The organism is Halalkalibacterium ligniniphilum (genome assembly GCF_000334155.1).
Classification (GTDB): domain Bacteria; phylum Bacillota; class Bacilli; order Bacillales; family Bacillaceae_D; genus Halalkalibacterium; species Halalkalibacterium ligniniphilum.
The window spans coordinates 1-57,671 of sequence record NZ_ANNK01000048.1; the positions used below are offsets into that span (position 1 = coordinate 1).

The 57,671-nt window shown below is 41.2% G+C and carries 48 protein-coding genes and 1 other annotated feature (1 of these 49 running past the window's edge); of the genes, 37 read left to right on the forward strand and 11 right to left on the reverse strand.

Annotated features, from left to right (window positions below):
- From BLT_RS0104090 to murC, 7 genes are all read left to right on the forward strand, one after another.
- On the forward strand, positions 1 to 685 hold a 685-nt coding region (locus BLT_RS0104090; protein ID WP_017726538.1), incomplete at its 5' end, for a PTS transporter subunit IIC.
- A gap of 26 nt (positions 686 to 711) precedes the next feature.
- Positions 712 to 1,032: a thioredoxin family protein gene (locus BLT_RS0104095; protein WP_017726537.1), complete on the forward strand. Its 321-nt coding sequence runs from the start codon at positions 712 to 714 to the stop codon at positions 1,030 to 1,032.
- 265 nt (positions 1,033 to 1,297) lie between these two features.
- The gene (locus tag BLT_RS0104100; RefSeq protein WP_017726539.1) at positions 1,298 to 2,098 is read left to right on the forward strand and encodes a DUF1444 domain-containing protein; all 801 of its coding nucleotides are present in this window, start codon (positions 1,298 to 1,300) and stop codon (positions 2,096 to 2,098) included.
- Between the two features lie 193 nt (positions 2,099 to 2,291).
- Positions 2,292 to 2,900 (forward strand): YtpR family tRNA-binding protein, encoded by a 609-nt coding sequence (ytpR, locus tag BLT_RS0104105; protein ID WP_017726540.1) that lies wholly within the window; start codon positions 2,292 to 2,294, stop codon positions 2,898 to 2,900.
- Between the two features lie 209 nt (positions 2,901 to 3,109).
- Entirely contained in the window at positions 3,110 to 6,019 is a 2,910-nt protein-coding gene (locus BLT_RS0104110) for a DNA translocase FtsK (RefSeq protein WP_017726541.1), read from the forward strand.
- 238 nt (positions 6,020 to 6,257) lie between these two features.
- Positions 6,258 to 7,355 carry a nicotinate phosphoribosyltransferase gene (locus BLT_RS0104115; protein WP_017726542.1) on the forward strand — a complete coding sequence of 366 codons (1,098 nt, stop codon included), beginning with the start codon at positions 6,258 to 6,260 and terminating at the stop codon, positions 7,353 to 7,355.
- Positions 7,356 to 7,693: 338 nt separating this feature from the next.
- The gene (murC, locus tag BLT_RS0104120; RefSeq protein WP_017726543.1) at positions 7,694 to 8,992 is read left to right on the forward strand and encodes a UDP-N-acetylmuramate--L-alanine ligase; all 1,299 of its coding nucleotides are present in this window, start codon (positions 7,694 to 7,696) and stop codon (positions 8,990 to 8,992) included.
- Positions 8,993 to 9,033: 41 nt separating this feature from the next.
- Here the strand turns inward: murC and BLT_RS0104125 are convergent, their stop codons facing one another.
- Positions 9,034 to 10,149 (reverse strand): aminopeptidase, encoded by a 1,116-nt coding sequence (locus tag BLT_RS0104125; protein ID WP_017726544.1) that lies wholly within the window; start codon positions 10,147 to 10,149, stop codon positions 9,034 to 9,036.
- 186 nt (positions 10,150 to 10,335) lie between these two features.
- On the opposite strand from BLT_RS0104125, the gene BLT_RS0104130 reads away from it, so the two are divergent.
- Together BLT_RS0104130 and BLT_RS0104135 are read left to right on the forward strand one after the other, a co-directional pair.
- The gene (locus tag BLT_RS0104130) at positions 10,336 to 10,785 is read left to right on the forward strand and encodes a DUF948 domain-containing protein (protein WP_017726545.1); all 450 of its coding nucleotides are present in this window, start codon (positions 10,336 to 10,338) and stop codon (positions 10,783 to 10,785) included.
- Between the two features lies 1 nt (position 10,786).
- On the forward strand, positions 10,787 to 11,221 hold the full coding sequence (locus tag BLT_RS0104135; RefSeq protein ID WP_017726546.1) for a YtxH domain-containing protein: 435 nt from the start codon (positions 10,787 to 10,789) through the stop codon (positions 11,219 to 11,221).
- A 21-nt stretch (positions 11,222 to 11,242) separates the two neighbouring features.
- On the opposite strand, the gene BLT_RS0104140 is transcribed toward BLT_RS0104135, so the two are convergent.
- The gene (locus BLT_RS0104140; protein WP_017726547.1) at positions 11,243 to 13,414 is read right to left on the reverse strand and encodes a cell division protein FtsA; all 2,172 of its coding nucleotides are present in this window, start codon (positions 13,412 to 13,414) and stop codon (positions 11,243 to 11,245) included.
- Positions 13,415 to 13,687: 273 nt separating this feature from the next.
- Here BLT_RS0104140 and BLT_RS0104145 point away from each other — a divergent pair, with 273 nt between their 5' ends.
- The 3 genes from BLT_RS0104145 to BLT_RS0104155 all read left to right on the forward strand — a co-directional run bounded on the left by BLT_RS0104145 (position 13,688) and on the right by BLT_RS0104155 (position 18,020).
- Positions 13,688 to 14,764 carry a bifunctional 3-deoxy-7-phosphoheptulonate synthase/chorismate mutase gene (locus BLT_RS0104145; RefSeq protein ID WP_017726548.1) on the forward strand — a complete coding sequence of 359 codons (1,077 nt, stop codon included), beginning with the start codon at positions 13,688 to 13,690 and terminating at the stop codon, positions 14,762 to 14,764.
- 1,365 nt (positions 14,765 to 16,129) lie between these two features.
- Positions 16,130 to 17,131, forward strand: a complete 1,002-nt coding sequence (gene ccpA / locus BLT_RS0104150) for a catabolite control protein A (RefSeq protein ID WP_017726549.1) — start codon at positions 16,130 to 16,132, stop codon at positions 17,129 to 17,131.
- Positions 17,132 to 17,315: 184 nt separating this feature from the next.
- Complete coding sequence (locus tag BLT_RS0104155; protein WP_017726550.1) at positions 17,316 to 18,020, forward strand: 5'-methylthioadenosine/adenosylhomocysteine nucleosidase; 705 nt, start codon at positions 17,316 to 17,318, stop codon at positions 18,018 to 18,020.
- 66 nt (positions 18,021 to 18,086) lie between these two features.
- Here BLT_RS0104155 and BLT_RS0104160 read toward each other — a convergent pair whose 3' ends face one another.
- Genes BLT_RS0104160 through BLT_RS0104170 form a run of 3 tightly spaced genes read right to left on the reverse strand, consistent with a single transcriptional unit; the run spans position 18,087 to position 20,565 of the window.
- A complete protein-coding gene (locus BLT_RS0104160) occupies positions 18,087 to 19,256 on the reverse strand; it encodes an acetoin utilization protein AcuC (protein WP_017726551.1) in 1,170 nt (389 codons plus the stop codon).
- Positions 19,253 to 19,897 carry an acetoin utilization AcuB family protein gene (locus BLT_RS0104165; protein ID WP_017726552.1) on the reverse strand — a complete coding sequence of 215 codons (645 nt, stop codon included), beginning with the start codon at positions 19,895 to 19,897 and terminating at the stop codon, positions 19,253 to 19,255. Before BLT_RS0104165 ends, BLT_RS0104160 begins: the two co-directional genes overlap by 4 nt.
- 35 nt (positions 19,898 to 19,932) lie before the next feature.
- Positions 19,933 to 20,565 carry a GNAT family N-acetyltransferase gene (locus tag BLT_RS0104170; RefSeq protein WP_017726553.1) on the reverse strand — a complete coding sequence of 211 codons (633 nt, stop codon included), beginning with the start codon at positions 20,563 to 20,565 and terminating at the stop codon, positions 19,933 to 19,935.
- Between the two features lie 217 nt (positions 20,566 to 20,782).
- Here BLT_RS0104170 and acsA point away from each other — a divergent pair, with 217 nt between their 5' ends.
- On the forward strand, positions 20,783 to 22,498 hold the full coding sequence (gene acsA, locus BLT_RS0104175) for an acetate--CoA ligase (protein ID WP_017726554.1): 1,716 nt from the start codon (positions 20,783 to 20,785) through the stop codon (positions 22,496 to 22,498).
- Between the two features lie 217 nt (positions 22,499 to 22,715).
- On the opposite strand, the gene BLT_RS0104185 is transcribed toward acsA, so the two are convergent.
- Positions 22,716 to 25,619 (reverse strand): transglycosylase domain-containing protein, encoded by a 2,904-nt coding sequence (locus tag BLT_RS0104185; protein ID WP_017726556.1) that lies wholly within the window; start codon positions 25,617 to 25,619, stop codon positions 22,716 to 22,718.
- A gap of 127 nt (positions 25,620 to 25,746) precedes the next feature.
- Positions 25,747 to 25,956, forward strand: a binding site (T-box leader).
- Positions 25,957 to 26,020: 64 nt separating this feature from the next.
- Here BLT_RS0104185 and tyrS point away from each other — a divergent pair.
- Complete coding sequence (gene tyrS, locus BLT_RS0104190) at positions 26,021 to 27,265, forward strand: tyrosine--tRNA ligase (protein ID WP_017726557.1); 1,245 nt, start codon at positions 26,021 to 26,023, stop codon at positions 27,263 to 27,265.
- Between the two features lie 282 nt (positions 27,266 to 27,547).
- On the forward strand, positions 27,548 to 29,236 hold the full coding sequence (locus BLT_RS0104195) for an SLC13 family permease (RefSeq protein WP_017726558.1): 1,689 nt from the start codon (positions 27,548 to 27,550) through the stop codon (positions 29,234 to 29,236).
- A gap of 299 nt (positions 29,237 to 29,535) precedes the next feature.
- On the opposite strand, the gene rpsD is transcribed toward BLT_RS0104195, so the two are convergent.
- Positions 29,536 to 30,138 carry a 30S ribosomal protein S4 gene (gene rpsD / locus BLT_RS0104205; protein WP_017726560.1) on the reverse strand — a complete coding sequence of 201 codons (603 nt, stop codon included), beginning with the start codon at positions 30,136 to 30,138 and terminating at the stop codon, positions 29,536 to 29,538.
- Between the two features lie 503 nt (positions 30,139 to 30,641).
- Here rpsD and BLT_RS24390 point away from each other — a divergent pair.
- On the forward strand, positions 30,642 to 32,882 hold the full coding sequence (locus BLT_RS24390) for a sensor domain-containing diguanylate cyclase (RefSeq protein WP_017726561.1): 2,241 nt from the start codon (positions 30,642 to 30,644) through the stop codon (positions 32,880 to 32,882).
- Positions 32,883 to 32,936: 54 nt separating this feature from the next.
- Here the strand turns inward: BLT_RS24390 and BLT_RS0104215 are convergent, their stop codons facing one another.
- Positions 32,937 to 33,419 carry a GAF domain-containing protein gene (locus tag BLT_RS0104215; RefSeq protein ID WP_017726562.1) on the reverse strand — a complete coding sequence of 161 codons (483 nt, stop codon included), beginning with the start codon at positions 33,417 to 33,419 and terminating at the stop codon, positions 32,937 to 32,939.
- A gap of 145 nt (positions 33,420 to 33,564) precedes the next feature.
- Between BLT_RS0104215 and refZ the strand changes: the two genes are divergently transcribed.
- Positions 33,565 to 34,203, forward strand: a complete 639-nt coding sequence (gene refZ, locus BLT_RS0104220; RefSeq protein WP_017726563.1) for a forespore capture DNA-binding protein RefZ — start codon at positions 33,565 to 33,567, stop codon at positions 34,201 to 34,203.
- On the opposite strand, the gene hisJ is transcribed toward refZ, so the two are convergent.
- Complete coding sequence (gene hisJ / locus BLT_RS0104225) at positions 34,192 to 35,016, reverse strand: histidinol-phosphatase HisJ (protein ID WP_017726564.1); 825 nt, start codon at positions 35,014 to 35,016, stop codon at positions 34,192 to 34,194. The genes refZ and hisJ overlap by 12 nt on opposite strands.
- Before the next feature lie 338 nt (positions 35,017 to 35,354).
- On the opposite strand from hisJ, the gene ezrA reads away from it, so the two are divergent.
- From ezrA to BLT_RS0104300, 15 genes are all read left to right on the forward strand, one after another.
- Positions 35,355 to 37,040, forward strand: a complete 1,686-nt coding sequence (gene ezrA, locus BLT_RS0104230; RefSeq protein WP_017726565.1) for a septation ring formation regulator EzrA — start codon at positions 35,355 to 35,357, stop codon at positions 37,038 to 37,040.
- A 361-nt stretch (positions 37,041 to 37,401) separates the two neighbouring features.
- A complete protein-coding gene (locus BLT_RS0104235; RefSeq protein WP_017726566.1) occupies positions 37,402 to 38,544 on the forward strand; it encodes a cysteine desulfurase family protein in 1,143 nt (380 codons plus the stop codon).
- A gap of 3 nt (positions 38,545 to 38,547) precedes the next feature.
- Positions 38,548 to 39,756, forward strand: coding sequence for a tRNA uracil 4-sulfurtransferase ThiI (thiI, locus tag BLT_RS0104240; protein WP_017726567.1), 1,209 nt, complete (start codon positions 38,548 to 38,550; stop codon positions 39,754 to 39,756).
- Between the two features lie 165 nt (positions 39,757 to 39,921).
- On the forward strand, positions 39,922 to 40,134 hold the full coding sequence (locus BLT_RS0104245; protein WP_017726568.1) for an alpha/beta-type small acid-soluble spore protein: 213 nt from the start codon (positions 39,922 to 39,924) through the stop codon (positions 40,132 to 40,134).
- 211 nt (positions 40,135 to 40,345) lie between these two features.
- Positions 40,346 to 41,929 (forward strand): acyl-CoA synthetase MbcS, encoded by a 1,584-nt coding sequence (mbcS, locus tag BLT_RS0104250; protein WP_017726569.1) that lies wholly within the window; start codon positions 40,346 to 40,348, stop codon positions 41,927 to 41,929.
- 195 nt (positions 41,930 to 42,124) lie between these two features.
- Complete coding sequence (locus tag BLT_RS0104255) at positions 42,125 to 43,723, forward strand: amidohydrolase (protein ID WP_017726570.1); 1,599 nt, start codon at positions 42,125 to 42,127, stop codon at positions 43,721 to 43,723.
- Between the two features lie 278 nt (positions 43,724 to 44,001).
- Positions 44,002 to 44,994 (forward strand): signal peptide peptidase SppA, encoded by a 993-nt coding sequence (sppA, locus tag BLT_RS0104260; RefSeq protein WP_017726571.1) that lies wholly within the window; start codon positions 44,002 to 44,004, stop codon positions 44,992 to 44,994.
- Between the two features lie 17 nt (positions 44,995 to 45,011).
- Positions 45,012 to 45,560, forward strand: coding sequence for an RDD family protein (locus BLT_RS21390; protein WP_017726572.1), 549 nt, complete (start codon positions 45,012 to 45,014; stop codon positions 45,558 to 45,560).
- Positions 45,561 to 45,659: 99 nt separating this feature from the next.
- Entirely contained in the window at positions 45,660 to 46,328 is a 669-nt protein-coding gene (locus tag BLT_RS0104270; protein WP_017726573.1) for a DUF2953 domain-containing protein, read from the forward strand.
- A 42-nt stretch (positions 46,329 to 46,370) separates the two neighbouring features.
- Positions 46,371 to 46,832 carry a GerW family sporulation protein gene (gene ytfJ / locus BLT_RS0104275; RefSeq protein WP_017726574.1) on the forward strand — a complete coding sequence of 154 codons (462 nt, stop codon included), beginning with the start codon at positions 46,371 to 46,373 and terminating at the stop codon, positions 46,830 to 46,832.
- Positions 46,833 to 47,125: 293 nt separating this feature from the next.
- On the forward strand, positions 47,126 to 47,626 hold the full coding sequence (gene tpx / locus BLT_RS0104280; protein WP_017726575.1) for a thiol peroxidase: 501 nt from the start codon (positions 47,126 to 47,128) through the stop codon (positions 47,624 to 47,626).
- A gap of 228 nt (positions 47,627 to 47,854) precedes the next feature.
- On the forward strand, positions 47,855 to 48,850 hold the full coding sequence (locus tag BLT_RS0104285) for a class I SAM-dependent methyltransferase (protein ID WP_017726576.1): 996 nt from the start codon (positions 47,855 to 47,857) through the stop codon (positions 48,848 to 48,850).
- A 378-nt stretch (positions 48,851 to 49,228) separates the two neighbouring features.
- Positions 49,229 to 50,416, forward strand: a complete 1,188-nt coding sequence (locus tag BLT_RS0104290) for an acetate kinase (RefSeq protein WP_017726577.1) — start codon at positions 49,229 to 49,231, stop codon at positions 50,414 to 50,416.
- A 312-nt stretch (positions 50,417 to 50,728) separates the two neighbouring features.
- Positions 50,729 to 51,736, forward strand: coding sequence for a 3'-5' exoribonuclease YhaM family protein (locus tag BLT_RS0104295; RefSeq protein ID WP_017726578.1), 1,008 nt, complete (start codon positions 50,729 to 50,731; stop codon positions 51,734 to 51,736).
- Positions 51,711 to 52,553, forward strand: a complete 843-nt coding sequence (locus BLT_RS0104300) for an EcsC family protein (RefSeq protein ID WP_236611065.1) — start codon at positions 51,711 to 51,713, stop codon at positions 52,551 to 52,553. The genes BLT_RS0104295 and BLT_RS0104300 overlap by 26 nt, the downstream gene beginning before the upstream one ends.
- Positions 52,554 to 52,627: 74 nt before the next feature.
- On the opposite strand, the gene BLT_RS0104305 is transcribed toward BLT_RS0104300, so the two are convergent.
- Entirely contained in the window at positions 52,628 to 52,945 is a 318-nt protein-coding gene (locus BLT_RS0104305) for a hypothetical protein (protein WP_017726580.1), read from the reverse strand.
- 228 nt (positions 52,946 to 53,173) lie between these two features.
- Between BLT_RS0104305 and BLT_RS0104310 the strand changes: the two genes are divergently transcribed.
- Together BLT_RS0104310 and argH are read left to right on the forward strand one after the other, a co-directional pair.
- Positions 53,174 to 54,385, forward strand: coding sequence for an argininosuccinate synthase (locus BLT_RS0104310; RefSeq protein WP_017726581.1), 1,212 nt, complete (start codon positions 53,174 to 53,176; stop codon positions 54,383 to 54,385).
- The gene (gene argH, locus BLT_RS0104315; protein ID WP_017726582.1) at positions 54,382 to 55,764 is read left to right on the forward strand and encodes an argininosuccinate lyase; all 1,383 of its coding nucleotides are present in this window, start codon (positions 54,382 to 54,384) and stop codon (positions 55,762 to 55,764) included. The genes BLT_RS0104310 and argH overlap by 4 nt, the downstream gene beginning before the upstream one ends.
- 57 nt (positions 55,765 to 55,821) lie before the next feature.
- Here the strand turns inward: argH and BLT_RS0104320 are convergent, their stop codons facing one another.
- The gene (locus tag BLT_RS0104320; RefSeq protein WP_017726583.1) at positions 55,822 to 56,259 is read right to left on the reverse strand and encodes a universal stress protein; all 438 of its coding nucleotides are present in this window, start codon (positions 56,257 to 56,259) and stop codon (positions 55,822 to 55,824) included.
- Between the two features lie 138 nt (positions 56,260 to 56,397).
- On the opposite strand from BLT_RS0104320, the gene BLT_RS23600 reads away from it, so the two are divergent.
- The 3 genes from BLT_RS23600 to BLT_RS0104335 all read left to right on the forward strand — a co-directional run.
- Positions 56,398 to 56,553, forward strand: a complete 156-nt coding sequence (locus BLT_RS23600; protein ID WP_017726584.1) for a DUF4025 domain-containing protein — start codon at positions 56,398 to 56,400, stop codon at positions 56,551 to 56,553.
- A gap of 230 nt (positions 56,554 to 56,783) precedes the next feature.
- Positions 56,784 to 57,542 carry an SDR family oxidoreductase gene (locus BLT_RS0104330; RefSeq protein WP_017726585.1) on the forward strand — a complete coding sequence of 253 codons (759 nt, stop codon included), beginning with the start codon at positions 56,784 to 56,786 and terminating at the stop codon, positions 57,540 to 57,542.
- Between the two features lie 50 nt (positions 57,543 to 57,592).
- Positions 57,593 to 57,671 carry the beginning of a hypothetical protein gene (locus tag BLT_RS0104335; RefSeq protein ID WP_017726586.1) on the forward strand. It continues 305 nt past the right edge of the window, so 79 of the gene's 384 nt are visible here — the first part of the coding sequence; its start codon is at positions 57,593 to 57,595; its stop codon lies off the right edge, out of view.

Here is a 57,671-nt window from a genome sequence, read left to right on the forward strand (position 1 = left end):
AGTCGGAAAACTTGCATCTCAAGAGACAAAGGTAGATATTATTGTTACACCCTTTGTGACCATTATGACTGGCTTTTTGACCGCTAGCCTTATTGGTCCAATCATTCAAACAGGGATGACAGGCTTTGGTGAAATTATTATGTGGGCAACAGAGCTCCGTCCCATATTAATGGGAATTGTCGTTGCAACATTAATGGGGCTTGCTCTTACTGCACCGATTTCAAGCGCGGCGATTGCGTTTATGCTTGGCCTTGAAGGCATTGCGGCTGGGGCAGCAACGGTCGGTTGTGCTGCTCAAATGATTGGATTTGCCGTTAGTAGCTTTCGAGAAAATCGTTGGGCTGGCTTGCTTTCGATTGGAATTGGGACGTCCATGCTCCAAGTACCAAATATTATAAAAAACCCCCTGATTTTAGTTCCACCGACGGTTGCAGGAATCATTTTAGCACCATTTGCGACAGTCATCTTTGGGATGACGAATAATCCTGCTGGTGCAGGGATGGGAACGAGTGGCCTTGTCGGTCAAATCATGACGTTCACTGACATGGGGTTCTCGGCGAACGTAGCATGGTCTGTTTTTCTTCTGCATTTCCTAGGCCCTGCAATCATCAGTTTGCTCCTCTCTGAATGGTTTCGGAAAAAAGGGTGGATTCGCTTCGGTGATATGAAAATTGAACAATCATAACGATGAGAAAGGATGCGGTTGTGAAAATGAAAAATTTAGAATCAATGGAGCAGTTTCAGCAAGTAACGAAAGAAGAGGATGCTGTCCTAATGTTTTCTGCAGGCTGGTGTCCAGATTGCCGCGTCATTGAACCTGTTTTGCCAGAAATCGAAAGTGCTTTTCCACAGTTTACTTTTTATTACGTCGATCGTGACGAATTTATTGATTTATGTAGAGAATTAGACGTTTTTGGGATTCCGAGCTTTCTTGTCTACAAAAATGGACAAGAGGTGGACCGATTTGTCAGTAAGGACCGAAAGACGAAAGAAGAAATTGAGCAGTTTTTATCAAACGCAGCGACAAAATAAGTGGTAGAGAGCGTCCAAAACGGGTGCTCTTTTTTTCTGTGAAAAGGGACAGAATGACAAAGCTAGAAGCGTGTCGCTTACATCCCTTCATTAAAAGGGTCCTCAGTTTCATCCAAGTGTGAAGGGCGATCCGTTCATGCAGGGTACTGTAAAAAGGTCATTCGTTCATCAAGAGTTTTGTGAGAGACGGCAGCGTTATCCGTTTGGTTGCATAAAAAGAACATGTTAAACTAAGGATATCCAAAGATAGTAGGAGGAAAAACCAATGGAAGTAAGAGAATTACGTCGGATACTCGAACAGCGCTTAGAACGCGATGAGTGGCAGTTGACGTATGACCATAAAGAATCAACCCTTCGCATTGAAGATAAAAAGCAAAAAAAAGGGATGACGATTGCGTTAAAGCCGTTGGCGGCAAAAGTAGAACAGCAAAAGGAAGCAGCCATTGATGAGACCGTTCGTTACATTGAAGTAGGCATGGAAGCCATGGTGAAGTCTGTTACGGTAAAAGGAAAAGAAAAAACGGTTTTTCCTGTCATTCGTGCAACGTCTTTTCCAACGGAGACACCTGATGGGAAGCCATTAATATATGATGAACACACGGCAGAAACCCGTGTTTATTATTCCGTGGACTTTGGAAATTCCTATTCCCTCATCAATGAAGAACTCATAGAAAAAGAAGGCTTAACGGCAAAAGAGATCCGTGAAATGGCTTTATTTAATGTGCGTTCTTTGCCTCAGCATCTGAAAGAGGATACGGTAGCCGGAAATACGTTCTATTTTTTGAACACAAATGATGGCTACGATGCGAGCCGCATTTTAGACGAGTCGCTCCTTGAAAAAATGGCAAAAAAAGCAGAAGGACAATTAGCGGTTGCCGTCCCTCACCAGGATGTCTTACTGTTTGCTGACATTGTCAACGAACGTGGCTATGATGTTCTTGCCCAGGTTGCGTTTCAATTTTACAGTCAAGGTCGCATTCCGATTACAGCCTTACCTTTTCTATATGAGGATGGTGAATTAGAACCAACCTTTATTCTTGCTCAACGAAAACCAAAACAGTCGTAATCTCTTTCTATGGAAAAGGGGACGGAGCTTCAGTTCAAGTCGATAAGACAACGAAGCCTTTCGCTCACACCACCTTTATTGAAATCTGAGGACTCGTTTTCATTCAAGTGTGAAGAGCGAGCCTCTCATGAGTGATTTTGTGGTACAATAGAGGTCGAAACTGATGATTACTGGATGAAAAAAGGAGTTAAAAATGAACGTTTTTTACAATCGACAAGGGATAGGTGATACCCTCATCCTTGCCTTAGGTGATGTCTCACAAGAAGATCGCTCATTTGAAAAAAAGGGTGATGTCGTCCGAATTTATGACCAGAAAACAAGGCAAACAGTTGGTTATAACCTTTTTAATGCGAGTACGTATGGTGAGATAGATGGTCATGGACCAATCGAAGCAACAGATGAAATCTTGAATTTAATCCACACTATTTTTGATGAAAATGGTGTGGAAGAGAAGCTTCAAGCGGATTTGTCTCCTAAGTTTGTTGTGGGCTTTGTGGAAGAAAAAGAGAAGCACCCAAATGCAGACAAGCTAAGCGTCTGTCAGGTAAATGTAGGCGATCAAACGTTACAAATTGTTTGTGGTGCTCCGAATGTGGAAGCTGGACAAAAGGTTGTTGTCGCATTGGAAGGTGCGGTGATGCCAAGTGGTCTAGTCATAAAAAAAACAGTTTTAAGAGGTGTCGACTCTACTGGAATGATTTGCTCTGCAAAAGAGTTGAATTTAGCAAATGCCCCTCAGGAAAAAGGGATCCTTGTCTTAGAAGAGGATCGAGTCATAGGGGAAGCATTCCTTTTAAATTAAAAAGTGTTTATTCTAATTGTTTGATTCCGATTGAGTATTCGTTTGGTCTAACGTTCTAAGGTTGGGGACTTTTAGGATGTTGAAATTCTTCAATCTAGAACAAAAGAATGACCAATGAACCACTAGTTAAACTAGTGGTTTTTCTGCTGAAAGAGGAATTGAAGGAAACGATGATGAAAATGTACTAGTATAGAAAGCAGGTGAAAACGTTGGGAACATTTTTGCGTTGGTTGGAGCGAATCCAGCAATTGTTTTTAGGAAGAGAAGAAGAGGAACCAATGACTCGTTCTTCACGTTCTCAATCAATTTCCAAACGTTCTAGACAATATGGAAGGTTACATACGGAGGAACGAAAAGTAGAGTCGAAGGTGATTCATCAATACCCAAAACCAGGGAAATTCCGGTTTCCTTTAATTGAAGATGAAGCACCTCCTATCGCTAGACAATCTAAGTCAAAGAAAAGAAGGGAAGAATCACCCGAAGCAGAGAGAGAAACGAAGCCAGTAGCAATAACAGAAAAAAGTGATACAACAGAAGGACGAGAAGAGGTAAAGAAGGAGCGATTTAATAACCCGCATTTCAAACCATCCTCCATTCCTTCACCGATTTATGGTTTTAAGGATGGAAAAGGTGGACCAAGACGAACCATTGATTTGCTAACTACGAAACCGTCTGATTTATCACTGCTTAATCCTTCCTCTATTGCCGACCAAGAATTATTAGGAAATGTCGTGCCTTTCCGTGTTGAAGAAAGAAAACGTATGGAGCGCAAAATACCACGTAAACTAGACGAACGTAAGACAAGGGAAGAGGAGAGCCTTATCCGTGACAAGCATACGGGTGAGCGGTTGGAAAAAGGGAAAACGGTAACAGAGACGTCTAGAGACGGCCATCGACGCGAAGAAGGGCAAGAGAATGATGTGGATATAAATATGGAGCATGTGGCTGAAGAAAGCTACAGCTTGAAAACGGAGCTGGAGCTTCCTACTCAGGATGTAAGTGAGGGTGTAGAAGTAGAGGAAGAGTCAGCACAAGCCACAGCAGAAGAACTGCAAGAACCGTCTGCATACGAAATGGAAGAGGTTTGGCAGAAAGAAGGTCTCCAGTCTATAATCGAACAGGAATCGCTCGCTGCGGACGTGAATGAGAACGATTCAACCGAGGAAGAATCAACACAAGCTAATGAATGGGACAATCAAGAGCAGGTTGAGGTTGCAGCATACAATGATGAGCAGAGTCCTCCGGTCATAAAGAGAAGCGAGACGTTTGAAAACGAAGGCGGACAAGCTGATCAGGATTTTGAATGGGAAAAGAATGGTGTTTCCACACCTGAGAGCTGTGAGAAAGAGGCAGAAAGTCAAGCTATTGCTCAAATCGACGAACAAGCAGACGATGCAATCATGGTCTCATCAGGCAACCGTATGGGGGCGGAAGATAGAAATGAACAAATTGACCATGCAGAGGGAGCTACTGAAAGTGAGCAAGTGGCTGCAACTATTGATAATGTGGGAATGGAACAAGCTGAGCAGACAACGACAGGGGAAGAGAAGACTAGAAGCAATGTAGTCAAAGAAAAAGAAGTGGAAGAAAAAACGCCAGAAAGAAAGACCTCCATTCCATTTAATGTGTTGATGCTGCCACAAGATCGGGCAAGCCAGAAGCGGGTCACACATCAGACTAAAAATGAGGAAAAAAACTACCAATTTCCTAGCATCCAACTTCTTCATTATCCTGAAAAAGCAGAAGAGGATGACAGTGAGTGGCTCGATGAACAAGCATTATTGTTAGAAGAGACGCTACAAAGCTTTAATGTCGATGCAAAGGTCGTTAATGTTACAAAAGGACCTTCTGTCACTCGATTTGAGATTCAACCAGCCCGTGGAGTAAAGGTCAATAAAATAACAGGACTAACGGATGATATTAAGCTTTCGTTGGCAGCGAAAGATATACGAATTGAAGCTCCGATTCCAGGGAAAAATACGATTGGCATTGAAGTTCCTAACCGTGTATCTTCACCTGTAATGCTTCGTGAAATTTTGCGGAGAGATGTGTTTCTAAAGCCAAGATCACCTTTAACGGTTGCCTTAGGGCTAGATATTTCTGGACAGCCTGTAGTGACTGATTTAAATAAAATGCCTCATGGACTCGTTGCCGGGGCAACAGGTTCTGGTAAAAGTGTTTGTATCAATTCTATTTTGATTAGCCTGCTTTATAAAGCGAGACCAGAAGAGGTTAAGCTAATGCTGATTGACCCGAAAATGGTTGAGCTTGCACCGTATAATGACCTTCCTCATCTTGTTACACCTGTCATAACGGATGCAAAGCAAGCAACGGCTGCGTTAAAATGGGTGGTTGGCGAAATGGAACGACGGTATGAGCTGTTTAGCCAAAATGGCGTCCGAGATTTAGCTCGTTACAACGATCTTTATTCAGAGTCAGTGGAGAAGCCTGCTTTGCCATATATTCTTGTGGTGATTGATGAATTGGCTGATTTAATGATGGTCTCGCCACAGGAGGTAGAGGATTCTATTTGCCGAATCGCACAAAAAGCCCGTGCCTGTGGAATCCATCTCCTCTTGGCTACACAGCGACCTTCTGTTGATGTAATTACTGGTTTGATTAAAGCAAATATCCCAACTCGTATTGCTTTTTCAGTATCCTCACAGACTGATTCAAGAACGATTTTAGACATGAACGGTGCGGAACGTTTACTTGGTCAAGGAGATATGCTGTTCCACGCTAATGGTTCAGCAAAGCCAATACGTGTTCAAGGAACGTTCGTCTCTGATGAGGAAATTGAACATATTATTGCCCATGTAAAAAAACAGCAGCCACCAAATTATCTTTTAGAGAACGAGCAGCTAGTAAGAGCTCAGGAGCACTTCGATCAAGAGGATGAATTATTTGATGAGGCTTGCCTTCATGTGATTGAACAAGGCTCAGCTTCTGCCTCCAGCTTGCAACGCCGCTTCAGAGTTGGGTACAATCGCGCCGCTCGGTTGATTGATATGATGGAGGCGCAAGGGGTCGTATCTGAAGCAATGGGAAGTAAGCCCCGACATGTTTTAATCGATGAGATTGAATTTCAAGAGCGTTTTCTTTTAGGTCATGAGGACTGATTTTTCTTTCTTGTAATCTTTAGGAAGGTTTTATATGATAGATGTTAGATTTATCGAAAAACAGACTAACGTCCTATCAATGGTTACCCGAGATAAAAAATAAGCGAAAACTAGAACGTTTCTAGCTAGCAACGCCAATCCGCTCGAGAGCTTATACTCGAGCGAGGCGTACGCTTTCATAGGGTATGCTCAATGAACAGTCACACTAAGGGATGAAAACAAGGAGTCAAGGCTGGACATGAAAGAAATCGAATTAAAAATGCAAGGGAAAATCAAACGATTAACAAATAAGACGTTTAAATTTGACGAGCGAATCCGTGAAGGTTGGTTTTCTGCTGTTTATTTTCTAAAAACAAGGAAGATCGTGGAAACGTTTAAAAAGGATAACATTGTTACAATGCAGTTTTTTCAAAAAGAAGAAGCGATCCTTTGTGGAACCGATGAAGTGATTGCTTTAATTAAGACGTTTGCTAAAAATCCAGAGGAGCTTGAAATCCGTTCTCTTAAAGACGGTGATAAAATCAAGCCTTATGAATCGGTTTTAACGATTACAGGTCCTTATCAGAATTTTGGATTTTTAGAAGGCATTATTGATGGGATATTTGCGAGACGGACTTCTGTTGCAACAAATGTCTATAATGTCGTAAAAGCTGCGAGGCTGTCAGGAAAACAAAAACCGATTATATTCATGGGGGACCGTGATGATCATTTTACGCAGCAATCTGGGGACGGCTATGCCTCTTACATTGGTGGCTCTACGGCTCAAGCAACACACGCCATGAATGAGTGGTGGGGCAAAGAAGGAATGGGAACGATGCCTCATGCGTTGATTCAGCTGTTTCAAGGTGACGTGGTTGCTGCTACACATGCATACAGGGAAATGTATCCAGAGGATGATTTAATGACACTTGTGGATTACAATAATGATGTGATCACAGATTCACTAAAAGTCGCCCGTGAGTTCGGAGAAGACTTAAAGGGTGTTCGTGTCGATACATCGAGAACGATGGTGGATCAATATTTCTGTCGTCAACCAGAAGTGATGGGAGATTTTGATCCTAGAGGAGCGAATCCGACTTTATTGTTTGCCCTCCGTGAAGCCCTTGATGCGGAAGGATTTCATCATGTGAAAATCATCGCAACAGGCGGTTTTAATGCAGAACGCATCGCTGAATACGAGAAAAAAGGAGTGCCTGTTGATATTTATGGTGTCGGCAGTAGCTTATTAAAAATTCACATTGGCTTTACTGGGGATAACGTGTTACTAAACGGCGAGCATGAAGCAAAAGCAGGGAGAAGATATCGCGAAAACCCTCGTTTAGAGCTTGTTGAATAAAAAATGAGTCATTCGTCCACCTTTCTCATTCAGGTGGATGTTTTCATGTCTATTGTGTCGTCATCGCGATAAGAAATTAGACATGTTTCTGCTTTTAGGTCTAGTGAAGCGCAAGAGAATTTGTTATTATGGGCAAATGCTGTGCTATTCTTACTGTCGGCACATATACTAATCAAGGAAGTTTAGTCACTATGCAAATTTGTGTTCAAGGTGTTTTCTGTTATAATATATCAAGAATTAAACATGCCAATTGATTTTTCATTCATTTAGAAGAGAAAGTCTGACTACATAGAGACATTGGACGCGGTTGAAACCATGAGAAGTATGGAGGTCCAACAATGACAACATTTCATTTTATCGGAATTAAAGGTTCGGGTATGAGTGCGTTAGCACAAGTGCTCCATGATATGAACTATCACGTACAAGGTTCGGATGTGGAGAAACAATTCTTCACACAAAAGCCTCTTGAAGAAAAAGGAATTTCTATTTTGCCTTTTAATCGTGAAAATATCCAAAAAGACCAGGAGATTATTGTTTCTGCTGCTTATTCAGATGAGCATGAAGAAGTAGCAAAAGCAAAAGAGCTGGGGCTAGAAGTACAAAAATATCCACAGTTCCTAGGCGATTTTATTCAACGTTTTACAAGCATTGCGATTACTGGTTCTCATGGGAAAACGTCAACAACTGGTTTGTTATCTCATGTGCTCGATTCCGCTTATCCGACCTCTTATCTGATTGGGGACGGAACAGGAAAAGGGGAAGCAGACAGCAAATATTTTGTATTCGAAGCTTGTGAATACCGTCGTCATTTTTTAAATTACAGACCAGATTACTGCATCATGACGAACATTGACTTTGATCATCCTGATTATTTCAAAAATGTGGAAGATGTGTTTTCTGCGTTTCAGGAGATGGCTATGCAGGTAAAGAAAGCGATTGTCGCTTGTGGTGACGATGAGTACCTTCAAGGCATTCATGCGAACGTACCTGTTGTCTATTATGGCTACGGCGAAGACAATGATTTTCAAGCACGTAATGTGAGTGTAACAGCAGAAGGCACGAAATTTGATGTATATGTGCGAAATAATTTTTATGGAACGTTTGTCATTCCTGGATTCGGAAAGCATAATGTTCTTAACGCTTTAGCGGTTATCGCCCTTTGTCATTACGAAAATGTGCCTGTAGAAGTATTAGAAAATCATTTAAAAACGTTCCCAGGTGTGAAGCGTCGCTTTAGCGAGAAAAAGCTTGGAGCGCAAGTGCTGATCGATGATTACGCTCATCACCCAACGGAAATTGCCGCAACCATTGAGGCAACGAAGCAAAAATATCCTAGTAAGCAGGTTGTGGCGATTTTTCAACCCCATACATTTACGAGAACAAAGGCGTTTCTAAATGAATTTGCCGATGCACTCAAGCAAGCTGACAGTGTCTATTTATGTGATATTTTCGGTTCAGCCCGTGAAAATAGTGGGAATTTAACGATTGAGGACTTACAATCACTCATTCCAGGTGCGATTGTTTTACCTGAAGAGGATATTATGTCATTAAAGAGCCATGAAGAAGGTATTTTGCTTTTTATGGGCGCAGGAGATATTCAAAAATTTCAACGTGCTTATGAGCAATCACTCGCCTAATGTCAAAAGGACCTGTCGATGAAGACAGGTCCTTTTCATGATCATTTTAAGTTCTCAGGATTTAATGCTTCAAGCTCTGGAATGACAAAACGACCATCTTTGCGAATAAGAACATCATCAAAATAAATCTCCCCACCACCATACTCTGGACGTTGGATCATAACGATGTCCCAATGAATGGCGGACTGATTTCCGTTCCAGGCGTCCTCATAGGATTGACCTGGGGTGAAATGGAAGCTTCCATCAATTTTTTCATCAAACAAGATATCCTTCATTGGGTGCTGAATATATGGATTTACCCCAATGGCAAATTCGCCAATATAACGTGCTCCTTCATCTGTATCTAATATATGGTTGATGCGCTCATCGTCGTTGGATGTAGCACTCACAATTTTTCCGTTCTCAAATGTAAAAGAAATACGCTCAAACGTAAAACCTTGATATGGAGAAGACGTGTTGTATGTAATCGTCCCATTCACAGAATCTCTCACAGGAGCCGTATACACCTCTCCATCTGGAATGTTCATATGGCCAGCACATTTGATGGCTGGAATATCTTTGATCGAGAAGATGAGGTCTGTTCCAGGTCCTTTAAGCTGGACTTTATCTGTGCGATTCATTAAATCGACAAGGGCATCCATCGCTTTATCCATTTTGCTATAATCCAAATTACAAACATTAAAATAGAAGTCCTCAAAGCCTTCCGTGCTCATGTTTGCAAGCTGAGCCATGGATGAGCTTGGATAACGTAACACCACCCACTTTGTTTTTGGCACACGAATTTCTCGGTGAACTTTTGTGCCAACCGTTTTTCCATGTAGGGCCATTTTTTCTCCAGGAACATCGGATAGCTCTGAAATGTTATCACCTGCGCGTAAACCGATATAGGCATCCATCTCTCTCATCACATTTGCTTCAAACTTAGCGGTTAACTGAAGCTGCTCTTCAGATGCCCCCATTAAAAGTGAGCGATCGACTTGATGGTCTTTCAGTAAGACAAAAGGCTGTCCTCCTACTTTATAGGTTTCTTGAACAAGAGCCGTAACAAGTTCTCGCTGCAGTCCAAAATTTTCAATAAGCACCTTTTCACCTTTTTGAAGGTTTACGGAATAGCGAATAAGGTTTCTAGCTAGTGTCTCAATTCGCGGATCTCTCATAAAAAAATACCTCCTTAAGTTCATCTTTCCTATTGTATATGATTTGCTAAAAACTTAATAGTCAAGGAAGATAAATGCACAAAGCTAGCATCTTTTCTCGAAAAATTATAAAATTAGAATAAGTTTCTGTTTTAAAAATCGAAAAATTGGGTAAGTAAATAGTGTTGAGGAGGTGGAGTAGCGAGAATGGAAATTCTTTTATACGTAAGCGCAGCGATCATTGCAGTGGCCTTTGCTATATTAGTTGGTTTTTTTGTGAAAACATTAAAGTCTACAACACGAACCCTTGACCATGTGGCGAACACAATGGCAGGTTTAGAAAAGCAAATGACGGGAATTACAAAGGAAACAGAAGAACTTTTACATAGGACCAATCGATTAGCTGATGACATTCAGCAAAAATCAGAATCTCTCAATACGGTTTTTCAATCTGTAAAAGAGATTGGAGACTCTGTTCAGCAGGTCAATCGCTCATTACGGCAAGTGTCAGAGCGTGTTGTACTTCAAACAGAACGTCAATCTGAACAAATTGCCCAAGCTGTTCAGTGGGGAAATGTAGCGATTGATCTTTATACAAAATTCAAAGAAAAAACAAAGAGAAACAGACAGTTTAATGACATAAAGGAGGAGAAATAACATGGCAGAAATGAATACGAAGGATTTCTTAATTGGTACATTAATAGGTGGGCTTGTTGGGGCATCGGCTGCGCTTTTACTAGCACCGAAGTCTGGAAAAGAGCTTCGTACAGACCTAAACGAACAAGCGCTGCTTGCTCGTGAAAAGACGAGTCAGTTTACGTCTAATGCTTACGAAAAAGGGAATGAATGGGCTACTTATGCAAAAGAAAAGTCTGCAAATTTAGCAAAAGCAGTGAACGAACAATCTCATCAAGTGATTGATAAAGTAAAAGATGTAACAGCATTGACACAAGAAGAAGCCGAAAATATTAAGGAATCAGCGGAGGATCTTACTGCTGAAGTAAAAGAATCAGGCGAAAAAATTGTCGAAAATGTAAAAAAAGAAGTGGATGAGATTCAAGCGAATTTAGAGGATGAAAAAGTGAAGAATTAATCAATGCTTAAAACAGCCCTCCTAAAGGGGGCTGTTTTTGCTTGGCTTTTCAACAAGCGTCATTTCAATTCGATCCCCATGAATAAGAGGGGCTTGAAAGGAGATATCTTTTCCGTTTTTTCGGAATGTCACCGACTGATAACGTGAAGGGGCAAGATCGACTTCGATGAATTGAAACAATTCTTGAAATAAAAAGGGCTCCGCTTCTTTTTCCTTCAAAATTAATTCTTCTCCTCTTGAAAGGCTTGAGCTTAAGTTAAGCTTTTTCTCATGATTCCATACTTCAACAAGGCTTTTTTCAAGCGTCACAGGTTCTCCGTTAAAGGTAACTGTAATATTGATGCTTTTTTGCATGTTCATCTGCTCAAGCAGTGTAGATACCGTTGGTTTTTGTTTTGCTTCTGTGTCGTAGTTAATCGCATCATACGCTTGAACGGTTGCATTTAGATTGACGGTCTTGCCATTTTTTGTTAGCGAGGGATTCGCTTGATGTAGGTCAATTTGTCTGCCATTAACAAAAACATAAAATGGTTTCAACTCATTATCCATAATACCGACATGAGCGAATAATTCAGCAATGGTGGCAGGGAGCTTTACGTTAATTTCGTCACGCTCGCAAATTGGCTCTTTTAACGTTGCAGGTTGATTGTTTCGGTAAATTTCCCCACGAATCACGTATTCTTTATCATTAATGTAGACCGTATAGGATGGAAGATCCTCTACTAGATCTCCGATCAAAGGCTGAGCTTTTTTTCCATCTTCACCTCGAACCGCTTCAATGTGGTCATTCGCCTCAAGCTTTGCATCTAAGGTTGTTGGTTCACCGTTTTTTAACAATTTTGGTGGTTGACCATACTCGCCAGGAATCGTAATTAACCGTCCTTGAAAGGTAACCATCATCGCCATACCGGGTTTTCCGTAAAGCTTAGCCACTTCTACTCCAGCAGCTAAAAGGCCGTCCCCCACTGTAAGTGTTTTTACATCAAACAAACGCTGTATTTGCCCATTGACCTCAATGCTAATGTACTCAATGGGATTCTCTTTTGCAGTAATCGCAATGCCAATCGGCGTTACAAGCTCTGGTCCTGTCTGGCTAGGCAAGCTAGCTAGTGTTTTGATAGCGTCAATACCGCGAATGGCTACGCGATTTGCAGGAAGCTGGAGAGCATCTGCAATTGAGGCAGTGAGCTCTGGTGTCATGCTCCCTCCTCCTACAAGCATCACTGCTTTCGGTGCCTTACCATTTAGGGCAAGGATTTCTTCAGTAATGGATGAAGCAAGGTGTTTGATGGCAGGCTGTATGGGAGTCAAAATCTCTTCCTTTGCATACATTGTTTCAAAACCGAGAATATCATGAACCACGATTTGCTCAGCACTTCCTAACTGTCTTTTTACACGTTCAGCATCAGGAAAGTCGAGTAAAAAGTGATCACTAATTGCTTCGGTAATTTCATCACCTGCAACAGGTACCATGCCATAGGCCGTTACAGCTCCTTCATCGGTAATAGCAATATCAGATGTGCCTGCGCCAATGTCAACAAGTGCTACATTTAACCGACGCATGGATGGAGGAATGAGTACATTAATGGCAGCAATCGGCTCTAACGTTAAGGCTTCAAGCTCCAGGTTTGCTCGGGAAAGTGCAGCAAGGAGAGATTCAACAACGACCTTGGGAAGGAACGTCGCAATGACCTCAACGGAAACAGATTGTCCTGTTTGGTCAAGTAAGCTACCAATCTCCTCTCCATCCAATCGGTAGGAAAGGACGGAGTAACCGACACAATAATAATGGAGTGTATTTGTCTCATCTTCCTCTTGGGCAAGTTCAAATTGAGCTTTTTGGACGGCACTTAATTCAAGATGTAATAAATCGTCACGTTCAAACATCGGTTTGTTATCGATATTCAAATGGAAGGAAGATCGCTTTGTTTTTAATGAGCGACCAGCAGCTGCAACACATACTCTTTTTAAAGGGCCGTGCTTCTTCTCGAGTGCTTCTTTTACTTGTTGAATAACTGCAGCAACGGCAGGAACGTTATGAATTTGTCCATCTAGCATTGAACGTTGGTCATGTTCGATGATTTCAACATCCACAAGCTCATAAAGACCTTGACTTTTGTTTAATAATAAGCCAACAACAGAGCGCGTCCCAATATCTAAGGCAAAGACAGGTGAAACGGTTTCTACTGACATGAACGAACACCTACTTATAAAAAATGATAGATTATAATTAGTTTATCGGATTCGTCAGTATTCGTCATTAATCCAATGCGTAAACTTGTTGTGGATAGGAAATTAAAAATTTTTAAATCCTAAGTAAATCTCTGTAACAATTGAAAAATCAACAAAAAATACTTTAGTACTTAAAAGCGTCTAATCAATAAAGAAAAAGTTCGTGACATTCGTTTTTCTTTCGTTTATAATTATCCTTAATTGAAAGAAGCAGAAAACAAGGAGTGGAGCATAGTGAGTAATGAACAGTTAGATGTATTGAGAGATAAGCTAGATGATGTGAACTTAAAGCTTCTCGAATTAATTAATGAGCGGGCAGCACTTGTACAAGAAATTGGACAATTAAAAAGCAAGCAAGGTGTGAACCGTTTCGATCCAGTACGTGAACGAAACATGCTAAACCATATTGCTGAACATAATAAAGGGCCGTTTGAAACATCAACGCTCCAACATTTATTCAAAGAAATCTTTAAGGCAAGTTTAGAACTTCAAGAAGAAGATAATAGTAAAGCTTTACTTGTTTCCAGAAAGAAGCATCCTGAGGATACAATCGTTGATCTTAAAGGGGAAAAAGTTGGGGATGGTACACAGCGTCTGATTTTAGGACCTTGTGCAGTAGAGAGCTACGAGCAGGTTGCGACGGTGGCAAAAGCATTAAAAGAGCGTGGCTTAAAGCTTATGCGTGGCGGTGCTTACAAACCGAGAACCTCTCCTTATGATTTCCAAGGGTTAGGTCTTGAAGGCCTTAAAATTTTGAAGCAAGTGGCTCAAGAATATGACATGGCTGTTATTAGTGAAATTGTGAGCCCTGCTGATATTGAAGAAGCTCTTGATTACATTGATGTGATTCAGATCGGTGCTCGTAACATGCAGAACTTTGAACTATTGAAGGCTGCAGGGGCTGTAAATAAACCAGTTCTTCTGAAGCGTGGTTTATCTGCAACCATTTCAGAGTTCATCCATGCGGCTGAGTACATTGTCTCAAAAGGAAACGGGCAAATTATGCTTTGTGAGCGCGGAATTCGCACATACGAAAAAGCGACAAGAAATACGCTTGATATTTCAGCTGTTCCAATCCTTAAGCAAGAGACACATTTACCTGTCTTAGTTGACGTAACTCATTCAACTGGACGTAGAGATTTACTATTACCGACTGCAAAAGCAGCGCTTGCAATTGGCGCAGATGCTGTCATGGCAGAAGTGCATCCTGATCCAGCAGTAGCTCTTTCTGATTCAGCGCAGCAAATGGACATCGACCAGTTCAATCAGTTTGTTGATGAACTATTAGCGTCAGGCTTATATAAAGGGTAATACGCTAGTCAGCGTAAGCATGGCAACCTTTCATTGAATGAAACTTACAAAAAAGCTCTCCTTTAAAGGGGGGCTTTTTCATTCGTCGTATAAAGAGCAAGGATGAAAGGGAAAGAATAAAGAGACACATATATTTCGTAATAAGCAGCGCTAGGTTTAATTGAACAACCATTATGAAGGGTGAGAGAGGGAAAAGTTTGGGAAGTAAGAAAAGCTAAGGGCTCTGCCGAACTTCCGTCTTTGAAGGGAGGAAAGAGGACTTCGAAAAGAATGCACTCTTTAAAAAGAATCTGGCAGAGCCCAAGCTTTGAAACAGAGGTTTATAAGGTCTGAAAAAGAGCGCCCCTCCCCTATCATAAAGAGGGGAGGAAAAACAGCGGTCTGTTTTTCTTGAACAACCATTATGAAGGGTGAGAGAGGGAAAAGTTTGGGAAGTAAGAAAAGCTAAGGGCTCTGCCGAACTTCCGTCTTTGAAGGGAGGAAAGAGGACTTCGAAAAGAATGCACTCTTTAAAAAGAATCTGGCAGAGCCCAAGCTTTGAAACAGAGGTTTATAAGGTCTGAAAAAGAGCGCCCCTCCCCTATCATAAAGAGGGGAGGAAAAACAGCGGTCTGTTTTTCTCGAACAACCATTATGAAGGGTGAGAGAGGGAAAAGTTTGGGAAGTAAGAAAAGCTAAGGGCTCTGCCGAACTTCCGTCTTTGAAGGGAGGAAAGAGGACTTCGAAAAGAATGCACTCTTTAAAGAGAATCTGGCAGAGCCCAAGCTTTGAAACAGAGGTTTATAAGGTCTGAAAAAGAGCGCCCCTCCCCTATCATAAAGAGGGGAGGAAAAACAGCGGTCTGTTTTTCTCGAACAACCATTATGAAGGGTGAGAGAGGGAAAAGTTTGGGAAGTAAGAAAAGCTAAGGGCTCTGCCGAACTTCCGTCTTTGAAGGGAGGAAAGAGGACTTCGAAAAGAATGCACTCTTTAAAGAGAATCTGGCAGAGCCCAAGCTTTGAAACAGAGGTTTATAAGGTCTGAAAAAGAGCGCCCCTCCCCTATCATAAAGAGGGGAGGAAAAACAGCGGTCTGTTTTTCTCGAACAACCATTATGAAGGGTGAGAGAGGGAAAAGTTTGGGAAGTAAGAAAAGCTAAGGGCTCTGCCGAACTTCCGTCTTTGAAGGGAGGAAAGAGGACTTCGAAAAGAATGCACTCTTTAAAGAGAATCTGGCAGAGCCCAAGCTTTTCTAAATAAAAAAGGTGTGACACATTTTTGGCGGTATGGTATAAGTGGGGTAAAGCCATTGCGGACCTTATGATTGTATCGTATGATAACAATACACTAACTTGAATAAAAAGCTTTTAAATAGAGGAGGATCACATTGAATACAACGATTTATGATGTTGCAAGAGAAGCTGGTGTATCGATGGCAACGGTTTCCCGTGTTGTTAATGGGAACCCTAATGTTAAGCCAGCCACAAGGAAAAAAGTTCTTGAAGCGATCGATCGACTTGGATATCGGCCTAATGCGGTAGCCCGTGGCCTTGCAAGCAAACGAACAACAACCGTAGGCGTTATTATCCCTGACATATCAAGCATTTTCTTTGCAGAGCTTGCTCGAGGAATTGAAGACATTGCAACGATGTATAAATATAACATCATCCTTTGTAATTCAGACCAAAACAAGGACAAAGAAATTCATTTAATCAATACATTACTTGAAAAACAAGTAGATGGGATTGTCTTTATGGGTGGTCATATTACGGACGAGCATGTGGAGGAATTTAAGCGTTCTCCAGTACCTGTTGTATTGGCAGCAACCCTTGATGCGAACAAAGAGATTCCATCTGTTAACATTGATTATAAGCAAGCGGTTTATGATGCGGTTACATATTTACTGAAAAGTGGTCATGAACGAATAGGCATGTTGTCAGGTCCGTTAGACGACCCAATTAACGGGTACCAAAAATTTGCGGGCTATCGAGAAGCAGTTGAAGATGCGAAACTAGCCTTTGATGAATCCCTTATTGTCATTGGAGATTATACGTACGATTCTGGTATGGAAGCGATGGATACCTTTGCAAATTTAGAAAAACGGCCAACGGCTATTTTTGCATCCACGGATGAAATGGCTCTAGGTGTCATTCATGGTGCGCAAGATAAAGGCTTTAAGATTCCAGAGGATTTTGATGTTATCGGCTTTGACAATACACGCTTAGCGACGATGGTGCGGCCAACATTAACAACGGTCGTTCAACCAATGTATGATATCGGTGCAGTTTCAATGCGCCTGTTAACAAAATTAATGAACAAGGAAGAAGTATCAGAGCATGTTGTTGAGCTTCCTCACCGGATTGAATTTCGTCAATCAACAAAAGCATAACCTGCTCTTCTCATGACGATATTGAGTGCTAGTGTTACGAGCTAGTAACAATTAAGTAGAATTTCAATTGTGGCCTAGTATAAAAAGTGCAATGAGTTAACAGTAAACCCCCTGCATATTTGTCAGGGGGTGCTTTCATGATTTTTGACGAACAGCGATTAGGAATGAAGGAGGACTAGCTGCATTGAAAATTGGAATCATTGGGGCAATGAATGAAGAAATCGAACGAATTAAAATGGAAATGAGTGTGTCAACTAAAACGGAGAAGGCCTCGTTTGTTTTTTATGAGGGGATAATGCACGACCAGATAATTGTATTAGTTAAATCAGGTGTAGGGAAAGTAAATGCGGCTGTCGCTACACAAATTCTGATTGATACATACGAGGTGACACATTTGATTTTTACCGGTGTAGCTGGTGCCCTAGACCCCTCACTTGAAGTTGGGGATATTGTAATTTCTACAAGTGCGATGCAACATGATCTAGATGCTTCGCCACTTGGCTTTAAACAAGGGGAAGTACCTATGTTTGAACGTTCATCAGACTTTTTGGCCGATGAATCCCTTGTGAATTTGGCAGAACAGGCGGCAAAAAAGCAATCAACGCATCAGGTGTTAAAAGGCAGAATTTTAAGTGGAGACCAGTTTATTGCAAATCATAATAAGGTGCAAGAGCTCTATCAATTATTCGATGGAAAATGTGTAGAGATGGAAGGGGCAGCGGTGGCTCACGTTGCGACGCTTTCCTCGATTCCGTTTGTGATTATTCGTTCCATTTCTGATAAAGCAAACGGAGAAGCAACGATGAGCTTTACTACCTTTACCGATTTGGCAAGTGAGCGGTCCCATGTGATTGTTGACGACATGCTAAAGCATATGAAAAAAGCTTGAGTGCAACTCAAGCTTTTTTACTTCCGATGATAGAATGATTATTTCTCAGGTTATTTTTCCTTTTTTTTATGATTGCGTTTTCATTTCATGACGAATATGATATAAGGCTTTTTCAAGTGTCTTCATATTTTTTTCATTGATTTCAGCTCTTCTCGGAATCGTGGGGAGCGAGTCTTTAGGGTCGTGCCATGTTGAAATAAGTGGTTCTGGTGCGTGTGCTTGCCATTGATGGAGCCAGCTTTCAGGAAGAGCTCCTTCAGCCTTACTAAGTTGGTCGGTCATTTCTAGCCAAATCATCGCCCATGCTCGCGGGACGACTCGCCATATATCGTAACCACCGCCACCTACAGCGATCCAACGTCCGTCACAATATTCATGGGCTAGCTTATGGGCCAATCTAGGAATTTCATGATACGTACGTATGGAAGAACAGAGGTGCGTTAATGGATCATGAAAATGAGCATCAGCCCCGTTTTGCGTTAAAATCACATCAGGCTTAAAAAAATCAATGACTTCTCTGAAGGCTGTCTCATACAAGTGGAGGAATGAGTCATCTTCAGTAAAGGCGTCAATTGGCAGATTAATGGAAAACCCATAGCCTTCCCCCTGTCCCTTTTCGTTTACATTTCCGGTGCCAGGGAATAAATAACGACCGGTTTCGTGAATGCTAATTGTGCAAACATTTGGCTCGTCATAAAAGGCCCATTGCACACCGTCCCCATGATGGGCATCCGTGTCCACATACAGTATTCGAGCGCCGTATTTTTGTCGCATGTATTCGATTGCAATCGAGCTGTCATTGTAAATGCAAAAACCTGATGCTTTGCCGCGAAAGCCATGATGTAAGCCGCCACCCAAATGAACGGCGTGCTGAGCTTTGCCTTCCATGACCTGTTCGACAGCTGTCAGTGTACCACCTACTAGTAATGCAGCAGCCTCATGCATATTTGCAAACATTGGAGTATCATCGGTCCCTAAACCGAAATTTTGAGCAACTGCTTGACTGAGCTCTCCGCGACTGCCTGCTTTCACAGCATCAATAAAGGACGGATCATGAATAAGAGCTAGCTCTTCATCTGTAGCCATGCGTGGCAAAACAATGTCCTCATCTTGAATCGCATTCATTTTTTTTAATAGATCGAACGTTAGATTCAATCGCTGATGGTTAAAGGGGTGATTTTTGTTGAATTGATAAGCAAGCTGTTTTTCGGAGTAGATAAAGGCTGCTTTTTTCATAAAGACATCCCAGGCAATTTAGGTGCGAGCACTTCATAGCCTTCATACTCAATTTTTGAAATAAGTCCCCGTGGATCCATCGTCTGTACACGAAATGCAAGAATTTTATACGCACTGTCTTTGTCAGGATAGACAAGCACGCTCGTAATGTTGGTTCGCTCTTGTTTTAAGATGGCTGCAACATCTGCTAATTTTCCAGATATATTTTCAACTCGAACGTTTATTTGAGAGCTTGGTTGATGGACACCCATCAGTTCCACTAAAGTGTGCAAAATGTCCGTTTCAGTAAGAATGCCAACTAACTTTTCATTTTCAGTGATTGGAATGCAACCAATATGATTTTCATACATAAGCCAGGCCGCCTCGGCGACAAAATCCAAGGGATGAGCCGTTATCACTTCTCGCTGCATAATGGTTGTGACCGGCTTTTGGAAGTCTTCCTTATGCTCTTCAGCACGAAAAATAGATGGACTAGCATCACGTATATCACTTTCTGTCACGATGCCGACAATGTCCTCGTTATGGTTAATGATCGGAAGGTGGCGAATGCGATGCCGTTGTAATGTTTCAATCGCCTCTTGAATCGTGTTGCCTTCAGATAAGGTGATAACATTCCGACTCATAATTTCTTCAATAAGCACCTAAGAAACACTCCTCTCGTCAAAAGCATTGAAAATTAGTACATGAAGCGATTTTGAAAACGAAGCAGGTCGAACTTCTCAATGGAGTCTGGCTTGACTCGTTTTCCAATTCGGACCATCAAGCAGTTGGCTGGGTGAGAACAAATTTCAGGATCATCGGTAGCATACCATTCAAGTCCGCCAGCGTTCATCATCTTTTCCATAACTTTACGATAGGCCCATACATCTAATCCACTTCCTTTGAGATCCCAATGCCAATAATATTCAGTTGTAATAATAATGTAGTCTTCCATCGCATCATCTTTCATCGAAAAGCGAAGAAGGGTTTTACCTACCTGAGCACCACGGTATTCCTTTGCAATTTCTACGCCCCCTAGTTCAATGAGATCTTCCATTTTTCCTTCTGACCAACGTTCCATCGGATCGGGATAAAGGAATGTCACATAACCAACAACAGTATTTCCATCACGGACAACATTGATCCGCCCTTCTGGTAAATCAGCAATACCAACTAACGCTTTTTTCTGTTCTGCTGGGGGTCTAAAAGCAACAAGACCTTCATGAAAATCCAAGGAAGTAAGTTGTTCGCCTGTCAAAGGTCCTTCGATAATAAGCACCTTGCCACGAACTTCCAGTTCCATGGAATAATAGGTTTTCTTATGAATCATGTTTTTGTTGAACCACCTTTATTCAAGCTTCTTCTTTTAGTATACATGAATCCATTTACGTTAATGGCGGTTTTTAGCGAATTGCCACAAAATTAACGAAGTCAGAATTAAGGTTATTTTCTCATACAATTCTTGTCTGTACAATTTTAAATTGAATAAATTTTCAAACTGTACTATAATAGAGGTGGAACACTACATAAAGAGAGGGAGATGAGTAATGAAACTGCAAACGCTTCCATCGAAAGAAGGAAATCATAATCTACAAAACTATGCTGAAGCTGCACGTTCATTTGATTGGGCGTCTGTTGAAAAAGAATTTACATGGTCTACGACTGGCAAGATTAATCTAGCATATGAAGCTATTGACCGGCATGCCGAATCTACTTATAAAGAAAAAATCGCTCTTTATTATAGTGATGCAAAAAGAGACGAAAAGTATACGTTTGAAGAGATGAAAGCTCATTCAAATAAAGCGGGTAATGTTCTTCGAGATGCAGGTGTAGTAAAAGGGGATCGTGTATTTATTTTCATGCCTCGTTCACCAGAGCTTTACTTTGCACTCCTTGGCGCGATTAAAGTGGGTGCAATTGTTGGTCCGCTCTTTGAAGCATTTATGGAGGGGGCTGTCCGTGACCGCTTAGAGGATAGTGAAGCCAAAGTACTCATTACAACACCTGAATTGCTAGAGCGTGTCCCAGTAGATGATCTCCCTCATCTAGAAACCGTTTTTGTTGTTGGGGAGAATGTAAAGGAAGATGGACCTTATAAAGACTTTCTATCACAACTAAAAGCTGCAAATGCAGAATTAGAAATTGAATGGGTTGACCGTGAAGATGGATTGATTCTTCATTATACGTCTGGCTCTACTGGAAAGCCAAAAGGTGTTCTCCATGTTCATAATGCAATGATTCAACATTATCAAACAGGGAAATGGGTGTTAGATTTAAAAGAGGATGATGTATACTGGTGTACAGCGGATCCAGGCTGGGTAACAGGAACGTCCTATGGCATCTTTGCTCCATGGCTTTGTGGGGTAACCAATGTTGTTCGTGGGGGACGTTTTAGTCCTGCTGACTGGTACGAAACATTACAACGATATAAAGTAAGTGTTTGGTATAGTGCTCCAACCGCCTTCCGTATGCTTATGAGTGCTGGAGATGAATTGGTGAAGAAGTATGATCTATCACCAGTTCGTCATATTCTCAGTGTAGGTGAGCCGCTTAATCCTGAAGTAATCCGCTGGGGAGCAAAGGTATTTGACCTTCGCATTCATGATACATGGTGGATGACAGAAACAGGAGCTCAGCTCATTTGTAATTATCCGTCCATGGATATTCGACCAGGATCGATGGGAAAACCAATTCCTGGTGTGAAAGCAGCAATTATCGACGATCAAGGAAATGAGCTTCCGCCAAACAGAATGGGAAATTTGGCGATTAAAAAGGGCTGGCCGTCGATGATGCGTGCCATTTGGAAAAATGAAGAGAAATATAATAGTTATTTTGAAATCGAAGGCTGGTATGTGTCTGGAGATTCAGCATATATGGATGAAGATGGCTACTTCTGGTTCCAAGGACGTATTGATGATGTCATTATGACTTCAGGCGAGCGTGTTGGCCCATTTGAAGTAGAAAGCAAACTCGTCGAGCATCCAGCTGTTGCTGAAGCGGGTGTGATTGGAAAGCCAGACCCAGTACGCGGGGAAATTATTAAAGCATTTGTTGCCTTGCGTGATGGCTATGAAGTAACAGATGAGCTAAAAGAAGATATCCGTAACTTTGTTAAAAAAGGGTTGGCGGCCCATGCAGCCCCTCGTGAAATTGAATTCAGAGAAAAGCTGCCGAAGACACGCAGTGGAAAAATCATGCGGCGTGTATTGAAAGCTTGGGAGTTGGATTTACCTACAGGTGACCTTTCTACAATGGAAGATTAATCATCATGTCCCCTTGTTTTACAATAAGCAAGGGGATTTTTTTTGACCCACTGAATGATTACAAGGTGAAAGCAACGAAGGAAAAGGAAAAAGAAAGACGCCTTGTTCATTGTCAAGGCGTCTTTCTTTTGAACGTAAGACAGAATAATAATTTCAAAGCTGTCTAGCTACAGGAGCCTGTGACCTCGCACCACTAAAAGATAGCCTTGTATTTCACTTATCTGCCTGTTTGGGGTTCATCATTCGATTCATCGTCCTCTGGTACTGGTACTGGCGTTGGAGTCGGTGTTGATGGAGTACCACCATTGTTGCTGCCATTGCCACCATTCGATGGAGGTGTATTGTTTCCATTGCCATTCTCTGGACTTTGATTGGCATCCCCGTTCGACTCTTGGCCATTTGCCGGAGTTTGTTCTGGGCTCGCTTGATTATTAGGGCTTGCTCCAGTTCTAGAAACAGTGGATGAGCGACCTGATTCACGGCCTGCTGTATCAACAGCTGTTACATAATAAGAGTAGTTTCCTCCCCCTACAGTATATGATGTCGTTTCATTTCCTTTGACACTACTAACCCGACTGTATTGGTTGCTATCCCCTGAAGCTCGGTAAATTCGGTAGCCCACAATATCGCTTCCAGGGTGTTTTGCCCATGATAAGGTTTGTCCATTTAGGCTAATATTACTGACAGCACTTGGTGTCATGCCGTTATCGGGAGCTGTTCGATTTGGAACGAGGTTGTTAAAACCATCTGGTAAATATTCAGATAGGCTGTTAATTCCCCAATAATCCTCTGAAATGGTCACGCCAAAGTCTGTGAACTCTTCTGGCGTTGATGCCAACGCTAGGTAGTTCATGCCATCAATGGTTACATATCTAGCTCCTTCTAAACTGGAATCCGTCGAACCAGGTACGAATTTCGCATTAAATAAATCCGATGTTACTAGTCCTGCTTGCTCGCATATCGCTGAAGGCAACATCCCAGTTAAACTACAGATGGAGCGTCGAACAATTCCTTCAGGCATTGCGAAGGGTTGGCTTGGGGCCATTAGTTCAGGGTCTTGATCATAAGCGGAGTTGGCAATATTTGCCCAAATCTGCTGTGTTCTTGGACCATAACGCAGTCCATTTACCGTTCGTTGTATTTCCTGTGGTTGGTTGTATCCAATCCATACACCAAGTGTAACGTTAGGGTTGGTTCCTACAAACCAAGAATCACGCACATCACTTGATGTTCCTGTTTTACCCGCCCAATCCGCTGAAAACTTTAAGCGGCCAGGCAGTGAACTAGCCGTCCCGACTCCTCGAAGAACATCCCGCATCATATCGATCATGAGATATGAGGTTTGCGGTGTAAATACGTCAACAGCTTCGGACTGATGCTCATAAACAAGCTCGCCATCAGCTGTCTCAATTCGTTCAATTAAATACGATTGAATGAATTTTCCTCCGTTCGCAAACGTTGCATAAGCATTCGTGTTTTGCTCGACTGTCACATTATAATCCGTCGAGCCTAATGGAGCTGCAGGATACGGTTCACCCTCATTTATACGGAACCCGAATTTTTTCATCGTTTCTCTCGCTTGCTCATGAGGAACTTGTAAAAAGGCGCGCACGGCTGGTACATTGCGTGAACGTGCCAATGATTCACGTGCTGATAACAAGCCTAAGTATTGTCGATCGAAATTATTAATTTGTTGAGACGTACCAGGATAAGTGGCAGGGGTATCAGGAATAACAATTCCAGGCTGCACCGCTCCCACTTCCATGGCTGGCGCGTATGCAAGTAAAGGCTTCATTGTCGAGCCATTTTGTCGATAAGCTTGTGTGGCATAGTTGTAATGGTTTTCATCACTGCCTTCGTTCCTGCCACCGACAAAGCCTTTAATCGCACCCGTGCGATTTTCAATTAACACAGCGCCTACCTCTTCTTGCTGGTCACCACGATTTGGTCCAAAAAGATTTGGGTTATTTACTGACTCTTGCATCGCAACATAGATGTCTTTATCGATGGTTGTATGAATACGGTAACCACTTTGAACAAGCTCTGCCGAAGCTTCACGCTGTAGTTGGTTTAGCGTTTCAGTTCGCTCTTCACCTTCTAGCTCACTAAGATTAATCCCTTTTTCTTCAAGCTTTTTTTGTACAAGAATGTCTTCTGCTCTTCGCATCACTTCATAAGTTAAGTAAGGAAACTCATCGATGGGTGAAGCCGAAGCTTTTGTTAAGTGCTCACGAAGATCGTAAGTAAGTGCTTCTTCGTATTCAGCTTCTGTGATATACCCTCCCTCATGCATACGGCGCAAGACGGTTTTCATTCGATCAAGCCCTGGCTCAAGGTTCTCTTTTACTTCTCCTTGCCCAGTGAAAGGTGTATAACCGAAGGGGCTTTGGGGAAGGCCAGCAATATAAGCAGCTTGAGGGATTGTTAAGTCTTTGGCATCGACACCAAAAATCCCCTGTGCAGCAGCTTGAACACCAGCAATTTGACGACCTGATGCATTCCGCCCAAACGGTACAACATTTAAGTAGGCCTCTAAAATTTCTTCTTTCTCTAGATAGGTTTCAAGACGCATAGCAAGAAGAATTTCGGTTGCTTTTCGGTCAAATGAAACATCGCTTGTTAAAATTTGATTTTTAACGAGCTGCTGTGTGAGCGTACTTCCCCCAGTTTGGACGGAAGAGTTTGCAAACTCTTGAAAGGTTGCGCGCAAAATTGCTTTAGGTACAATTCCATCATGTTCATAAAAATATTCATCTTCCGTTGCTATGATTGCATTTAATAAATGTTCAGAGACATGGGAAAGAGCAACTTGATGACGTTCGATTTCTGTTGGGAGCTCACCGATTAAGACATTATTTGCAAAATAGGCTTGGCTCGTTTCTTCATAATTGTAAATGGATTCCTTCATTTCATCGGCATTACGAAGGGGTTCGTCTTGGACGAGTGAGGCAAAGTAGCCAGCACCAGCTCCACCAATAAAAACAATCGACATAAGGCCGAGTATAATAAAGACAAGGAAGAGATTCCAAAAAACTTGGTATGTGATACCGATCTGGTGAAAAATTTTCTTTTCTTGAAGGGTTTCAGAAATCGACTGAAGTGTAGTAATGAATTTTTTCATGACTTCAACCTCCTAAATATAACGGTAATTATAGCATATTGTGTCCTTATTTAATATGGTTTGGAAGGATTTCATATATTTTGAAGTTGACAGATGAAATGCATTATGATAAAAAACAAAGGTATATAAAAAAGCGTTGAATAGTCGAAGTAGCATACGTTTCCCTGTTTCAGAGAGCTGGTGGTTGCTGAGAACCAGCACAAAAACGTCATGTGAATTACAGCTTGGAGCTTTCCTTGTGAACGTGAATTGCAAGGAACGGTCATTCCGTTATCGTGTCAGAGTGGGAGATCTGATCTCCAACAAGGGTGGTACCGCGACTAACCTCGTCCCTTTTTAGGGAGGGGTTTTTTTGTTTTTTTACGTTATGAAAGTAGAAGATGACTCAAGGAGGACTTGAAATGGAAGAAAAATTGTCATTATCTCCAGAACAAAAAGAAGAAGTGGAACGTCAGTTAGCTATTCTTAAACGAGGAGTTGTTGAAATCGTTCCAGAAAATGAGCTCCGTACAAAGATCGAGCAATCGGTCGTAACAGGTAGACCTTTAAAAGTGAAATTAGGGATGGACCCATCTGCACCAGATGTTCATATTGGCCACACGGTTGTTCTTCACAAGCTTCGTCAATTTCAGGAATTGGGCCATGAAATTCAAATGCTTATTGGTGATTTTACGGGACGAATTGGGGACCCAACAGGAAAATCAGAAACGAGAAAACAATTAACCAATGAACAAGTGAAAGCCAATGCACAAACCTACGTCGAGCAATATGGAAAAATTCTCGATATGGACAAAGCAACCATCTACTATAATTCAGAGTGGCTAAGTCCTTTAAATTTCGAGGAGGTCATTAAGCTTTCAAGTCAAATGACGGTTGCACGTATGCTTGAACGAGATGATTTTGAAAAAAGATACAAATCAGGGCAAGCGATTTCCATTCATGAATTTTTCTACCCATTGATGCAGGGGTATGATTCAGTTGCGTTAGAGTCTGATATTGAAGTAGGCGGGACCGATCAAAAATTTAATCTTTTAATGGGACGTACCCTCCAAGACGCTTACGGTAAAGAAAAGCAGGTAGCGATGATGCTTCCGTTAATCGAGGGATTGGACGGCGAGCGTAAAATGTCTAAGTCCTTAAATAACTATATTGGGATTGATGAAGCGCCAAATGAAATGTTTGGTAAAGCAATGTCGATTCCAGATGAATTAATGATTAAATACTACGAGCTAGCGACCGATCTATCGATGGAAGAAATTAAGGAATTAGAGCAAGGCTTAGCAAATGGAAGTGTCCATCCTCGTGATGCGAAAATGAACCTTGGTGCAACACTTGTCCGGATGTATCACGGCAAGGAAGCAGCAGAACAAGCAAAAGAATATTTTACAACGGTTTTTCAAAACCGCAGTTTACCAACAGATTTACCAGAAGTGGAATGGGGCGGGGCAGAAACCGTTTGGATTGTTGATCTTCTTGTTGAGCTTAAGCTGCAAGCCTCTAAGGGAGAAGCTAGACGAATGATTCAAAACGGCGGTGTCAAATTGAACGGAGAGAAGGTTGAGGATGTTCAACTTCAAGTCCAAATAGAAGATGGGCTTATCGTTCAGGTAGGAAAACGAAAATTTGCGAAAATCCGTAAAAACTAAAAGGAGGGACAGGTGAACACCTGTCTCTTTTTGTTTGAGGATAGGAAAGCAGAACATTTCTTTCTAAGCTGTCTAGTGCAAGCGGCTCAAGATTGCTTCAGCTTGTAAATGGTCGTCTAAGCTAGGTACTTGTGCGTTTATGGAAATAAAAAATAAATTCGAATTTTTCAGTAGACCAAAAAGACCAAAACAACCAATATGGTCAGAATACCTTCCAATACTGAAAGCGCTTTATAATAAGGAATAGTTTTTATTTTCACTTTTTAAGAAGGAGTTGATAGAATGATTCAAACAGTCTTTGCGAATGTCTCAAAGCATTTGTGGCACTCGCATGAACAAGTTAAACGGCTCTTATTATTTGCTATTCCTACGAAAAAGAATGCCGAGGCGTTAAGGAAGGAAAGCAATTCAAATGAGAGTGCGTCAAATTCGCCAAATGATCCAGGCCAAGAGGGGAACGAGCCATCACCATATAAAACCCATCAAAAAATCGGTCTGTTATTAGGTCCTATTTTATTCACGTTAACACTTTTATTTTTCAGTCCAGAAGGCTTAAGTTCTCAAGGACTAGCCGTGCTAGCAATTACACTATGGGTTGCGACGTGGTGGATAACAGAAGCGATTCCCATTCCGGCAACTTCATTAATGCCGATTATTTTATTGCCAATTACAGGAGCGTTAGAAACTGGAACTGTTACAGCTTCCTATGGTGATCCAATTATTTTTCTGTTTTTAGGTGGTTTTTTGATTGCCTTAGCTATGGAAAAATGGATGCTTCATAAACGAATTGCTTTAACAATTATCCAGATGATTGGTACAAGTACAAAGCAAATTGTCTTAGGCTTTATGATTGCAACAGCGTTTTTATCTCTGTGGATTTCAAACACAGCAGCTGTAATGATGATGATTCCAATTGGGACAGCAATTACGTATCAAGCTGCACAAGCATTGAAAAGAGCAGGTAACAACTCTATAGAAGACGAAGAGCGTTTTAATAAAGGAATGATTCTCGGGATTGGTTATGCTGGGACGATTGGTGGGCTAGGTACGTTAATTGGAACGCCGCCTAATATTATCCTTGCCGGTACAGTTGAACGTTTGTTTGGCTATCAAATTTCTTTTGCTGAATGGATGTTTTTTGCACTTCCACTTGTTGTCCTGATGATTGTCTTAGCTTGGGTTTATTTAGTTACGATTGCTTATCCAACTAATATTAAGCAATTACCTGGTGGAAAAGAATTAATTCTTAAAGAAAAGAAAGCACTAGGACCTGCATCATTTGAAGAAAAAATGGTATTTAGTGTCTTCGTTTTTGCAGCGTTTATGTGGATAACTCGAACGTTCTTTTGGCAAGAAGGCGGGCTTATTATCGCCATTCCAAACATTAATGATACAATGATTGCCATTTTTGCTGGCTTGCTATTGTTCTTAATCCCTTCAAGAAGCAAGCGGGGGACTTTCCTGCTTGATTGGACGGTATCTAAAGAGATTCCATGGGGAATTTTCCTTCTTTTTGGTGGTGGTTTGGCCATTGCTTCAGGGTTCCAGGAATCAGGCTTAGCTGATTGGATTGGAAATCAGCTCACCATTTTAGATGGAGTGAGCATGCTACTTATGATTACCGTCACGACGTTATTAATCATGTTTTTAACGGAAATCACGTCAAATACAGCGACTGCAACGATGATTTTACCGATTGTTGCTGCACTTGCACTAGCTGTTAATGTTCATCCATTAGCATTAATGGTACCTGCAGCTATGGCCGCAAACTGTGCGTTTATGCTTCCAGTAGGAACCCCTCCTAATGCCATTGTTTTCTCAACAGGAAAGGTTACGATTGGAAATATGGTGCGTGCTGGCTTCTGGGTAAATGTTGTAGCAACGATTATCATCATTTTTGCAGTTTACTTGTATTTACCGCTCGTTATGGGGATCGATTTATCAACATTCCCAACTGAGTGGCGTTCATAATTTTTCTTAAAAATGATTCAGAGATTCTTCCTATCTCTGAATCATTTTTTTGTCCACTTTGGAATATGATAGTTGAGAATAAAAACATTCATTTGAGGTTCCTTTTTCACCGATAGCAGTATGTGCAACTTGCTTTCTCGATTGGATGAAAACGAGTTCGTCAAGTAAAGCTGAGCAACCTTTCAATGAAGGGGTGTGAGCGGAAGGGCTTCGCTGTTTTCTCATCTGGAACGGAAGCTCCGTCGCCTTTTCACACAAAAAAAGAGCCAGCATTGGCTGACTCTTTTGGCAATGAATGATTAACGAGAGTAGAATTCGACGATAAGCGCTTCAGTGATTTCTGCTGGAAGCTCAGAACGCTCTGGTAAGCGAGTATAAGTCCCTTCAAGCTTATCAGCATCAAATGTAACATATGCAGGTACGAAGCTATTTACTTCTAATGCTTCTTTAATTACTGCAAGGTTACGGGATTTTTCACGTACACCGATTACTTGACCTGGTTTTACACGGAAAGATGGAATATCTACACGCTTACCATCTACTGTAATGTGGCCATGGTTAACAAGCTGACGAGCAGCACGGCGAGTACGTGCTAAGCCTAGACGGTACACTAAGTTGTCCAGACGTGATTCGAGAAGAATCATGAAGTTTTCACCGTGGATACCAGACATTTTTCCTGCATCATCAAATAGGCGACGGAATTGACGCTCGTTCATTCCGTACATATGACGAAGCTTTTGTTTTTCTTGAAGCTGTAAACCATACTCTGAAAGCTTCTTGCGTTGGTTTGGACCATGCTCACCTGGAGCATAAGGGCGCTTTGCTAATTCTTTTCCTGTACCGCTTAGAGAAATTCCTAAACGACGAGATAATTTCCAAGATGGACCTGTGTAACGAGCCATAAAAACGACTCCTCCTTTGTTATTTTGAAAGTTGCAAAATAACAACAGTTTGGTAATCCCATGACATGCTCATTTTGCTGTTCTGCATCCTCGCTTCGACAGCTAGAAGTTACTCGATGCACCTTAAACGATTTATTCAGCCGCCGTTTAAGGAACAAAATGAAGGGGTGCACATTTCATGTTTACCTTGGCTGTCTTATTTCACATGTTCTCTATTTTAACCTGTTCAAAAGAGTGAGTCAAGATTCGCACATAAAAAACAATGAAAAGATCGACATCATCGTATAGTAAATTGTATTGGAATGAAGTATACTTTAATGGAAAATAATCCAGGGAATAATGTGGAAATGTAATAATTTTGTCTCTTTTTTTTTGAAATAAATTGAAATTAACTAAAAGTATTCTCCTAAAAAAATTGAAAGCAATTAAAGGATTTACTTCCTAGAGAGAGAACTATAGAGAGAACAATTAAGGAAAAAGGACGGCAGTGTGGTGATAATAAGATGGAGTTTTTTGAGCGAAAAAATGAAACCAACGATATTTTTACGAGCATAGTAAACAAAATCAAGGGAGATTCTCAACATTCGGGAAGTCTTTTTAAACATGCCGTTCTTTTTGTTACTTCAAAAAACGGCCCACTTTTTCACATGAACACCTTTGGCGAAACCAATGAGAGAATAGAGAATGCTGCATTTCATGCTCGAAAGCACCCTTCCTCATTCACCACCCCAAAAGTATATAAAGAGTGGATCATTTGTTGCCAAGAAGTTTGGCTTGACCTTTCCAGTAAAGGGCCGACTGGGTATCTGGGACTTGTTATTCCAGAGGAGAGTATGACCGTTAAGGATGCAGTAGCGTTCGTAAGAAATTGTGCGATGGAGTTTAACAGGAAAAAGGAGCCTTTCCAATTAATTTTAACGGTGGACAATGTAATTGAGAAAGCCAATTTTAATCTTAGTTTTCACCAACTTGTCCATGCGCTAATTCACTGTATTACGGAATGTCAAAAGGATCTGACGGTTGTATTTTTTGAGCAATCAGACGATTATTATGTGCCGATTGCTTCATCTGTTCAACAGATCGTTAATGAATCCTCATCCTTCTCTATCCATCATGAACAATTACACCCATCCGTATCGGAGGCTTCTTATACAATCGACAATAACCTGTTTCATGAATATGGCTCATGGCAGCATTTGATTAAATTATCAGGGGACTACGGTTTAATTGGAATGTTCTCTATGAAAGAACCTTCATTATTTCTCGAACCAATGACAACCTTCCTTAAGATGCTAGAACCGCTGCTTGTCCAAGGGTACGAAAAAGAACAAACCGTGATGAACAGCAAGCGAAGTGACTTACTCTTACACGTAACGAAAAAGTTTCATTCTTCAATGGATATTGGAGAAGTGTTAGGGGAAGTCTTATTTGCGATTAATGAAATGTTTCCAGCATTCGAAGTTCATCTCTACTTGTCCAGAGAATGGGCAGTAGACGAGGCCCTTCCAATTAAGCCATTAAGATATGGAAGTAACGGAGGAAATCCAACGGCTGAACACGCTTATTTAACGGGGCAAACCCAAATTAATAATCATCAAACGAATCAAAGAGCAGCCCTGTATGTCCCTTTAAGAGGAAAGCAAGGGGTATATGGAATAATGCAGGTAGAGACAAAGTCAGCCATTGTTTTTCCTAAACGTGAAATTGAGTTTATTGAGATGCTTGCTGATACAGGAGGTAGTGCGTTAGAAAATGCGGAGCTTTATCAGCAGTCCCGAAAATTAATCCACGATCTTCAACTAATTAATGAGACTTCTCAACAATTAAATTCAAATTTAAGGTTAGCTGATACAGTTACATTTATGTCTAAGCAAATGAAGCAGGCATTTGGTGCAGAGGAAGTAGGCTTTCTCTTGTTTCAAAATGGTGAGTTAACAGTGTTGGAAGGGAGTACACCTTTATTCCAGAAAGAAGTAACGAAACAAAAGCTATCAATGTTTGTGAATGAGATACAAAAGAATAAAGATGCCGTCTACATTGGCGATTCTGAACAACATGAAGAGATTCGTTTTGGGCCATATCGCTCTATCTTAGCATTGCCGATGGTTCAAAGTGAGGAGTTAAAAGGCCTTGTGCTTGTGGTTCATCATGAACCTTACCATTTTACTTTCGAAGATTTTAAATTAATTCAATCACTGATTCATCATTCAACACTTGCTTTTATGAATTCTATGCTCCATGAAGAGCTTGAAAAGATGGTGATCACCGATTATTTAACTCGATTGTATTCGCGAAATTATTTAGATGAAAAAATCCAAGAATCAATCGCAAAAGACCCTCAGGGAGCGTTCATTCTTTTGGATATTGATAATTTTAAAGAAATTAATGATTCATTTGGACACAAGGTAGGGGACGATATCATTATTCAAGTTGCAACGATCATTCAGCAAAGCATACGAGATGAAGACATTGCGGCAAGATGGGGAGGAGAAGAGCTAGCGGTATATCTACCAAAAGTTGAGGAGGTCATTGGCTATAAGATTGCCCAACGTATTGTGAAGGCAGTGGCTATGAAAACAAACCCAAATGTTACCGTATCCTGTGGGCTGTCCGTTTGGCATCAAAGGGATGAAGAAATTAGCTCCCAGCGTCTTTTTGAGCAGGCGGACAAAAGGCTCTATTTTGCAAAAGAATCTGGGAAAAATCGAGTCGTTGCCGAAAGCTATACTCCTTATGAATCGTAAATGAACTGGAGAGGCTGGCACATCAGTGAAAGTGTCAGCCTTATTCTACATGAATCAGCCTAGATAATTGATTAAGGTTTTAACAAACTGCTCAAGACCATCCTGTTCCTCCTCGCTAAAACGGTCCTTGAGAGGGCTGTCGATATCTAAGACCCCGATCAGATGACCATCTTTTATTAAAGGGATAACGATCTCAGAGCGTGACGCTGCGTCACATGCAATATGGCCGGGAAATGCATGTACGTCAGCAATTCGAAGTGTTTCTCTTTTTAACGCTGACGTTCCACAAACACCTTTCCCTAAAGGAATGCGAACACATGCGGGTAAGCCCTGAAATGGTCCTAGCACAAGCTGCTCACCTTTAATAAGATAAAAGCCAACCCAATTGACATCGGATAAAAATTGGTTTAATAAAGCGGCTGCGTTTGCGAGAGTGGCAATTTGGTCATCTTCTCCGTCGAGAAGTGCAGTGAGCTGTTTATTTAATCGTTGATACTGCTCTGCTAGTGTTCCTTGATAAGATTCGACATGAAACATAATGATTCCTCTTTTCTTTAGATGGTTTAATGAGAATGAACAAAGATTTTGTAGAAAGCTTTTTCCGTATTGTCGACCGATTTGTACAGGAAGTCCCTCCCTCATCAAGAAAAGATTCTAGTAATGAGAAGAGGAGGGTTAACAAATGAGTAATGAAACGACAAAGGAAAAAGTCCTTCAAGCAGCGATTGCCCTTTTCAATGTCCAAGGTTATCATGGGACGTCTGTCCGTCATATTGCAGAAAAAGCAAAAGTAAATGTCGCCTTAGTTTCTTACTATTTTGGTGGAAAACAAGGGCTGCTCGAACAACTTGTCGTTCAATTTTTAGAAGGCTATTTACTCGTGATGGAGCGATGCCTAAATCAACCATATGAACGGACGACAAGGGATACCTTACTTGCTATGATGGAAGAACTTTTAAAATATGAGCAATCCAATCATCATTTGGCTCGGTTCGTATGGAGGGAGATGACACTAGACTCGATTTTGGTTCGAGAAGTGATGTCAACCTACTTACGAAAAGAAAAGCATTATTATGAAGTGATGCTTCAAAAAGGCAAGAAAGAGCGAGAATTTAGTAAACAACCCGTTGATTTTGTCATTATGCAGCTTCGAGGAATGATTACGATGCCTTTTTTGCATCCACATTATTTACGAGAGCTATACCAATTATCGCTAACAGACCATGCCTTTATTAAGCGCTACATGAACTATGTTCGACGTTGGGTAGATTCATGTCTTTGCCAAATGCCTCACCCTAAATCAGTGGTGCTAAACAGGTGAGGAAAGGGATACGTTTTGTGAAAGTTGATCAAAGCCTGTCATTAAACCTTTTGCTGTATGTGCATCTGAGCCATAGATTAAAGGAATTCCTCGTTTGGCGGCTTCTTCGGCAACAGCTTTAGGTGGATATGTCTCATTGCAATATGGTTTTGCCAACCCTGCACCATTATAGTCGAGAGAAAGACCTTGTTCTTTCACATAAGATAAAATTTTAAAGTCCCTCAATTTCTGGCGTTCGCTTAAGGATGCTGGAAATTTTTTTTGGAATTTATTAACTAACGTCATATGACCAATACGCTTTGGCTTGTATGGCCCTAAATCAGAAAGGATTGATTTTGTTAACGTTTCATAATAATTTTCATAAACCTTATCCGTTGAGCCGTACAGCTGGCTAAGTTCAGCAAAGGACTCAGGACTATAGTCAAGGCAAACATATTTGTTTTGATGGCGAAGAAAATGAACAGAAAGGATGCTATCATCAAGCTCGGGACCGATTTCGTTTAGAAAAGCTTTTGTTTCATTTTCATATCCTTCAATGTAGTCAATCTCGAGACCCATTGAGATCGTTAATCTGCCTTCATACTGGCGTTTAACCTCCTTGACAGCAAGAAAATAATCGTGAAGCCTTTCCCAAGACATTCCACTATCCTTCTCGGGAGTGGGATCAATAAAAGATTTGGGCAAAGGAGCATGCTCAGCAAATGTAAGACCTTTCATCCCAAGTTCAAGAGCATAATCACAATACGCTTGCAGGGTGTCCTTGCTGCCATGTGGACAAAAAGGCGTATGAACGTGTCCATCATAGGTTATCAAATTTTGTCACATCCTTTATCGATTACGCTAAAGAGTGTATTATAAAAAGAGAAAAAAATAATACAAATACACGGTTTCATGGTATCATATTACATAACATTGATGAATGAAAAATGAAAAGAAATTTGTTGAAATAAGAAGGGATTTTAACAATTTAAGCGAAGCAAGAAGGCATCTTGCTTTTAGCGATGATATGAAACGAAATCATTCGTAATATTACTGTGAATTTATTATACGTGTTGCCCATAAAATACATAGGATTACGCAATCGGCTTAAATGAGCGTGATTTTTAGATAAAATGGGGCCTTCACATTAGGAAAAGGAAGGGAGACCTCACATGTCCTATCTTCTCTATACAGCAATTATAATTGGAATTATTTTCTTTGTATATGGTGCATTAACTCGGAAGAAGATCTATAAGGAAGTGGACAAGCTAGAAGATTGGAAAAATGATATCTTAAATCGACCGATTCCCGATGAAATTGGTAAAGTTAAAGGCCTCAATATGTCTGGAGAAACAGAAGAAAAGTTTGAGACATGGCGTACCGAGTGGGATGATATCGTTGGAACGATTTTACCGAATATTGAAGAACAGCTGTTTGATATTGAAGAGCTGGCGAATAAGTATCGCTTCCAAAAAGCAAAACAGGTGCTTGTAACTGTTGAGCAGCGATTAAATACCATTGAGGAACAGCTTTCACTTATGGTAAAAGAAGTGGAGCATTTTGTTCAGAGCGAGGAGAATAACCGCTCAGGTATTAGAGAAGCACAGGCTGAGTTCCAGGAGCTTCGAAAACATGTATTAACAAAGCGTGGTTCGCTTGCGGGTACAGCAATAGCATTTGATGAAAAACTTGACCGAGTTGCTTCTCACTTGGCTTCTTTTGATGAACTGACACAATCTGGTAATTACTTACAAGCGTCTGACATCTTAAATGAAGCAATTGAACAATTAAGTGAAGTGCGTGATCTGCTTGATCGTGTTCCAAAGCTGTTTATTGAACTTCAGACGAATTTACCAGCAGATTTCTCAGAATTACAAGCCGGGATGAAAGAAATGGAGGATGCTGGTTTTTATCTAACGTCTTTTGCATTTGATGTAAAGTTGGAGGCTTTGGAAGAGCAACGACAAGGTTTAGTAAATAGGCTTCTTGTCTTGGATTGTGAGGGACTTGAGGAAACAATCAAAGAAATAACGGAAAACGTCGAGCAAATGTATGGAACGCTCGAAAATGAAGTCAAAGCAAAGCAAACGCTAATCGAAGCAATTCCTACACTTGAGCAGAATCTAGAACAGACAAAAGAACGACTGAAAGATTTGAAAATGGAAACCGAATCTGTACAATTAAGTTATCGGCTTGCGGAGGAAGAGCTTGCGTCTCAACAAAAAATCGGAAAGCAGTTAAATGAACTTTCAAAGCAATTGCAGGTCATCCATGATTCAGTCGAGCACCAAAAGCAAACGTATAGCTCTCTTCATATGATGCTTAATGAATGGGAAGAGGGACTACAGAAGATTCAAGAGCAAATTATCAAGGCACAAGAATCGTTGACGTCATTACGCCATGATGAGTTGAAGGCGAAAGAGGCATTAAAAGATTTAAAACAAACATTATTAAATGGGAAACGAGAGCTACAAAAAAGCAATATACCAGGTGTGCCACAAAAGCTTCTCTTTAAGCTTGAAGAAGGAGAGGAAAAGCTTTTAGCAGCTGCGAATAAATTAGAAGAAATTCCTTTGGAAATGGGACAAGTGACTGCGTTAGTAAATGAGGCTCATAAAGCAGTCGAGGAGAATCAGGCATTGATTGAAAGCACGATTGAAAAAGCAAAGCTTTCAGAGCAATTGATTCAATATGGCAATCGCTATCGGAGCAAGTCGGAAAAGGTGCATCAGCTTTTAGCAGCTGCGGAGCAAATGTTCCGTTCATATGAGTATGATGAGGCAATTGAGCTTGCGATTCAAGCCATTGAACCATATGAAACGGATGTAGTTGAAAAACTTCAAAGCCATGCGGGCTAGTCGACAAGAAAGGAGCACGATGCTGTTCCTTTTTTTGTACGTTCAAGTATAAATTTTTTAACTTAGGAATTTATTGACGTAGTTAAAAATTTGAAGGCCTAAGTATAACTGCAACGAAGGCTTTCGCTATAAAGGACTTGGCGAAAAAGCCAAGTTTTGTTTATGTGCGTTAAACATCGACTTAAAAAGGAATAGCTAATGGTAAGGTGCATGATGATGATGACCAATACTTGTTACTGTTCCCTTCGATGACAAATGTATTGACCACAATAATCTACGTACATTTCTTTGCTGCAAAACTTGTGCTAAGATTGTGGGATGCAGAAGTTGAACTGAACTGTGAAAGAAAGGGCAAGATAAGATGATTTATTTAGATAATAGTGCGACGACTCAGCCGTATAGGGAAGTCATTGAAGCATACCAAAAGGCAGCATTCACTTATTTCGGAAATCCTTCTTCCTTACATGGGCTTGGCCTTGAGGCAGAAAAAATATTAACGTTAACTCGAGAACAAATTGCAAGGCTCGTTTTTGCCAAACCTAATGAAATTATTTACACCTCTGGAGGTACAGAAGGAAACAATTTAGCGATAAAAGGAACCGCTTTCCAGCTAAGAGGGCGTGGCAACCACCTTGTAACATCGGCAGTGGAGCATCCATCTAGCTTGGAAGCTTTTACGGAGCTTGAAAACCTTGGATTTCATGTCACGTATGTAAAGCCAAATGAACGAGGCTTGATTACCGCTGATATGATTGAAGCGGCGTTAACGGAGCAAACGACCCTTGTTTCCATTCTTCATGTAAATAATGAAACGGGCACTGTTCAGCCAATTGAAGAAATTGGAAAACGTTTGCGTCATTATAAAAAAATTCGCTTCCATATTGACCATGTGCAGGGGGCGACGAAAGTCCCGATATCGTTTCAAGATGGCTACTATGACCTTGCTACCTTTTCCGCACATAAATTTCATGGCTTAAAAGGAATGGGGTTTCTTTATAAAAAAGAAGGTGTTCTTATCACACCTCTCTTCCATGGAGGCGGGCAAGAGCAAAACGTGCGTGGAGGAACGGAGCACGTAGCTGGTGCTGTTTCAATGGCAAAAGCACTTCGCTTGTCAATTGAGCAATTTGAGCATAAGAAAACCCAGCTAATGAATCTTCGCAATAAGTTGATGGATGAACTTGAGACGATAAAAGGTGTGATCCTCAACACGGATCGTGATCATAGTGCGCCCCATATCGTCAATTTTTCTGTTCCAGGGATGAAACCAGAGGTTCTAATCCAAGCCCTTTCAGCAAAGGAAATTTACGTTTCAACGAAGTCGGCTTGTTCGTCGAAAAAAACAGAGCCTAGTCATGTATTGCTCGGAATGGGAATGGAAAAAGCTCGTGCAGAAAGTGCAATTCGTGTCAGTCTTTCCTTTCAAAATACAAAAGAAGAAGTGGAGATGCTCGTGAAAGAACTACACAAGCAAATACCTAAGCTATTGGAGGTCTTGAGATAAAAAATGCTAGTATATGATCATATTTTGGTCCGCTATGGAGAACTTGCCTTAAAAGGAAAAAACCGAACTTCCTTTGAAAAACGACTTGTACAAAATATCAAGGGAACGTTAAAAGAATTTACTCTGCTCCGCTTGCGTCGCACATTTGGTCGAATTGTGATTGAATTAAACGGTCAAGACCATATACCTGTGGTCGACAAGCTGAAGCATATTTTCGGCATTCATTCATTTAGCCTTGCTGTAAGGGTGGAAAATGACTTGGAGCAAATGAAGCAAGCAGCGCTACAGGTTATTCAAACAAACGAAAAACCTGTTCGAACATTTAAAATTCAAGCAAGGCGTGCGTATAAAGATTACCCTATTGACTCACAAAAATTAAACCATCACATTGGTGGCTACGTCCTTTCACAAACAGAATCGATTCGTGTAGATGTCCATAATCCCGATATTGAAGTAAAGGTGGAAGTTCGTGAAAGTGGGACATATATTACGTCAGGGCAATTTGAAGGAGCCGGTGGTCTACCTGTTGGCTCGAGTGGAAAAGTATTATTGATGCTTTCTGGAGGAATTGATAGTCCTGTTGCTGGTTATATGACCCTAAAGCGAGGCGCGGAGCTTGAGGTCATTCATTTTCATAGTCCCCCGTTCACCAATGAACGTGCAAAGCAAAAAGTAATTGACCTAGCAAAGACGTTAACGAAGTTTGGTGGGAATATCAAGCTTCACCTCGTCCCATTTACTGAAATTCAGCAGCAGATTCATAAAAACATTCCGACAAACTACGAAATGACGATCATGAGGCGAATGATGCTTCGTATTAGTGAAGAGCTAGCGAAGAAAACGAAGGCGCTTGCCATCGCCTCTGGAGAAAGTCTAGGTCAGGTAGCAAGCCAAACCTTGCACAGCATGCATACTATTAATGAGGTCACCAACTATCCGATCATTCGTCCACTTGTTACAATGGATAAGCTCGAAGTGATTGAATGGGCAAAAAAAATAGGCACCTATGAGATTTCAATCTTACCGTATGAGGATTGCTGTACGATTTTTTTACCAGCGGAATCAAAAACTAAGCCAAAAAGAGAGCATGCAAATAAATTTGAGCAATATATCGAGATTGAACAATTTATTCAAAAGGCAGTTGACGAAACAGAGGTGCTGACAATTGAAGGCGGCTCAAATTCAGAACAACTCGTCGAAGAGTTGCTTTAAAAATCCTGACCATGAACAGCTGAAAGAGTGACTTATAAATGAAATGTTATACTAAGCACCTTTTCTAAGATAAGGTGGTAGCTATCACAACAATTACCAGCTATCACACTGCATGTTTTCATTGCCTCCGACTCATTCTATAAGTACGGAGGAGGTGAGACAAACATGGCTAACAACAATAGCGGAAGCAGAAACCAGCTTTTAGTTCCTGGTGTACAACAAGCTCTTGATCAAATGAAATATGAAATTGCTCAAGAATTCGGTGTACAACTTGGTGCTGATGCTACATCTCGTGCGAATGGTTCAGTAGGTGGAGAAATCACAAAGCGTCTTGTTTCAATGGCTGAGCAACAAATGAGTGGTTACCAACAACAATAATTATTTATATCATGGCTTTAAAGAGAGTGGATGATTCCACTCTCTGTTTCATTTTGAAGGAAAAGCATCTATATATATACGTACATCAGCATCATAATTGAACTGGCTCGATTTTTGTCAAATTTTTTTACCAGTGTAGTTGATGAAAGAATGTTCAAAAAAATCATGTCATTCAGTATAATGGTGATAAATGTTTTTAAGGGGGAAAACGATGAGTGAAGAACGACTGCTTGCGCCAGAGTACTATAATTTGACAGCAGAAGTTGAAAAGTATGCAGAGTCCCCAAGTCGCATCGCTGTTAGGTGGATGGATGATACTGGAGAACGTCAAGATATTTTATATAGGGAATTGACTGAGCGAATGAACAAATATGCACAAGCCCTGAACAGGCAAGGTGTGTCAAAAGGGGATCGTGTGTTGTTAATATTGCCTCGTATCCCTGAAGCATACTACGCTTATTTAGCGTGTTTAAAAGCAGGTATTGTTATCATCCCTTGCTCTGATATGCTGCGTGCAAAAGATTTAAGCTATCGTATACGTCATTCTGAAGCAAAAGCTATTATTGCCTATCATACGTCGGTTGAAGAAGTGGAAAAAATTGCAGAACCAATACCCTCGTTGCAAAAAAAGTTCATTGTCGGTGGCGAAGCGGATAGTTGGCTTAACCTTAGTCATTTAGCAAAAACTGAAAACGGGTCCTATCAGGGTGTTCAAACAAAACGAGATGAGATGGCATTTCTTCCTTACACATCAGGAACGACTGGGAATCCTAAAGCTGTGGTTCATACGCATGGCTGGGCGTTTGCCCATCTTCAAACAGCGACGAAGCAATGGTTGGGTGTAAAAGAGGGCGATCTTGTCTGGGCGACAGCCGCTCCAGGCTGGCAAAAGTGGATTTGGAGCCCTTTTCTTTCAACAATTGGAGTAGGGGCAACCGCATTTGTTTATAACGGAAAGTTTGACCCAAATCAATACTTATCAATCTTAGAAAAAGAAAAGATTCACGTTCTATGTTGTACACCAACAGAATATCGTTTAATGGCGAAGGTGGACAATATTACCTCTTACTCTCTACCACATTTGCGAAGCACTGTATCAGCTGGAGAGCCTCTAAACCGTCAAGTCATTGAAACGTTTCGGAACGCATTTAATGTGGAGGTACGAGATGGATATGGTCAAACGGAAAATACATTACTTATCGGAACAACAATTGGGATGGAGTTAAGGCCTGGCTCCATGGGGAAACCGACACCTGGAAATGATGTTGTGATTCTTGGTGATGCGGGGCAAATCCTTCCACCAGGCAAAGTGGGCGACATTGCGATCCATAAAAACGCACCATCGTTATTCCGAGAATATTATAAAGATCCTGAGCGAACGGCAATGGCCTACCGTGGGGACTATTATATTACTGGCGATCAAGCGAAAATGGATGAGGATGGGTATTTTTGGTTCGAAGGACGGAGTGATGATATTATTATTAGCTCAGGCTATACAATCGGTCCATTTGAAGTTGAAGATGCTCTAACTAAGCATGCAGCTGTAAAGGAATGTGCGGTAGTGGGTAGCCCTGATGAAGTTCGAGGTCTGATCGTGAAAGCGTTTGTTGTCTTAAAAAATCCTGAGGATGGGAATGAAGACCTTATTCAAACATTGCAGGAGCATGTAAAAGAAATCACAGCTCCTTATAAGTATCCACGTGAAGTTGAGTTTGTTGATGCATTACCGAAGACAACTTCTGGAAAAATCCGTCGAGTCGAGCTTCGACAGCTAGAAAGAAAGCGAAAGGCTTAGCATAGAAACATTGTTCACGTGGTTGAGAAGCCACATCTTCATAAAGGGAATATTGCTACCTTTATACCTAATAAACAAGAAGGAGAATCCCTATTCTCCTTCTTGTTTATTTTTACGATTGTTTGCAGCAGCATCGATTTTTTGGCACGATGATAGAAGCAATATAAAAAGTGCAATCAGAGAGGGAGAGTGAAAATGGGTACGCTTTGGTGGAATGGGCGTTTTTTTACAATGGAAAAAGAGTCAGCGTCCGTTGAAGCTGTTTATGTAGAAAATGGTCACATTATCGATACAGGCTCAGCCGGAGCTTTACGAAAAAGGTATCACAATCGAATCGTTGAGGAACAGAATGTACATGAAGCCTTTGTTTATCCTGGCTTTGTTGATAGTCATCTTCATATGATCGGACATGGTGAGAAACTGATCCGGCTAGATTTATCGACAGTAACCTCTTCACAGTCGATGAAAGAAAAGCTAATGGAAGAAGCAAAAAAAGTGGCAACAGGTGAATGGATCTTTGCAGAAGGATGGAATGAAAATTATTTTCCAGATCGAAAAATCTTTCATCGGAGAGAGTTAGATGAGATTTCAAATACGAAGCCAATGCTCTTATCGAGAGTTTGCCGTCACGCTGTTCTTGTTAACAGTGAAGCGTTAAAACGGGCGGGAATTACAAAAGAAACGGAAGACCCTCCAGGCGGGATTATCGTTCGTGATACGAATGGAGAGCCCACTGGTTATTTGCTCGATGCCGCTCAAGAGCTTGTGAAACAAGCTGTTCCTCCTGTTTCCAATACTTATGTAAAACGAGCCCTCATGACAGCCGTTGCAGATATGCACAAACGGGGTTTAGTCGGTGGACATACAGAGGATTTAAGCTACTATAACGGGTTCACATCAACCTTTCAAGCGTTTCAGAGTGTGATTGATGGAAAGAAGTGCAAGTTTCGAGCTCATTTACTCGTTCACCATGAAGCCTTGGACGAAATGCATGCAAAAGGGTATCACTCAGGATCGGTAAGCCCATTTCTTGAATTCGGAGCGATGAAAATCTTTGCTGATGGGGCGCTTGGTGCACGAACCGCATTACTCAGTCACCCATACAATGATGCCCCAGAGACATCAGGTGTAGCGATCCATTCTTCCACTGAATTAGCACAGCTTGTTGATAAAGCGAGGAAGATGAAGATGGCGGTCGCCATTCATACGATTGGAGACAAGGCCCTTGAAATGGCGTTGGATGCGATCGAGGCACATCCTCTTACCCATGGAAGAGATAGGCTTATCCATGTTCAAGTGGCACGACCTGATTTAATTGAACGAATGAAAAAATTACCGGTGATTTTAGATCTGCAGCCGCGCTTTGTTGTATCTGATTTTCCGTGGGTCGAGGAGCGTTTAGGTTCTGAGCGGCTCCGATACGCATTTGCGTGGCGAACGCTTTTAGAGGCAGGGATCTATTGTGCAGGGGGCTCCGATGCACCGATAGAACCTGTTGATCCGTTACTAGGGATTCACGCTGCCATAACGAGAAAAAAACCAGTAGAAACAGAACACCCAGGGTATCTTTCTGAGCAAAAGCTTTCGCCATTTGAAGCAATTAAGCTATATACAGCTGGCAGTGCTTATGCGATTGAAAAAGAGTCGAGTCGAGGAAAAATTATGCCAGGATACGTAGCGGACTTTACCATCCTTGATACGAACCTTTTTACATGTGAACCAGATGAAATTATACATGCAAAGGTATTAAAAACAGTTGTGGATAATTCAGTGATGTATGAACAAAAGGCGTAAAATCGATGCTATGTGTAAAAAGAAGCCTCTGTGCTTGTCCCTGTTGTGACATGGTTTCTCATGACCTGACAGATTTCGTATGGTATGATTGCTTTTGATGAGGTGAGTTACCAAAAACCTGTATGAAAGGCTGGATCTTCCCACATGGATGAAACCGAATTCGTCAGGTAATGTTGGCCACCCTTTCATTGAAGGTGGCGTGAGCTTCATTGCTTCATCCATTTTACCTGAAGCTCCGTCCCCTTTTCACAGAAGGTATGAAAAAGAGGAGTGAAAGTATGAGTCGAAAACGCTGGCTTGCGCTTATTGCAGCAGCAATGCTACTTGTAGCTTCCATCGCTGTCAATTCATTTGCGACGATCGCTTTTTCCGATGGAGATCTGTTTTTTGGAAACGACCAGTTTAGTCAACGTGTGATTGAAGAAGGAAGTGACATCAGCGGGACGATTGTTGTTCTCGATGTGAATGGCGTCATCCAAGATACAGGAGGAGCTACTGGATTTTTTGATGCAGGTGGCTATAATCACCGAGCATTCCTTGAGCAGCTTGATCAAGCAGCAAATGATGCAAGTGTGCAAGGAATTATTTTAAATGTGAACACACCAGGTGGGGGAGTTGTTGAGAGCGCTGAAATTCATCAAAAAATCCTCGCCATTCAAGAGGCAAATCATAAACCGATTTATGTGTCTATGGGGAATATGGCGGCCTCCGGTGGATATTATATTGCTGCACCAGCAGATAAAATTATTGCAAACCCACAAACCATCACTGGCTCGATTGGGGTAATCATGGAATCAATCAATGTGGCAGAGCTAGCCGAAAATTATGGTGTACAAGTGAACACAATCAAGAGTGGACCCTATAAAGACATCATGTCACCAACAAGAGAAATGACGGAGGAGGAACGCGACATTTTGCAATCCATCATTGATGAGTCCTATGATGAATTTGTTCGTGTGATTGAAGAAGGTCGAGGCTTATCCGAAGAAAGGGTTCGTCAACTTGCAGACGGGCGTATCTACACTGGTTCGCAAGCTCAAGAAGTTGGGCTTGTTGATGAGCTTGGGAGTTTAGAAAACGCAATTCAACTCATGAAAGAAGAACTGGGAGCGGATTATTCGGTCATCCAGCTAGAATCTCAGACCGGCTTTTATGATATCTTTTCCATGACCGTTCAGCGACTGCTGGGACCAAGTCATGAATTGCTCGGAATCGAGCAGCTGTTAACCCATCGGAACTCTCCCACTCTTAAATATTTATATACAGAGTGAAAGGAGGACAAACAACTATGACGAATGTTGAGCGACAGACTGTACCAGGACGACCACGCACAATTGGGAAGAAGCAACGGCGATCTTTTTCAAAGCTTGACCGGAAATCGACAGTAACCGCTCCCCCTCCTGTAACCGAACGAAAAGAGCTTAGGTATGCAGGGTTTTGGATGCGTCTCTGGGCCTTTCTTCTTGATATGGTCGTGATTTTTAGTATAAATGGATTACTTGTATATCCTCTGTTTCGAGGGTTGGATCTCCAATTTACGGTTGTAGGGTTTTCTGGAGAAGTTGTTTTAGCCGGAATGATCGGATATGTTTATTATCTAATCATGACAAAGCAATACGGACAAACAGTAGGAAAAATGGTGTTTGGATTAAAGGTCGTAAATAAGCATGGTGAAAAGCTTACATGGATGGAGGCGCTTTTCCGAGAAGGGGTCGGTCGCTTCCTTCACCATGTGTTCTTCCTTTTCTATCTTCTTTATTTGGTTGTTGCATTTACTGGAAAAAAACAAGGGATTCATGACTTCATCGCCGATACGTATGTCATACACGAAGCGTGACTTAGAAAACCTGCTCTCTTTGGATGAGCAGGTTTATTTTTCCTTCATTTGAGAACACTATGCAATAAATGGATACTTCAAGAAAATAGGTGTAATCATATGAATACTATTCTCTTTTATGTTCTCATTCTTTTTTTATTTCTTCTACTTTTCCTTGCTATTACGAAAATTACCGTACGCATTCAGTATTGTCATACCGCAGATGATGACTTGCTTGAAGTAAAGGTTAGCGCCTGGAAGTACCTCAAATATACATTTTCTGCCCCATTAATAAAAATTGATGAAAACTCACCAACCCTTGTGGTAGAGAAAGAAAAACATTTAGGAAATAAGGATGACAAAAAACGGGTTCAGCTATCTGTAAAAGAGATTCTCCATAACATTCAATTATTTCAAGACTTTTTGCAGCACGTGATTGGTTTCTATCGAATTCTCCGTTGGCTTCTTAAGCGGATACATTTGAAAAAACTAGAATGGTCCAGTCACCTAGGTCTTGGTGATGCAGCTCAAACGGGAATGCTTTTAAGCATGGTGTGGACCCTTAAAGGAATGGTTGCTGGTCTTTTTGGGAACTACATGCGGATGCATTCCATGCCGAAGCTATCGATCACTCCCCATTATCAAGAGCTTATATCTGAGACTCGATTTTCGTGCATGTTCTCCTTTCGACTGGGGTATGCTATAGGCGCGAGTATTTTGGTCGTCAAGCATTGGAAGGGTCGGCCGTCTTTTCGTACTTTTCAAAAAGAAAAAAATGTAACAAGTTAAGACATTAGCACGGTTAGTGCAAGATTTAAAGGAGGAGTCAGCATGTCAGAGCATCCAATCCAAGGACTAATGAAGACAGCGATGGAGAATTTAAAGGAAATGGTCGATGTGAACACCATTGTCGGTGATCCTGTTGAAACACCAGACGGTAGCGTCATCATGCCGGTTTCGAAAGTTGGCTTTGGTTTTGCAGCCGGTGGTAGTGAATTCATGGTAGAGCACAAGCATAGTCATGATGGCCAGGATGAACACAAGCATCCGTTTGGTGGAGGGAGTGGTGGTGGCGTGTCAATTACACCGATTGCCTTTCTCATTGTGAATAGTCATGGGGTGAAAATGGTTCATATTGACGGAAGCACCCATCTTTACGAAAAATTAATGGATTTTGCTCCTCAAGTAATGGAAAAAATTCAGCAAATGCTCGGAAACGAAACAACATCGACGTCAACGACATCCACAATGTCTACAAATCAATTTAATCCACCGCAACAGCCACCAATTTAAAAAAATAAGCTGAGAATGGGAGTGTGTATCCCATTCTTTTTCTGAGGAAAAGGGGACGGAGCTTCAGTTCAAGCTGATGAAACGATGAAGCCCTTCCGCTCACCCCCTCTTCATTGAAAAATTGCTCAGCGTTACTTAACGGACTTGTTTCCATCCAAGTGGAAAGAGCGAGCCGCTCGTACTGGTTTGTACAAAAGAAAATCCTCGGAAACATGTGGTAGTAGTTGAAAAGCTTGGTCAATGTCGTTAAGATGACTATAGAAAGACCTTTTTTAATTAGAGGAGGAATATTGATGGCAACGATTACATTCAAAGGAAATCCAGTAACATTGCTAGGAAAAGAAGTAAAAGTAGGGGATAAGGCACCTGATTTTAAGGTTCTTGCAAACGACTTATCAGAAGTGACACTGAATGATACGAAAGGACGTGTCCGTCTTATCAGTGTTGTTCCTTCGATTGATACAGGTGTATGCGATGCCCAAACTCGTCGTTTTAATGAAGAAGCAGCGAATCTTGGGGATGTAGCTGTTTTAACAATTAGTGTCGATCTTCCGTTTGCCCAAAAGCGTTGGTGTGCAGCAGCAGGGATTGAGCAAGTTCAAACACTGTCTGATCATCGTGATCTATCATTTGGACAAGCATACGGCGTTGCCATTGAGGAGCTACGCTTACTTGCACGTGCAGTATTTGTTGTGAATTCTAATGACGAAGTTACGTATGTTGAGTACGTATCGGAAGCAACGAACCATCCTGATTATGAGGCGGCGATTGAAGCTGCAAAAGCAGCAAACTAATCGTACATACCTCACTGTTTTTACAGTGGGGTTTTTTGATCTTATTTTTTAGTAGAGGAAAAGATACCGAAGAGTCGCTTTCTCAAAATTATAAAGACGATCTTACCATGTGTATCAAGGTGGGATGGATAAACGGCTCAAAAGATTTGTGAGTTCATTGCTTTTCAAATATGCCAGGTTTGGGTACAATGGCTAAATGGATGGAAGATGAACGGAGGACGATTTTATATGATTGCACAAACGGATGTTGAAACTCTCTATATGGCTCTTGATGAAGGAGCAAGCATCCTTGAAAATGAGTTAGAGATTCCTTATCTTGATGCTCTTGCAGAAATGGGGGAATCACTATTTCGTGAAAAGGTTATCCAGTCAGTGAACGAAACGACATTGGCGATCTTACAAAAAAAAATAGCCACCGTTTCCTTGGATGATATGGCACCTGAAGCAGTGAGAAAAGCCTTTCAGCTTGCAGTTTTAAAAGGAATGAAAGGGGCGATCCAACCGAATCATGCCCTGACACCAGATGCTGTCTGTGTATTCATTAGCTATCTTGTGAACAAAGTAACGGCCAAGAAAAAAGAAGGGTTTTCCGTCCTTGATTTAGCAGTTGGTTCAGGAAACTTACTAACAGCGATTGTAAACCAAGCCTTACAACCAGTAAAAGGATATGGTTTTGAAGCAGATGAAACATTACTAAAGCTAGCTTTTGTCAGTGCCAATTTGCAACAGCAGGAGATTGAATTGTTTCACAAAGACAGTGTGCGACCTTTTTCATTCGTACCTGTCGATGTCATTGTCTCAGACTTACCGATCGGTTACTATCCGAATGACGATGTTGCAGAACCATTCGAACTAAAAGCGGAAAAAGGACATTCTTATGTCCATCATCTTTTAATTGAACAAGGAGTCAAACGGGCAAAGGAAGGTGGCTTCCTCCTATTTATGGTACCGAACTTTTTATTTGAAAGTGATCAAGCAGAACAGCTTCATCAATATTTAAAAAAACATACGGTGATTCATGGTCTGCTTCAGCTGCCGTTATCAATGTTCAAGGCAGCCAAACAAGGGAAGAGCATTCTGATGCTTCAAAAAAAGGGACCAGAGGTAAGACAGCCACAGCAGGCGCTTTTAGCTGAACTTCCTTCTTTTTCGAAAAAAGAAGCGTTAGCCGACATGCTCCAGCAAATTGATCGATGGTTTGAGGAGCAATTAGGCATTTCGTAAAAAGCGGTGAGTCATTCACTGCTTTTTTTTTTAGATAGGAAAGTACATTTCTTTCAAAGCTGACTAGCTCTGGCATCCATCGGCTCGGGGTGCTTCAACTCCTCAAACGAAAGCAAAAATTGATTTCAAGTCAGAGCTCCAGCGCTTATCACGGCTGAACAAAGGGGTTTGCGTTTTTTATATATACAAAATAACTTGTTCAACCACCGGAAAGAATAAATAATAATTGAAGCGTATTCATTTCCGAAAATAATGAATTCAGGAGATTTTAAGACGAAAATGGCGAATTAACTTGAAAACGTGACGTCTTGGTGCTTAAATGAGTAAAGGATTACCGCCACATTAGTTAGAGGTAGATAAAAGGAGCTGTCGGATAGAATGGCAAAAATAATGGCAATAAATGCTGGAAGCTCATCATTGAAATTTCAGCTTTTGAACATGCCTGCAGAAACTGTTATTACTAAGGGAATTGTAGAGAGAATTGGTCTAGGGGACAGTATTTTTACGATCGAAGTGAATGGTGAAAAGCAAAAGGATACGTTTGATATTCCAAATCACGCGTCTGCAGTAAAAACATTGCTGGACAAGCTAACAAATTTAGGAATTATCCAATCACTAGATGAAATTGAGGGAATTGGACACCGTGTTGTTCACGGAGGCGAGAAGTTTAACGATTCGGTTCTAATTACAGACGAAGTGCTTAAAGGAATCGAAGAAGTTTCTGAACTTGCGCCTTTGCATAATCCAGCAAACATTGTTGGGATTAAAGCGTTTCAAGAGGTGTTACCGAATGTACCAGCTGTAGCTGTTTTTGACACAGCATTTCATCAAACGATGCCAGAAAAATCATTTCTTTACAGCTTGCCGTATGAATACTATGAAAAATATGGTATTCGTAAATATGGCTTCCATGGTACATCTCATAAGTATGTGTCAGAGCGTGCCGCCGAGCTTCTTGGTCGCCCAATTGAAGACCTCCGCTTGCTTTCATGTCATCTCGGAAATGGAGCAAGTATTGCGGCCATCTCAGGTGGGAAATCCATTGATACATCCATGGGATTCACGCCATTAGCAGGTGTGACAATGGGAACTCGTTCAGGGAATATTGATCCGGCCCTTATCCCATATATTATGGAAAAAACAGGACAAACGGCGAATGAAGTGATAGAGGTGCTTAATAAGAAAAGTGGACTTCTTGGCGTTTCAGGGTTTTCGAGTGACTTGCGTGATATTGAAGAAGAGGCGAAAGCTGGAAACGAGCGTGCGGAGCTTGCTCTTGAAGTGTTCACTTCTCGTATTCATAAATACATTGGTTCTTATGCAGCACGAATGAGTGGAGTGGATGCGATTATTTTCACAGCAGGAATTGGTGAAAATAGTGACGTTATCAGGGAAAGAGTACTTCGCGGGCTTGAATTTATGGGTGTCTATTGGGATCCAGCTTTAAATAAAGTTCGTGGGAAAGAGGCATTTATTAGCTACCCTCATTCTCCAGTTAAAGTCATGATTATCCCGACAAATGAAGAAGTGATGATCGCAAGAGATACGGTGAGACTTTCTCAATAATTGCATAGATGAACCCTCTAGAAAGTATTTTTCATAGAGGGTTTTTTTCTGTGAAAAGACGCTCATATCCCTTCATTGAAATGGTGGGGACAGTATGACCTGACGAACTTGTTTTTTGCTATGCGGAAAGAGCGAACCCCTCATGCAGGTTTCTATGAATACGGAACAAAGCTTCTCAATATGACGAAGCAGTATTATTTTTCTGTGCATTTTTTACGATACGCACAAATCAAATGTTCTAAGAAGTGAAATCATTTTGATTTTACTGCTTCTTTTTCATAAAATGGAGAGAGACGAAACGGGGGATTATGAGTGACTCGATTTCAAGAACGAATAGAAGGAGAACGAATCGTCAATTTTTTTCTCATTCGCGATCGTGAAATTAAGACGGCAACGAACGGAAAAGAATATGCTAATTTTACACTTGAGCGTGATTTAGACTTCATTCCGGCCCGGCTTTGGGATATTAATGAGGAACAAAAAGTGGTGCTACAAAGGCGCGCTGTTGTGAAAGTGGATGGGCTAATCACTTCCTATCGCAATCAAAAGCAACTTAATATTCAGCGCATTCGTCTGGCAACAGATGAGGATGAGGTAAACATTACCGAGCTCCTTTCAAAGCCTGGGCTGTCGCGAGAGGAATTATGGCATGAATTACGGCTCCTCATTGACGAAATACAATCTCCAGTCCTTTCAACCCTTGTAAAAAAGGTGCTTAGTGATAAAAAAATTAGAGACAAGGTGACGACGATTCCAGCAGCAAAACTTTGGCATCATACCTACTATGCTGGTTTGCTTGAGCATATTGTTCACCTGTGTCAAAGTATCATGCAGCTTATTCCTCTCTATCCACATATTAACCAGGACTGTGTGTTGACCACAGCGATTCTTCATGAAATTGGAAAGGCCGAAGCGTTAGAAGATCCGATTGCCCCTGATTACACAACGAAAGGCGAACTGATGGGTCATATCGTCTTAGGGATTGAAATGATCAACCAAGCTGCTTACGAGGCAGGGATTCCAAGGGACAACGAAGAACTTATAGCCGTTAAGCATTGTATTTTAAGTCAGTACGGAGAAAGTGAAGCCGCAATCAACCAAGGGTTTATTGTGAATAAGACAGCCGAAGCTGTGTTTTTCCATCATTTAAATCAGTTAAATGAGAAGCTAAATGGACTTCAAATCATTCATGACGGCTCGACTGAACCTTGGGTATACTCCTCTATGTTTAAACGAAAAATGTATAAAAAACAGACTACAAATGAACATAGCCATAGAAAAAGCGAGGGTTTTAATGATGAAGATGGCAAAGCAAGATGAACGCTTATGGACAGAAATTGAAATGTGGGAGGAGCGATTTTTTGACCACGAGGCCACCGATTTAGAGCGAACCTACCAACGGTGGCTTGAACAGACATTTGCTGCACTAGGAGAGACGACACAGCAAACAGTGCTTGAAAAAATAGACACGGTTATGTTCCATATGCTTGCAGCGATGCAAAATAGCCGTTCAATTGAAGAATTGAGCAGACGAATTCTTAATCATGGAAAAGTGTTTGACGTTCAAATTGAAACGCTGAATGATATGAAAAATCTGCGGATTGAACAGCTTCATTTTATTGCTGAACAGCAAATGGCAAAGCAACGCCTCCTTTCTTTCGGACAAGGAGGACTTACAGGAATGGGCGGGGCTTTTTTGTTAGCAGTTGATGTTCCGAGTATGGTAGCGATTAATTTACGCTCCATTCAACAGCTTGCCCTTACCTATGGATATGAACTAAAGCAGCCATACGAAATGATGCTTATTTTAAAATTATTTCATGTAGCAACCGTTCCAAAAGCGTATCAAGCCGACAATTGGGATAAGCTGATTGAAGGTGTAAAGGGTGAGAATGTTGACGACCCGTTTTATTATGGAAGCAGCGAGGTCATTTTTGAACGAGAATGGGTTCAACAGCTTCTTCGTCAAATTGCAAAAGGATTTGTGATTTCCATGCTACGCAAAAAAATGATTCAAGGTGTTCCTTTAGTTGGAATGGTATTTGGGGCTCGGATGAACTATCAATTTTCTCAGCAAGTCATTAATATTGCTCATCGCTTCTATCAAAAACGCCATTTACTTGAAAAATATGCATAGCCAAAAGAGCCTGTATGAAGATTGATTCTTTCATACAGGCTCTATACATAAGAAGACGGAATCGTTGCTAGCTGTTAAGAATGGGTCGGTTCGGCTGAGGTTGCTTGGTTGATGCGAAACCAGATCCAAAGGTCATTTATAACCGAGGCAAGCTCTGAAATCTTGCTGTTTAACATACAAGAGCGCTCAAAATCCTCCTCTTCATATAATCGACGTTGATGCTCATTAATTTGTTTTTCCACATCCTGGACTCTATCAGGAATTTGACCACGAATTTGCTCCCATTCAAACAAAATCTTTTCCTGAATATGTGGTTCATACAGCTCCCACTCATTATGCAGGTTCGGCAATGAGATGCCGAGGCGTTCATCAAAGATAAAATCATAGCTCATTGACATCCCCTCCTTCCTTTATTTTAGCGAAAAATTTGCAAGATTTGAAGAAAAAAAACGCTGAAATTTTTAAAAAAGCACTTGTCAAAATCAAAAATCGTTGGTAAAGTAATGAATATTAATAAAACATGTTGTCAGTTTTATTCAGGGGAACTTTCCTCTTTTTGTTTGTAAATCAATGTATAAAAATGATTAAATAAGAATGAATATTCACTGGAGGGAGACGTTATGGGAAATAAAAAAGTTGTTTTAGCGTACTCTGGAGGTCTTGATACGTCTGTAGCGATTAAATGGCTAAGCGATAAAGGATATGATGTTATTGCTGTAGGATTAGATGTTGGAGAAGGTAAGGACCTTGATTTCGTTAAAGAAAAAGCGTTAAAAGTAGGAGCTATTCAATCTTATACAATTGATGCAAAGAAGGAATATGCAGAGGAATTCGTTCTTCCTGCATTACAGGCTCATGCGCTTTATGAGCAAAAGTATCCGCTTGTTTCTGCGCTTTCACGCCCGCTTATTTCGAAAAAACTAGTAGAAATTGCAGAACAAACAGGAGCAGAAGCTGTTGCCCATGGATGTACAGGAAAAGGTAACGACCAAGTTCGTTTTGAAGTATCCATTCAAGCTTTAAATCCTGATTTGGAAGTACTTGCACCAGTCCGTGAATGGGCATGGTCACGTGATGAAGAAATTGAATATGCAAAGCAAAACAATATTCCAATTCCGGTTGACCTAGATAACCCATATTCTGTTGACCAAAACCTTTGGGGCAGAAGCAATGAGTGTGGAATTCTCGAGGATCCGTGGGCTACACCGCCTGAGGGTGCGTATGAGCTAACAGCAGCAATCGAGGATACACCAGATGAAGCTGAAATCGTTGAAATCGGGTTTGAAAAAGGGGTTCCTGTAACACTTAATGGCGAAGCATACCAACTTGATGAGTTGATTATGACGTTGAATAAAGTAGCGGGTAAGCATGGTGTTGGTCGAATTGACCATGTTGAAAACCGTCTTGTCGGGATCAAATCTCGTGAAGTATATGAATGTCCTGGAGCAATGACATTGATTAAAGCTCATAAAGAATTAGAGGATTTAACGTTAACAAAAGAAGTTGCTCATTTTAAACCAGTGATTGAGAAAAAATTAACAGAGCTTATTTATGAAGGACTATGGTTTTCACCACTTCAACCTGCTCTGCAAGCCTTTTTAAAGGAAACACAAGCGTCAGTTACTGGTGTCGTACGTGTAAAATTGTTCAAAGGCCATGCAATTGTTGAAGGGCGTAAATCTGAGTATTCTCTATACAACGAAAAGCTTGCTACGTATACTCCTGACGATGAGTTCGATCATAGTGCAGCAGTTGGCTTTATTTCACTATGGGGCTTACCAACAAAAGTTCACAGCATGGTGAACAAACAGAAGAAGGAGGTAACATCGTGACAAAGCTGTGGGGAGGCCGCTTTTCAAAAACAGCAGAAGAATGGGTGGATGCCTTTGGGGCCTCAATAGGCTTTGACCAGCAATTGGTAGAAGAAGACATCGAAGGAAGTCTTGCGCACGTCACGATGCTTGGAAAAACAGGTGTACTAGCACCTGAAGAAGTAGAAAGCATTAAAAAAGGTCTGAACACTTTACTTGAAAAAGCAAAAAAGGGTGAGCTTGAATACAATGTTGCGAATGAGGACATTCATCTAAACATTGAGAAATTCCTCATTGATGAAATTGGACCAGTCGGTGGTAAGCTTCATACAGGACGAAGCCGAAACGACCAAGTCGCAACAGATATGCACCTGTATTTACGGAAGCAGACGCAGGAAATCATGGCCCTTGTCAAAAAGGTTCAAGGAGCTCTTGTTGCCCAAGCAAGTGAGCATGTGGAAACATTAATTCCAGGCTATACTCATTTGCAACGGGCTCAGCCCATTTCATTTGCCCATCACTTATTGGCGTATTTTTGGATGCTTGAGCGTGACTATGAACGCTATCAAGATAGCTTAAAGCGGATTAATGTATTGCCGCTTGGAGCTGGTGCTCTTGCAGGGACGACGTTTCCCATTGATCGGGCCTATACAGCAGAGCTGCTCGGCTTTGATGGAATCTATGAAAATAGCCTAGATGCTGTTAGTGACCGTGATTTTATTGTTGAGTTCCTTAGTGCTTCTTCTTTGCTGATGATGCATTTATCACGTCTTTGTGAGGAATTTATTCTATGGTCCTCACAGGAGTTTCAATTTATTGAAATTGATGATGCCTTTGCAACGGGAAGTAGCATTATGCCTCAAAAGAAAAATCCTGATATGGCAGAATTGATTCGCGGGAAAACAGGCCGGGTGTACGGAAGTTTGTTCTCTCTATTAACAACCTTGAAGGGCCTTCCTCTTGCGTATAATAAGGACATGCAAGAGGATAAAGAAGGAATGTTTGATGCGGTGACTACCGTGAAAGGCTCTCTTGCCATATTTGCTGGTATGATCGAGACGATGACGGTCAAGACGGAAACGATGAACAAAGCCGTTCATCAAGACTTCTCGAATGCAACTGAGCTAGCTGATTATTTAGCAACAAAAGGGATGCCGTTTCGGCAAGCACACGAAGTTGTTGGAAAGCTGGTCCTTGTCTGTATTCAAAAAGGGATTTACCTGCTTGATTTATCAATGGACGATTTCAAACAGGCTTCTGACTTATTTGAGGAAGATATTTTTGAAATTCTTCAGCCGAAGACCGTTGTTGCACGGAGAAAAAGTGCCGGTGGGACAGGCTTTTCTGAGGTGCTAAAAGCTTTGGAAAAAGCAAAAGGACTTTTGAAAGAAAAAAAGTAAAGATAAAAAAACAGCGGACCTATTAATCGGGTTCGCTGTTTCTTTATCCTGTGTTACTCAATTACGGACAATCATCACGTCACATTTAGCATTGCGCGTGATCGCTTCAGAGACGCTTCCGATTAATAACCGTTCAACCGTATTCAAGCCAGTCGCCCCTGTTATAATTAAATCAATGGAATAGCGCTCAGCAATCTCCTTTGGAATTTTTATCTTTGGACTGCCAAAGTCAAGGATCGTTCGTACGTCTCTAATCCCTGCTTCAATTGCTTGTTGTTGGTAGGATGTTAGAAGATTTTTCCCGTGCTTTTCTGCATCTCCTACGACGGTTCGATCATACTGCTCGACAGTTGCAAACGTTCGTGTGTCGATCAGGTGACAGATAAAAAGCGTAGCATCGAATTGCTTTGCAAAATCAATTGCTTTTTTTAATGCTCGCTTTGCTTCGTTTGAACCATCAACAGCCACTAAAATCTGCTTATACCCGATTGTCATCATCATTCACCCCTGAGCCTATCCTATTTATTAAGTTTCTCTTTCCCCTCGTTCGACAAAATGAAACCGTTTTCCTGCTTATAATCCCATTCTATTCAACAAATACTAAGAATGTGTGAAAAGAAAGGGGTGAATGCTATGAAAAATGACAACCAGACAGGGATTGTTTTTGAGCAAGAAGGTGAAATGTCCGTCCATGAACAAGTGATGGACTCCTATCGAGAAGGAACAATAGAGAATAAGCTTCAAGAAGAGGACATAAAGCGACAGCAAAAGGCACCCGAAAAAAAGTAGCACGCTTCTTCATAATTTTTTGATGAAATTTAGAAAGGGTCTAATCACGCAAGAACATCGCAGCTTGTCTCGCTTACTAGCGCATTTGTTCTAAGGATTAGACTCTTTTTCTCTAAATAAGGTGTTCATTTTGTTTTTCACTGTCATACAATTATTTTTTTACTATTTCATTCAAAAATAGTATGATCAAGTGTAAAAGGATAAGTACAGAGAATTGAGGAGGGGCTCACATGCGTCATGCGTTAGTGACAGCTGGTACGAAGGGGCTTGGGGTGCGAGTAACAGAGGCATTACTTGAAAAAGGATACTCGGTATCTGTAAGCTATCGCAGTGACCCTGAAGCAGTTGAACGGTTAAAAAACAAATGGGCTGACAACTTACATAGAATTCAGTTTGTTCGGGTGGATGTAACGAAGAAGGAAGACATTTTTCATTTTATTGATCAAGCGTTTGAGCGTTTTGGACGTATTGACATCCTCGTGAATAACGCTGGACCTTATGTGTTTGAACGGAAAAAATTATTTGATTATGAAGAAGATGAATGGCTGCAGATGATTGAGGGCAACCTCCATGCCGTATACTATATGCTGAAAAAAGTGTTGCCAATCATGCGAAAGCAAAAGTTTGGACGTATTATAACGTATGGTTTTCAAGGTGCCGCAGATGCACCAGCTTGGATTTACCGCTCTGCCTATGCTGCAGCGAAGGTTGGTCTTGTTTCGTTGATGAAAACGGTCGCAGTGGAGGAAGCTGAATACGGGATTACAGCCAATATGGTTTGTCCTGGCAACATTTTAGGTGAAATGAAAGAAGCATCCATTGCCGAGGCGCGTGAAAAAAAGGATGACAAAACGCCTGTCGGACGTTCTGGAACGGGTGAAGATATTGCTCGTACCGTGCTTTTTCTATGTGATGATAATGCTGATATGGTAACGGGAACGGTTGTTGAGGTCACAGGGGGAGTGGATGTTATCCATCGCTACCGTTAGGATGTATAGTGATCCATTTTTTTACACACCTTATAGCAGAGGTGATTAAGATGAAAAAATGGGTAGCTATCTTCGCAGTATGCTTTCTCGTTTTTCAGCTATCAACAGTCTATGTGTACGCATCGGAGT

Coding starts and splice junctions, on each gene's coding strand:
- BLT_RS0104095 (WP_017726537.1), top strand. CDS start 712: ATGAAAAATTTAGAATCAATGGAGCAGTTTCAGCAAGTAACGAAAGAA.
- BLT_RS0104100 (WP_017726539.1), top strand. CDS start 1,298: ATGGAAGTAAGAGAATTACGTCGGATACTCGAACAGCGCTTAGAACGC.
- ytpR (WP_017726540.1), top strand. CDS start 2,292: ATGAACGTTTTTTACAATCGACAAGGGATAGGTGATACCCTCATCCTT.
- BLT_RS0104115 (WP_017726542.1), top strand. CDS start 6,258: ATGAAAGAAATCGAATTAAAAATGCAAGGGAAAATCAAACGATTAACA.
- murC (WP_017726543.1), top strand. CDS start 7,694: ATGACAACATTTCATTTTATCGGAATTAAAGGTTCGGGTATGAGTGCG.
- BLT_RS0104125 (WP_017726544.1), bottom strand. CDS start 10,149: ATGAGAGATCCGCGAATTGAGACACTAGCTAGAAACCTTATTCGCTAT.
- BLT_RS0104130 (WP_017726545.1), top strand. CDS start 10,336: ATGGAAATTCTTTTATACGTAAGCGCAGCGATCATTGCAGTGGCCTTT.
- BLT_RS0104135 (WP_017726546.1), top strand. CDS start 10,787: ATGGCAGAAATGAATACGAAGGATTTCTTAATTGGTACATTAATAGGT.
- BLT_RS0104140 (WP_017726547.1), bottom strand. CDS start 13,414: ATGTCAGTAGAAACCGTTTCACCTGTCTTTGCCTTAGATATTGGGACG.
- BLT_RS0104160 (WP_017726551.1), bottom strand. CDS start 19,256: ATGAAAAAAGCAGCCTTTATCTACTCCGAAAAACAGCTTGCTTATCAA.
- BLT_RS0104170 (WP_017726553.1), bottom strand. CDS start 20,565: ATGATTCATAAGAAAACCTATTATTCCATGGAACTGGAAGTTCGTGGC.
- acsA (WP_017726554.1), top strand. CDS start 20,783: ATGAAACTGCAAACGCTTCCATCGAAAGAAGGAAATCATAATCTACAA.
- BLT_RS0104185 (WP_017726556.1), bottom strand. CDS start 25,619: ATGAAAAAATTCATTACTACACTTCAGTCGATTTCTGAAACCCTTCAA.
- tyrS (WP_017726557.1), top strand. CDS start 26,021: ATGGAAGAAAAATTGTCATTATCTCCAGAACAAAAAGAAGAAGTGGAA.
- BLT_RS0104195 (WP_017726558.1), top strand. CDS start 27,548: ATGATTCAAACAGTCTTTGCGAATGTCTCAAAGCATTTGTGGCACTCG.
- rpsD (WP_017726560.1), bottom strand. CDS start 30,138: ATGGCTCGTTACACAGGTCCATCTTGGAAATTATCTCGTCGTTTAGGA.
- BLT_RS24390 (WP_017726561.1), top strand. CDS start 30,642: ATGGAGTTTTTTGAGCGAAAAAATGAAACCAACGATATTTTTACGAGC.
- BLT_RS0104215 (WP_017726562.1), bottom strand. CDS start 33,419: ATGTTTCATGTCGAATCTTATCAAGGAACACTAGCAGAGCAGTATCAA.
- refZ (WP_017726563.1), top strand. CDS start 33,565: ATGAGTAATGAAACGACAAAGGAAAAAGTCCTTCAAGCAGCGATTGCC.
- ezrA (WP_017726565.1), top strand. CDS start 35,355: ATGTCCTATCTTCTCTATACAGCAATTATAATTGGAATTATTTTCTTT.
- BLT_RS0104235 (WP_017726566.1), top strand. CDS start 37,402: ATGATTTATTTAGATAATAGTGCGACGACTCAGCCGTATAGGGAAGTC.
- thiI (WP_017726567.1), top strand. CDS start 38,548: ATGCTAGTATATGATCATATTTTGGTCCGCTATGGAGAACTTGCCTTA.
- BLT_RS0104245 (WP_017726568.1), top strand. CDS start 39,922: ATGGCTAACAACAATAGCGGAAGCAGAAACCAGCTTTTAGTTCCTGGT.
- mbcS (WP_017726569.1), top strand. CDS start 40,346: ATGAGTGAAGAACGACTGCTTGCGCCAGAGTACTATAATTTGACAGCA.
- BLT_RS0104255 (WP_017726570.1), top strand. CDS start 42,125: ATGGGTACGCTTTGGTGGAATGGGCGTTTTTTTACAATGGAAAAAGAG.
- sppA (WP_017726571.1), top strand. CDS start 44,002: ATGAGTCGAAAACGCTGGCTTGCGCTTATTGCAGCAGCAATGCTACTT.
- BLT_RS21390 (WP_017726572.1), top strand. CDS start 45,012: ATGACGAATGTTGAGCGACAGACTGTACCAGGACGACCACGCACAATT.
- BLT_RS0104270 (WP_017726573.1), top strand. CDS start 45,660: ATGAATACTATTCTCTTTTATGTTCTCATTCTTTTTTTATTTCTTCTA.
- ytfJ (WP_017726574.1), top strand. CDS start 46,371: ATGTCAGAGCATCCAATCCAAGGACTAATGAAGACAGCGATGGAGAAT.
- tpx (WP_017726575.1), top strand. CDS start 47,126: ATGGCAACGATTACATTCAAAGGAAATCCAGTAACATTGCTAGGAAAA.
- BLT_RS0104285 (WP_017726576.1), top strand. CDS start 47,855: ATGATTGCACAAACGGATGTTGAAACTCTCTATATGGCTCTTGATGAA.
- BLT_RS0104290 (WP_017726577.1), top strand. CDS start 49,229: ATGGCAAAAATAATGGCAATAAATGCTGGAAGCTCATCATTGAAATTT.
- BLT_RS0104300 (WP_236611065.1), top strand. CDS start 51,711: ATGATGAAGATGGCAAAGCAAGATGAACGCTTATGGACAGAAATTGAA.
- BLT_RS0104305 (WP_017726580.1), bottom strand. CDS start 52,945: ATGAGCTATGATTTTATCTTTGATGAACGCCTCGGCATCTCATTGCCG.
- BLT_RS0104310 (WP_017726581.1), top strand. CDS start 53,174: ATGGGAAATAAAAAAGTTGTTTTAGCGTACTCTGGAGGTCTTGATACG.
- BLT_RS0104320 (WP_017726583.1), bottom strand. CDS start 56,259: ATGACAATCGGGTATAAGCAGATTTTAGTGGCTGTTGATGGTTCAAAC.
- BLT_RS23600 (WP_017726584.1), top strand. CDS start 56,398: ATGAAAAATGACAACCAGACAGGGATTGTTTTTGAGCAAGAAGGTGAA.
- BLT_RS0104330 (WP_017726585.1), top strand. CDS start 56,784: ATGCGTCATGCGTTAGTGACAGCTGGTACGAAGGGGCTTGGGGTGCGA.